Genomic DNA, 54,823 nt, shown 5'->3' with positions numbered 1-54,823 from the left:
TGCTCGACGATCCATGCGGCCGCGGAGGTGGCCCAGCCGTCGCCGACGTCCTCGTTCATGTCCCGGACCTGTGGTGTCTGCCGCGCACCCGCGCGGGGACGGTCAACAACCACAGATTGGATCGAATTTCAACATGAGATAGCATGCGCACGCTATGCGTCCCACCACCGCCAGAGAAAAAGCAAGGATCATCGCCGGCGCGGTGACGGCCGTCGTCATGACGGCCATGCTGTTGGTGGTCGCGCTCGGTTTCCTGCTGGCGCCATAGAGGCCCGGCAGACGGACACCGCGGCGCGGACTTACGCCGAGCGCACGGTCCGCAGGAATTTTCCGACCTCGTCCTTGAGCCGGGTGCTGTCGCTCGCCAGCATCTTGGCGGTCGAGAGCACCTGCGAGGAGGCCGAGCCGGTCTCGGCCGCGCCGCGCTGCACATCGGCGATGTTGGTCGAGACCTGCTGGGTGCCGTGGGCGGCCTGCTGCACGTTGCGCGAGATCTCCTGGGTTGCGGCGCCCTGCTCCTCGACGGCGGCGGCAATCGTCGACGACACCTCCGACAACCGCTCGATCGTCACGGAGATGTCGCGGATCGCGTTGACGGATTCCTGCGTCGCGGTCTGGATGCCGGTGATCTGCTGGCTGATCTCGCCGGTCGCTTTCGCGGTCTGCTCGGCCAGCGTCTTCACCTCGGAGGCAACGACGGCAAAGCCCCGGCCGGCCTCGCCGGCGCGCGCCGCCTCGATCGTGGCGTTCAGCGCCAGGAGGTTGGTCTGGCCGGCAATGGTGTTGATCAGCTCGACGACGTCGCCGATCCGCGTCGCCGCGACCGAGAGCTCGCTGACGCGTTCGGTCGTGGTGCGGGCCTGGGCGACGGCTTCACCCGCCATCCGCGCGGATTCCTGCACCTGCCGGCTGATCTCGTTGACCGACGAGGACAGCTCTTCGGTGGCGGTCGCGACCGACTGCACGTTGCCGGTGGCTTCGCCCGAGGCGACCGCAACGACCGAGGTCAGCTCCTGCGCACGCTGCGCGGTGGTGGCCAGCGTCGAGGACGATGCTTCGAGCTCGGTGGAGGCGGACCCGACTGTGTCGATGATCTCGCCGACCGCGCGCTCGAAGCCGTCGGCGAGGTTGACCATGTCGCGGCGGCGCTGCTCGGCGGCCTGCTTCTCCGTTTCGAGCTGCGCGGCCTTGAGACGTTCGACCTCGAGCCCATTGGTCTTGAACACTTCGACCGTTTTGGCCATCTCGCCAATCTCGTCGCGGCGGTCCTTGTCGGGCACCTCGGTCTTGAGATCGTTGCGGGCAAGCCCCTCCATGGCGAGCTTGAGCCGGGCAATCGGGTGCGACATCGCCTTGAGGCCGATGAACAGCGCGATCGCGATGCCCAGGATCAGGCCGCCGGCGCTGACGCCGACCACGGTCCAGGTCGCGGCGCGCGCGTCGCGGTTGATGGCCTCCTTGCGCTTGGCGACGGCCTGACCGGTTTCGGTGGTGAATTGGGCAATGCGTGCGAGGGCCGCATCGAGCAGCGGATCGCACTCCTTGTGCGCGCGGTCGGCGGCCTTGGCATTCTCTTCCGTGCTGCTGGCCTGCGATCCCGCCTTCAGCACCGGGTCGCAGCCCGCGAACGCGGCCTTGAGCTGGTCGCCAATGCTCTTGATCTGGCTGGCGCGCCCCGGATCATCCTGCTCCGCCGCGTCCAGGTATTGACGGATCTCGTCGCGGTTCTGGTTGGCCGTCTTCAGGCGAGCGACATTGCCGGCCTCGGTTGCCTCGGTGAAGACGGCATAGAGCGCGGCATGATAAGTCTCGGCTCGGCGCTGGGCGCGCGCGAGGTTGAGCGCGGAGGATTGCGCAGCGGCGAGTTCGCCGAAGCCGTCGACGGTTGCGGAGAGTTCGCGCGCGCCGAAGCCCGCGACGGCGATCATCGCGCAGCCCATCACCGCCACGATCAGCGCCACTTTCCAGACGATCTTCAGATTGTTCAAAAAGCTCATTTCCGCCGCTCACCAATGTCCTGCCGAGGCATAAACCCAGCACCGTGCATTGGAACTCGCGGTCGTTAAGATTTAATGCAAATTGAATGCGTTCTCTTACGGAAAAATAACCCTTCTGCGCCCCCGACGTAAGCTCCGCGTAAGCTTGGCCCGCTTCCGCGCGCGCGATCCGGATCCTCGCGTCTGCGGAACCGCAGCGAGCCTTCGGCCGTTGTCGGCCCATGCGGATCAGAGAAGAAAACCGAAACATGTTTCTGCTGGCGACGGTCACGCTGTGCTGTGGCGCCGCGGCCTGCACGTTGACACTGCTCGAGCCGGTCCTTGGACCGCGGCCCGAAAGACTGGTCGCCGAGAGAGCGATGACCGACGTCCCCCGGACGTCGGATCTAACGCCGGTTCGGATGGTGGGCGCCCCGTTCGAGCCCAACGTCAACCCGCGCCAGCGCTAGCGCGCTCACCTTGGCGATGCCTCCGTGCCCTCCTCGGGCCGGCTTTGCGCACGCGCCAATTCCTCCACAAACGCGATCACCTCCGCCCGCTTGTCGGGCGGTAGCGACAGGAACGCGCGGATGAGCCTCAGGCCCTCCGCTTCGTCCGAACGTTCTGTTCCGGAATCCATTTGGTCCACTTTCGGGCGACCGGGAAAAATATGCAATCCCTTGTCAACCGCCTTGATTCGACGCAGCCGCTTTGGTGGAATGGGGGTGGCTGAGGTGGATCATGAAATGGATCAGGGAACGCGACGCACTGATCGCGCAGACACTGGCCTTCGTCCAATCGGTAACCGGCAAAAAGGATGACGTCCTTCTGCCTGAGGGGACCCAGGTCGCGTCGACGGTGACGACGGAGGTTGTCACTGTCGAGACCGTCACCGTCGAGGTGGAGCTGGAGAAAGCTCCCCCGCCGCCGCCGCCCGCGCCTCTCCCGCCACCGCGGGCGATCGGTGACTTCCGCACCGAGATGCAGGCCCGCATCGCCAATTTCCGCAAGCATCAGGAGCGGTTCGAGCGCGAGCGGGAGGAGTATTGTGCCGAAACCCTGACCAAACTGCGCGCCGCCATCCGCGACGCCTCCGGCCCGTTGGTCAAGAAATAGGCCGACCGGCCCCTACAGCCAGGACCAGACCAGCAAAAGATTGGCCGCGCAGGCGCCGAATAGCGCCAGCGTCAGCGGCAGGAGCATGTGCCCGCAAGAGGTCTTCAGGTCACTGGTCATGGCGGAAAACATCCGCTGATTCCGGCAAATGAGTCCCGGGGATTCTTTTTTTCGCGATTCAGGACTCGTTAAGGACTCAGGGTCCGAGGCCCCGATCACGGACCCGTGATCACCCACAGCCTGGAACCTGTCGGCCTGCGAGCCCGTTAACGGGCTTTCCAGGAGCGGGAAGAATGCCCTACGCCCTGTTCTGCAACGACGCCCAGATCAGCAAGGCCTATCCGAGCGAATCCGATGTCTGGAAGCTCGCGCAGCGGAGTGGCCTGGTCGTGGATGTCAGCGCCGACGACGACCGTCCAGGGCCGCGCCGGGTGCTCGACAATGACTACGAGATCAGGCCCTGCCGGGCCGCCCAGGGCGAGGATCCCGCCAAGAACAAGGCGGAGGCCGAACGCCAGTCCAGGATGGAGCTCGAGCTGAATTCGTGAGGTTTTGCCGGCGAAAGCGGCAGAGGATCAGGGTGTCGCCGACGCGAGGGAGGCCTGCTCACCCGGCATGGGCACGCAGGCCTTGCGGCGATGCAGCCCGCGGATGGCGCCGGTGACCTTCAGCACCTTGCCCGACGGACAGGATGCGTCCTTGACGAAAGCCACCTCGTAGGGTGCCAGCATCAGAGGCTCGGATTTGAGGATTGTCTGTGCAGAGCACGGCAGGGAAAAGGAGCACGAGAGCACCACTGCCGACACCAAGATACGCATGTCCGTCGTCCCACCAGCCCGGTAATTCTCATATAACGCTTTCCGGAGCGCGAGTTCCGTAAGCAGCAAAAATTATTTTTGCTTTACCTGGATCCCATGACGCGCGTGAGAAGGCGCGCGCCGGAATGTTTGTCTGCAAATGACGCGCCAGATGGTTCACGCATTGCAAATGCGGGCGGGCTGGCGGGAGACGGCGGACAGACGAAAGGCCGGCGGGAAGCCGGCCTTTGTCAGAGTTTGACGCAGTGGAGGGTCAGTAGCGCGAGGCTGCCGGACCGCCCCAGCCGAAGCGGTAGTTCACACCGACCTTGACGGTATGCTCGTCCTCCCGGCCGCGGACGCCGACGATGTCGGCCGGACCGGAGGTGAAGGTGGTGCTGCCGAAATTATAGTACTGATATTCGGCCTTGGCCGACCAGTTCGGCGCGAACATGTATTCGAGGCCGGCGCCGACGGTGTAGCCGTCCTTGCTGTTGCCGGTGGTGGTGAAGGCCTGCGGTACGCCGGCGACGTTGACGCCGAGGCCGCCATTGCGCCAGGCGTAACCGCCCTTGGCGTAGAGCAGCGTCGGACCCCAGGTGTAACCGATGCGGCCGGTCACCGACCCGAGCTGGTCGGTGTTGGAGGTCACCTGCGTGCCCAGCGGGAACGTGACACCATTATTGTTGGTCGGCAGCCAGGAATACTGGGCCTCGATACCCACCACCCAATTGGGCGCGAACTGGTAGTCGAAGCCGCCCTGCACGCCGCCCAGGAAGCGGGCGTCGCTGGACTGGAAGCTGCTGTCGCCGGCGAACGCGCCGCCGACATGGCCGCCGATGTAGAAACCGGTCCAGTTATAGATCACCGCAGGCGGCGTATAGGCCGGAGCCTTGGCGTAGGTGCGCGGCTGCATGTCCGCGGCTGCGGCCGGCGCGACCAGCGCAAGCAGAGCGGCTGCACCCAGCAAAATCGATTTCATGATCATCCCCGTTCTTTCATTTACGACACTCAGGAAACAACGTGGCGTGAATTGGGTTGCTTCGCGGCGATGCCGGAACGTTGATCGTTCGTTACTGTGACGGGGTGGCAACATCGCGATTTTGTTCCGTCACGTCGCCCCGCGCCGGCTGTTTTTTTGCCTGCGCACGGCCCTCCGTAACGATTTGTCGCACGACGAAATCGCCCCGTTCAAAGCTCCCCGAAATGTGATCCGGCAGCTCCGGCGCCGATCGTTCTAGCAGGGAGCGATGAAGGCCGGCTTTGTGCTACCGCGTCATCTTTTCGAGTTCCGGAAAGGGTGCGTAAACCGCGCCGGCGCAGAGTTCATTGGTCCGATCGACGACACGATCCGCCCGTCCGTTGACGAAGATGACGGCGCGCTCGCGCATGGCCTTGTAGCTGCCGTCGCTCTCGCGCGGGGTGAAATGCAGGCAGCTGACGTAGAACTGCCGGCCGCCGACTTCGCGCTGGACCGGCTCGGCCATGCTGGCCTCGCGCACACCGACCGGGTTGTTGAGATAGGTGCGCATCAGCGCCAGCGTGTCGCTGCGGAAATTGTCCGGAAAGGGCTGCGGCCCGCCGGCCTGGGTCCCGCCCATGAAGGTCGGACGGTCGCTGTCGCTGCCGAAACAGGCCGCAAGCGCCAGCGGCAAGGCCAGGATCAATGCCAGGCGCACCGTATGTTTCGCCAATCGCCCCACAGGTCACGCGCTCCGCTCGATCAGACTCGGCAGACCTTCTAGCCGCTAGGTTGCTTAAAGGGAATTCGCCTCCGCAGGGGCTTTGCGACGCACGCACCGTCCCGCCGCCGGCCTCTTCCGCTTTCGCGGAAAGCGCCGAGGCGGCGGGCCGGGCCTGAGATTCCGACGCGGCGGCGGGGCAATGCTTGGGATGCCGCCGCGCAGGATCAGTCGTTAGCTGCGCTTCTCGGTGGTCGCCGGCTTGGTCAGGTCCGGCTGCGCCTTCAGCGACTTCTTGGCCGACAGGTGCTTGTGGTGATGGCGATGCTTGCGCACCGTCTTGTGCTCGTCCGGCGTCACGGCCGCATTGGCGTTCATCGCCTTCGACTTGCTGTCCACCTTGGCGTCCGCCTTGACGTCGGCGGCCTTCGTATCGGCCTTGACGCCGGCTTCGGGTTTCGCGGCGGTGGTCGAGGCCTTGGTCTGGCTCTGGTCCGCCTTGATCACCGGGGTGGTCGTGGTGGTCTTGCCGGCCTCGGCAGCAAAGGCCGGGGCTGCAATCACGGAAGCGGCGAGCAAAGCTGCGGAAATGGTCTTCAGCATGGTGGTCTCCTCTTGAAAGGATCTCGAGGCGGCGCCCTCTCGCTACCCCTTCGATCGTAGGTGGGAGCCTAGGGCGCGCGCTCTGAACCCGATCTGAAGCCGATTGCAGGCTTCCGTTCATCTCGATGACAAGTTTGTCATCTGCGCCGGGGGATCGTGCGATGCGGGAATGTTTTTGCCGGACGGGTGTTCCGGTCTTCGGGCAATCGTGTAGGATCGCCACGTTCCATACGGGAGAACTTAGATGCGCAAACTCTCAATGCTTGTCGTGCCGGGACTCGTCGCCATGTCGCTGGCGGCCACACCGGTGCTGTCCAGCGCCTATGCCGCCGGCAGTGACGAGCCCTCTTCGCCGCCAAAGTCGGACTCCTCGTCCAAGAAGGGCAAGAAGAAGAGCTCTTCCGTCAACGATCCGAAATTCCTCGCGGCCTATCGCACCGCCTACACCACGATCTACGACAACCACGACTACACCGGCGCGATCGGCCAGCTGAAGTCCCTCAAGCGCGACGACGTCGCCGACGTCGCCAACCTGATCGGCTACTCCTATCGCAAGCTCGGCGACTACCAGTCGTCGAAGGTCTATTACGAGCTGGCGCTGAAGGACGATCCGAACCACGTCCGCACCTGGCAGTATTACGGCCTGTGGCAGCTCGAGCAGGGCAACCGCGAACAGGCGCAGTACCACCTCGGCAAGATCGCCTCGCTCGCCGGCACCGACAGCTCCGAATATCGCTCGCTCGCCGCGGCGCTCGACAAACCGACCGGCGCGACGCTCGTCTACTGAAGGCATCGCATCTTCGAACGACGCGAACGGGGAACGACGCGAACGGGCACAACCTCTGGGGTTGTGCCCGTTCCGCTTTGTCGGCTAGCTTTCCGCACCAGATATTTCCCCCGCGAATTGGTGCGCAATGGACAAGTGGCTGCGATCCGCGATCGACTACATCGGCTCTTGGATCGAATTTCAACTAACGACAATCCAGCAGCCAGGCGTCATCGTCGCCTTCGCTCATCGCGGCGAAATCGTCGCCGAGCACGCATTCGGTCTTGCCAATCTCGACACCGGCGAAAAGCTCACACCGCGCCATCTCTGTCGCATCGCCTCGCACTCGAAGAGCTTTACCGCGGCCGGCATCATGAAGCTGCGCGAGCAGCGCAAGCTCCGCCTCGACGATGCAGTCGGCCGATATGTCGGCGGCCTCCATCCGCGCGTCGCCGAGACCACCATCGCTCAGGTGCTGTCGCACAGCGCCGGGCTGACGCGCGACGGCGCCGATTCCGGCCAGTTCATCGATCGCCGTCCCTATCTCGACGCGAAAGAGCTGCTCGCGGAGCTGAAGCTGCCGACCGCGATCGAGCCCGGCACCCGCTTCAAATATTCCAATCACGGCTTTGGCCTGCTCGGCCTCGTGATCAAGGCCATTACGAAGCAGACCTACTCTGCCTGGATCAAGCGCGAGATCGTCGAGGCTGCGGGACTTCGCGAGATCACGCCGGACGCGCCGCTTCCCAAGGGCGCGCGGTTCGCGCGCGGCCACACACGACGGCTGCCGCTCGGCGTTCGTTGCGTGATCCCCGGCGACAATCCCACGCAGGCGATGGCGTCCGCCACCGGCTTCGCCGCCACCGCCGGCGACACCGCCCGCTTCTTCGCCCAGCTCGCCCCCAACGCCAGAAGGAGCGTGCTGTCAGTGGCGAGCCGCCGCGAGATGACACGGCATCACTGGCGCATCCCACAGAGCTTCGAGGCCTATTACGGCCTCGGCATCAACGTCGGCAAGACCGACGGCTGGGACTGGTTCGGTCACGGCGGACACTTCCAGGGCTACATCTCCCGGACCTGCTCGATCCCGGCGTGCGAGCTCACGATCAGCATCATCAGCAACTCCATCGACGGCGGGGCGCCGTTCTGGATGGACGGCGCGATGCAGATCCTGCGCACCTTCAAGACACGCGGCGCACCCGACCGCCGCCTGCGCGACTGGACCGGCCGCTGGTGGACGATCTGGGGCGCGACCGATCTCGTCCCCGCAGGCAACCGCGTGCTGGTCGCCAACCCACAATTCATCAATCCGTTCATGGATGCCGCCGAGATCGAGGTCACCAGCCGCGACACCGGCAAGCTCGCCTGGGCCGCCGGCTATTCCAGCCATGGCGAACCCGTGCGCCGTATCCGCGACAAGCGCGGCAAGGTCAGCGACATCTGGATCGCGGGGGCCAACCTCAAGCCAGAAGGCGTCGTTGCGAAGGAGATCGCGCGCCGCTATCCGCCACGCAAGCGCCGCCCTACTCCCTGATCAGGGCCTCGACCTCGCTGCGAAACGCCTGGCGCGAGCCGCCTTGGGAATAGAACATGTGGCCGCCGGGATAGACCACGAACTTCACCCGCTGCGTCGCGAAGGCCGGCATCTGGTCGAGCACCCGCTTCGTTCCGAAATAGGGCGTCGCGAGGTCGAACAGGCCGTGCGCGACCAGCACGTTCAGCTTGGCATCGGTGGCGAGGATCTGGCGCAGCTCGGACACCGATTGCGGCGGGTTGATGCCGCGGCCGAAATCCCAGTGACCTTCCACGGCGCCGTTGAGCACTTCATAGGAGCCGTCCGGCCGCCAGTTGAGCTTGCGCGAGAGCACGTCGACCGCGGCGCTCGTCAGCGGCGCCTGGAGCGCATCGCCTGAGGGATCGCCGAACCGCGAGCTGCTGGAATCCGGATAGGGATCGAAGCCCCGCACCGAAGCATCGTAGCGTCCCGTCACCTTGCCGTTCTTGCGGTCGAGCTCGCGGCGGAATTCACCGACGTCGAAGCGGCCGGCGAGCCTGCGGCTCACCGCCTGGTCGATACCGGTGAGCGCGGCGACCTTGTCGGCCAGACGATTGGTGGCCTCCTTGTCCGCCTCGCCCTTGACGAGGTCGGCCAGAAACTCGCCGCGCGCGTAAGCCTCGACGTCGGCAAGATCGGCGCGCTTGACCGGTCCTTTGGCCGCGCGCGCGACGGCCACATAGCTCGGCAGCGTCGCGACATATTGCAGGAGGCTGGTGCCAGTGAATTCGCGGAAGTCCAATAGCGGCGACACCAGGATCAGGCCCTTGATGCCGACGCCATGCTGGATCTGCAACTGGCGCACGACCTTCGGCCCGCGAATGCCGCCATAGCTCTCGCCTGCGACGTATTTCGGCGAGATCAGGCGGTCGTGCTTCTCGAGCCAGCGGCGGATTACCAGCGCGATGGTGTTGGCATCACCGTCGACGGAATAGAACGATTTTCGCGCGTCCTCGCCGCTTGCGACGAAGCGGCTGTAGCCCGTGCTGACGGGATCGATGAAGACGAGATCGGTGAAGTCGAGCCAGGTCTCCGCGTTCGGCTTCACCTCGGGCGAGGCCGACGGCGACAACCCCTCGCCATCGAGCGGCAGCCGCCACGGGCCGGCCGCGCCGAACTGGAGCCACGCCGAGGACGCGCCGGGCCCGCCGTTGAACAGGAACGTGACCGGGCGCGTGGCGCGGTCGGCGCCGTCGAGCTGATAGGACGTATAGGCGATGTCGGCGAGCGGCTCACCCTTGCCATCGAACACGCGGATGGAGCCGGCGGTCGCGGCGAAGTTGAGGGTACGGCCGGGCAGATCCAGCGTCTGCTGCGTGGTCGTGTCAGGCGGAAGACGATGCAGCTCGGCCGCCGACGGCGAAGCCTGCGGCGCGCTTTGCGCGTTGCCGGCGCGCCCACCCTTCTGTCCCGCCGGCGAGGCCGCCTCGGCGCGCGGCTGCTGCGGATCGTCCGCGCGCGCGACGCTTGCGAGCGCGACCGTGGAGATGGCCAGCACGAGCCCGGTTCGTCGCAACGTCGGCAAGATCGTGAGCATGATTGGTCTCCCTGCCCGGCTGTCATAGCCGATGCACACCAAAGCTAGCGAGGAATTGCGACGGTTTGCGGGATCATTGGTCGATGGCGCGGCCTCGGCTGGCTCAAATCAACCCGTTTTGTTCTCCGGAACGACAATCGCCCGTTTGCCTTGAGAGGCGGTCATCCTCGACAATAGAGGCCCACCTCGTATAGACGAACCCGGCGGAACTTTCTCCAGCCAGCGGCCCTGCCCGACAAACCATGACCAAGCCCCAGCGATACGACCGCATCGCCTTCGTTGCCAGCCCGAGCAGCGAGGCGCAGGCCGCCTATGCCCAGCTCACCAGGGACTATGGCAATTGCGCCCTTGAGGAGGCCGACATCGTGGTCGCGCTCGGCGGCGACGGGCTGATGCTCCAGACGCTGCACCAGAACATGCGCACGGGAAAGCCGATCTACGGCATGCATCGCGGCACCGTCGGCTTCCTGATGAACGAATACTCGACGCACGATCTGCGCGCGCGGCTCGAGGCGGCGCATGAATCCGAGATCAATCCGCTCCTGATGCGCGCGACCGACGTCAACGACCGCGTCCATCTGCACCACGCCATCAACGAGGTCGCCCTGTTCCGGCAGACCTACCAGGCGGCGCGCCTGCGGATCATGATCGACGAGCGCGAGCGCATGCCGGAGCTGATCGCCGACGGGATCATGGTGGCAACCCCGGCCGGCTCGACCGCCTACAATTTGTCGGCGCAGGGACCGATCCTGCCGATCAACGCCGCTCTCCTGGCGCTGACCCCGATCAGCGCCTTCCGCCCGCGCCGCTGGCGCGGCGCGCTGCTGCCAAACACGGCCTATGTCGTGATCGAGGTGCTGGAGGGCGACAAGCGCCCCGTGGCGGCGGTCGCCGACCATGACGAGGTGCGCGACGTCCGCCGCGTCGAGGTCTTGTCAGACAAGACCATCTCGATGCGGATGATGTTCGACCCCGGGCATAGCCTGGAAGAGCGTATTCTGCGCGAGCAGTTCGGCTACTGAGCGCAAGGCTGAATCGAGTCCAGGCCGCCGGCCAAAGCGGGATCGGAGAGCATGTCGAAATCCCTGACGACGGGGACGAAGCTCTTCGTCTCCGAAGTCATCAGATAGATCGCGACGGGCAGCGAGGCCTGCGGCGCCGCGTTCGCCCGACAAAATTCCTTCGCCGCCACGCCGAGCCCCATCGACCCGCGCTTGCCTTGCTTCCCCTGCTCGACCATGGCGGCGCGCAGTGCCTCGAAGCGCGCCGCATCTCCCGGAGACAAGCGATAGGCGTAGGTTGCCGAGCCCTGCGGCGGCGCAGGCAGGCCGGCGCGATCTCGCGCCTCGCTCATCTCCACCATGGCAAAACTCGTCTTGGCCTCCGCCTCGCCCGCCAGCTTTGTGACGACGTCGAGCTTGACGCCGCCCGAACGCGGCCGCAGCACCTCAGGCAGTTGCACGGCGACGCGCAGCATCGACAGATCCGTGGTCTTGGCATCGATGCGGGCGAGCCGCGGGATCGATGTCAGCGGCACCGAGCTGCAACCGGCAAGCGCGAGCGCAGCTGCGCTCACAAGAACGCGCACGAGGCGGTTCATCGCAGACGTCTCCAGTCCAGAGTTGAAAGGGGCTTGAGCTGAACGGGTTTGGCTAGGCCGACTTGCGGCCGGCCGCGCGCGCGCCCTGCGCGTCGTCGGCACTGTCGGGGACGTATTCGAGGATATCGCCGGGCTGGCAGTCGAGCACGGCGCAGATCCGCTCCAGCGTGTCGAAGCGGATGCCCCGCACCTTGCCCGACTTCAGCAGGGAGACGTTGGCCTCCGTGAGCTCGATGCGCGCGGCGAGCTCGCGCGACCTGATCTTGCGCCGGGCGAGCATGACGTCGAGATTGACGATGATCGGCATGGTCAGATGATCTCGCTGTTCTCGTGCCAGAGGCGGACGGCATCGGCCATCACGGTGGCGAAGGCGACGAGCGCGAGGCCACTCAGCACCGACAGCACCTGCGACTGCTCGATGCCGAACATGACCACGATCTGGCCTGGTTCGTTCGCCCGCGTCAGATTGATCGTGGTGAGCATCTGCACCAGCGGCGACATCAACGCATTGACGATCAGCGCCAGACCCATGCGGCGGATACGCCAGGCATTTTCGGTCACGAAGACCTCGCCGCGCGCAAACCGGGAGAACAGCATCGAGAGCTGCCACAAGGCGTAGAGGACAGGTGCAAGGCCAATCAGGCTGATCAGCGCGCCAATGAGGCGCGTGCCGGCATGGAGCGTGAAGGGCCGCGCACCCAGCGGGGACTGTGTCGCGATCCAGTGCCGCAACACCTCGTCGCTCGACCAGAGCAGCGGGACCGCAAGCACCGCTCCCGCGACGCAGAGAATCGCGCCGATGGCCACGATCCGTCCGATGCGCCGCAACCGCGGCTCGACCGGTGTGGAGTAAGGAAACGCGATCACGCTCATCGGACTAGCTCCTGTGCAATGACATATTTTATTGTTTTACGATAAAAAATGGCAGAATTACGATATTCCGCCATTCCCCCCTGAGGGCGTCTCCAAATGCAGCAGCAACCCTTCGTTAACCCCCGCCACGATATGGTTAACGAAGGTTGACCGCTCTGGCCCAGGCGTCATGTTCCGTATCGACTTCAACAAGCTGCGCTTCCTCGTCTGCGACGACAATCCGCACATGCGCCGCATCCTGCGCACGCTGCTGCATTCGTTCGGCGCGCGCGAGGTCTATGAAGCCGAGGACGGCGCCACGGCGCTGGAAATGTACAGCCATTACGTGCCTGATATCGTCATCACCGACTGGGCGATGCCGATCTTCGACGGGCTCGAGCTCGCGCAGATGATCCGGCAGCCGGAATCCAAGGGCAATCCTTACGCGCCGATCATCATGCTGACAGGTCATTCCGAGAAGCGCCGCGTCACGGTGGCGCGCGATGCCGGCGTCACCGAATTCCTGGCCAAGCCGATCTCGGCCAAGGGACTCTATCAGCGCATCCTCAACGTCGTCGCCAATCCCCGGCCCTTCATCAAGACCAAGACCTATTTCGGTCCGGACCGGCGCCGCAACACCAACTCCGCCTATATGGGCCCCGAGCGCCGCGTCGGCGAAAAGCACGAGGTGCTGCAGCAGCCCTCGCTGCTCGACAAGGCCCGCTCCACCATCTAGCGCAGGCGTCTTCAGACGAGGCAGGCATCATGGCGAAGAACAGCGCAAAGGACATCGAGGTCAAGGCCTTCGCCACGCACCAGATCATCACGCAACCCAACCCGCTACGCAAGGTGCTGCGCCGCGTCGACGAGAAGGACTTGGACGATCCAGTCGGCCGCGCCGAGCAGGCTCTCGCGGGCCTCTCCGGCGAGTTCAAGGACTGGATGACGATCGAGGTCAACCGCCTGTCGGCCGCCTATGTCGCCATCCGCAATGACGGCTTCACCAGGGAACGGCGCAACGAGCTGTTTCACGCCGCCCACGACATCAAGGGCGACGCCGCGACATTCGGCTATCCGGCCGCGGCGGGAATCGCCGAGAGCCTGTGCCGCGTCATCGAGCACGCGCCTGATCTGGAAAAGGTCCCGGCCGAGCTGTTCACGCACCACATCAACGCCATCCTCGCCATCGTGCACGAGAACACCAAGCTCGACAGCATCAGCGTCTCCGCTGAGCTCAGCCGCCGCCTGCGCAAGGTCGCCGACGACTATCTGACCCAGGTCAACCGCGACCGCCCCGAGCATCTCGAGGTGATCCTGGCGCCGAGCATCGCGCCGGCGGAGTAAGCCCCGCTCTCTCCGCTCGTCATTGCGAAAAACTCGCGACGATGTTGAAAGGCCCGGCTCTATCTCCACGATCAGAATCGTAGCGTACCCACGTCTTCTTACCCCGTTATCACTGAGAAATCGTGGGCACGGCGCTTGGCGCCCTTGCCTGCCCCACGGCATCTCGCTACGCCGCGATCAGATCCTCGTACGCAGGATCGATCGTCTCGTCCGCGACCAGCTCGTCGCAGAACAGCCTTGCCTCTTCCCGCGCCGATTCCGTGGCGAAGCGGCGCAGCAGGACCATCAGCGGCTCGGTGGCGCCGCGGTCGGTCTCGCAATGGGTGAGCACGCGCTCGACCATGCGCCGGCGCAGCCGCACCGCGCCGTCGTCGCTGTCGACAAAGCCCTGCTCGTGGCAGGCATCGAGCGCGACCTGGAACGCGGCGAACGTCGCCTCGGGCAGCCCGGCCCGACGCAGCAGCGCGTGCAGGCTGTTGCCGCCGCGGTCGTGCAGCAGCGCGGTGACGCGCGCCAGCGGCAGATCGGCAAGTTCGGCCAGCGCCGCGTCGAACAGATCGAGATTGCTCGACAGCAGCGCGCGCAGGATCAGGCCGGCGGTCAGCTGGCCCGTGACGCGGAGGTGATGCACCAGGCCCTGCATGTCCTCGCCGCGCGAGCGCGCCGCGATGTTGATGGTGGAGCGGTCACGCGCCTCGACCGTGATGCGGTCGGCGCGATCGGCGCTCAGCCAGTTCCGCGCCACGACGAATTGCGCCAGCGTCTCGGAGAGCTTTGCCACCAGCGCGGCGCGGGTTGCGGACGGCAGATCATCCAGCACCAGCATCGCCTCGCGGATCGCGGCCAGGTGGCCGTGGCGCTCGACGATGCGATTCCAGGAGAACGGCGCCAGCTCGGCATGGGGATTTTCGATCAGCTCCAGCGCGGCCGCTGCACAGCCGACTTCGGCGATGGCGGCGCAGACCGACACCGGCAGCGCGATGCGGCGGGCAACCGCGCATTGCACGTCGTCATTGCCGGTGGCGACGATGTCGACGAGGTCGGCGTCGATCAGCAAGGGAGAATGTTCGAGCACGGGCAGTGCCACCGTCGGCTGGTCCGCCGACAGCGCCCGCACGATCGACGCCGGCGCCTCCGCGCTGCGCGCAAAGGCCTCGGCCATCGCCTGCCGCACCAGCGGCGAGGGATCGTCGAGCAGCATCAGCAGCGCACCCTCGGCGGCGATGCGGTCGTCATGGGAGAGATCCGAGATCAGCCAGGCCCGGGCCAACGCCCGGGTCGCCTCCGCCCGCTCGCCGGCGGGCGCGGTCCTGATCCAATTGATGAACTGCCGAACAATCATGCTGCTTCCGGCTTACACAACAAACGAAAATGGTGACGGCTCGTCACCTACAACACAAAATAAACCACGACGCTTAACAAAGCGTTCACCATAACTGGCTGGTTTTGTTGATGATTTGTTAAGGGAACAAAGTCGCCTCCGCTCGCGTGCCCCGGACGCAGCGCAGCACGAAGTGATGTGTTGCAGAGCCCATAATTTGAGAGTGGAAGCCGGCGACGCATGGGTCCCGGCTCAACGCAGCAGCGTTTCACGCTGCAGCGCGCCCGGGACACGAGAGGAAGAGATACTCTCGCACATACCCCGTCGTTGTGCGCCTACGATATCAGCTGCTGAACGTGCCGCTGCGGTCGCTGAAGAGATCGAGCGGCTGCGGCGGACGCACGTCGGGCGTGGCCGAGGCCACCGAGGTGAGCGAGGCGTTGTTGCCCCACAATTTTTGCACCGTGGTCGAGACCGGCTGCGTGGCATCGCCGGGCTGGTAGATCGAGCGGAAGGCCGGCGCGACCGGCGTATTGTCAGCGACCGTCGTCGATGACGTCGCGCCGACCGGCGTCACGGCGTTGGTGTTGGTGTTGGGAAAAGTCTGGAGATAAGCCGCGTTGTCGACAACAGGTGCGGTCGGCTGCACGCCATTCGCGCTCGCGACCTGCGTGGTCGACGGCGTGCCGCCATACATCGCCATCGCGCTGCGCGTCACTTTCGAATTCGCCGCGCTGGCATAGCGCGCGTCCAGTACGGAGTAGACCTCGGAGACGCTGCGGGCGCGGCCGTCCTTGGCGTAGAAGATCGAGCGGTTGGCAGAGGCGGCATTGGGAAACAGCCGCGCGCCGACCGCTTGCGGATTGTCCTCGGCATTGGCGATCAGCTTTGCGGCGCCGCCGACGCCCATGAAATGCGCCATGTAGAGCTCGCTGTCGCTCGGCCTGCGCCCGAGCAGACCGGTGAGCTTGAAGCTGTTCGACTGCGTCAGCGCGGCGGCCATGCTGGATGCAGCTTCCGGATCGTCGCGCAGCTTCATGATCGAGCGCTTCATCGCGGGATCGTCGACGGCGTAGGTGCCTGACGACGTCCGGGTGATGGCATCGGAATAGTTGCCGTAGCCGAGCTGGGTCCCGGCCTCCTTCACCGTGCCGAGCCAGGTCTGGTCGATGAACTGGTAGAGCCCGTGCGCCGACGAGGTGGAGGCTCCCGCCGTCGGATCGAAATCCGATTCCATCTTGGCGGTGGTCAGCATGTACTGGAAGCTGACGCCGGTGACGTTCGAGGCCTGCTTGATCGCACCGGCAACGCGTGCCCGCGTCGGATCGAGAGCGGCCGTCTGCGTGGCACTGGAATTGTCGACCGACATGATGACGTGCCCGCCTCGCGCGGCGTTGAGTGGCGCCGGCAATTCGGACGCCCTGTCGTCTCACCGTGGGACAGGTATAGTTAATGCGGGGTTAATTCGGCCCGATCGGTCATTCCGGGGCGCACCGCAGGTGCGAACCCGGAATCCATTCCACTACGCGTTATGCCGCACGATGGATTCCGGGCTCGCGCTTCGCGCGCCCCGGAATGACACCGAGCTACCTCTTGTAGACCGTGTCCGGATCGAACAGTCGCTCGGCATCGGTGAAGACCAGCTTGGCCCCGCCGCCCTCACCCTCGACCTTGCGATAGAAGCACGAGCGCCGCCCGGTGTGGCAGGCGGCTCCGATCTGCTCGACACGAATCCAGACCGCGTCCTGATCGCAATCGGTGCGCATCTCGACCACGCGCTGGGTTTGACCTGAAGTCTCACCTTTTTGCCACAAGGCCTTGCGCGAGCGGCTGAAGTACCAGGCCTCGCCGGTCGCGATCGTCTTGCGCAGCGCCTCGTCATTCATGTGCGCGACCATGAGCACGTCGCCGCTGGCGACGTCGGTCGCGACGACAGTCACGAGCCCGTTCGCATCGAAGCGCGGCAGGAAGGACAAGCCTTCCTCGATCTCGTGGGAGTGAGCAGACATGGGCGACCTCGCCGATCTATTCGCGAGGTCAGCGCGTGCCTCGCACCAGGGACAGGAAACGGGCCTGCTCCGCCGGATTGTCGCGGAACATGCCGGTGAAGCGGCTGGTGAAGGTGGAGGCGCCATGCTTGGCGACGCCGCGCACCGACATGCAGGTATGCTCGGCCTCGATCAGCACGGCCACACCGCGGGGCTTGAGGACCTCGTCGATGGCCGCCGCGATCTGCGCCGTCAGATGCTCCTGGGTCTGGAGCCGGCGGGCGAAGATGTCGGTCAGGCGGGCGAGCTTGGACAGGCCGACGACGCGTTCCACCGGCGTATAGGCGATGTGCGCCTTGCCGTAGAACGGCATCATGTGGTGCTCGCACTGGGAGGTGAACTCGATGTCGCGCACCAGCACGAAATCGTCGTAGCCGGCGGTCTCGCCGAACGTGCGGTCGAGCACCTCGGCCGGGCACTGGTGATAACCCTGATAGAGCTCGTCGAAGGCCTCGACCACGCGGCGCGGCGTGTCGAGCAGGCCTTCACGCTCGGTATTCTCGCCGATATAGGCGAGCAGCGTCTTGACCGCCGCTTCCGCCTCGGCGCGCGCCGGGCGCGGCTGGTCGGCGCGGACGGCGGCCGCGAGGAATTCGGCGGGGTCCAGCTCGGCCGGACGGCTCTCGAGCTGCTTGTTGGGGCGGATCGGCTTGATTGTTGCGTCCATATCGACTCCGTTCGACGGCCTTACGGCCGGAGTGTCACCGGCAGACGGGGCGGCCAAGCCGCCGGACGCCTGAACAGAACAGTTTTGGCGAAAGGTCCTGCGATCATAACGTTGACGGCGCGAACCTGGATCACCGCCGCACCGCCGGACTGTTTTTCCGCCCGTTCCGACCCTATATAGGTCCCTGGACGGCGCCCGCCAAGGCCGATCAAGGGCGGAAGTGGGCATGGAAGTGCTGGACTCCATCACATGCTGAACGACATTTATAACAAGCGGATCATCGAGCTGGCGGGCAATATTCCACGTCTCGGACGGCTGTCGGACCCCGATGCCACCGCCACGGCCCACTCCAAGCTGTGCGGCTCGACCGTCAAGGTCGATCTCAAGATGACCGGCGACACCGTCACCGACTTCGCCCATGACGTGAAGGCTTGTGCGCTCGGCCAGGCCTCTTCATCCATCATGGCAAGTCGGGTTGTCGGTTCGACTGCGAGCGAACTCCGCGAGTTACGCGAAACTGTTCGCAAGATGCTGAAGGAGAACGGTGCGCCTCCTGAAGGCAAGTGGGAGGACATCAAATTCCTCGAGCCGGTCCGCGACTACAAGGCCCGCCACGCCTCCACCCTTCTCACCTTCGATGCCGTGGTCGATGCCATCGGCCAGATCGAAGCCAAGACGAAGTCCGGCACCAAACAGCCGGCCGCGGCGCAGGGCTGACCTCTCTTGATCGTTCCGGGACGTCGCAAGCGACGACCCCGGAATCCAGAGATTGCAGCGCGAGATTTCCAGGATTTGAGAGCTTACTTCTGCGTCGCAGCCGCCGGCGCGGCCACGCCGCCGGTCGGCACCAGGGCTTCCGCCGTCTTGGTCGACTTGGCCGGCTGCTCCGGTTCCGCGCCGAACCTCGCCTGCGTCTTCGGCGCGAGCTCCGCCATCGCCGGCGCGGAGATGTCCACATGCGGCAGCACGTCGGCGACGAGATCGGTCGTCACGAGATTGGTGAGCTTGAGCTCGCCGGCGTCCAGCTCGTGGAGATCTTCCCAGGGCGGAACGCTGAGAGCGAGCGACAGCAGGTCACCGGCGCCGCCCATATCGAAAGTGTATTTGGCGAGACGGCCGATGTCGCGCTCCACGATCATGAGGTCCTGCGCGCTGTAGCTCGCCGCCTTGGCATCGTCGGCGCGGTCGCCCATCCAGATCTGGTGGACGCGGACATGGGCCGCTTCCGGCACGTAGCGCTTCTTCCCGGCGAGCAGCAGGAACACGCACATGGATTCGCAATAGGCCTCGGACGCGACGGCGGGACGGGCCGACTGACCGCCGCGCAGGCTGACGCCGACCGTGGTCAGGAGGCCGAGATTGCGGAAGCGACGGCCGAGCGTGATCGCGTCATTGACGGAACCGCCGCTGGAATCGAGCACCACGGTGGCGCCGCCGAGCTGGCGGCCGCGAGAAAATTCTTCGAAATCCTTCGGCGTGTCGGCAGTAATGATGCCGACCGCGCTGACCCAGCCGCGGCAATTCGGCTCGCAGGCAATCCAGCTGAACTTCATCGGCAGCTTGCGCTCTTCCAGCGCGCCGCCGGCCCGGGCAGATGAGCCGAATGTCGCGACGGCGCCAGCCAGCACGACTCCACAGACGGCGGTTCCCACAAGCAACCAGCCGCGAAGATTGAGCGACTTCAGAACTTTCAAACTGGTCCCTTCCCCAAGCCCCAGAGGCGATTCAGGCAAGCCCCGTTTTACGTCTGTCGAGTCTACACATGGACGTCACAAAAATGGTATCCGGGGGAATACAGATCGTCCATAGGTACTTGCTGCACTGCTCCCAAAAAGCATGCAAAATATGGCGCGCAAACAACAGCTTACAGTTCCCTGGCAGTTCCTTGCGGCGGAACCGGGCACCTCATCGCTTAACCTGACGGCACAGCGCACATGAAGCATTCAGCCTGCGGGCACTGTTCCAGTTCGCTCGAAGGGGCGCTTCGGCTCCCGCGCCGACTCGGCCGTGCGCTGATCTGGCTTTACCGGCACACGCTGTCGCCGCTGGTTGGCTACAATTGCCGGCATCTGCCAACTTGCTCCGTATATGGTGACGAGGCGATCGAACGCTTCGGCCTCTGGGCCGGCGGCTGGATGACGCTCGCACGGCTGCTGCGTTGCAATCCTTTCGGCACGTCGGGTATCGACAATGTGCCGCTCGCCGCGCCGCAAGGCGCGCGCTGGTATCTGCCTTGGCGCTACGGCCGCTGGCGCGGCGTCAACGCATCCTGAGATTGAGCTGTCCTGCGTCTCGGCGAGCTCTGCGGAACCTTAGAGGTTCCTCCCGCGTTGTTTGGTGCTCCCCTCGGGAGGAAACAAACAATGCGCTGGAAAATCAGCCCTCATCTGCACCTCAAGCCTGGGCCCATCCCCGGCCCCAGGCGGCACCACGACCCCCGCACCATGGACCTGATCGCGATCGTCGCCTTGCTGACGCTCGTGCTGGGTTCTGGCTGGTATCTGGCTTCGAGCCTTGCGATGCCGCCGAGCACGACGGCGTTCGTCGAACCAAGCCAGAGCGTGCACTGGTAGTACCGAATCCTACAGGTCCAGCACCAGCCGTTCTGTGTCCGATCCGGCGACGCACACCATGAGATAGCGTTCGCGCTCATACGGCGACAGGATCCGGTCGCGATGCACCGGCTGGCCCTCGAGCCATCCGACCTTGCAGGCGCCGCAGATGCCGCCGCAACAGGAGGTCGCGATGTCGATGCCTCCTTCCTGCAACGCGGCCAGCATGGTCTGGCCGGCCCGGACCTGGATCTCGGTGCCCGAGCGCGCCAGCGACAGCGTGAACGGCTTGGCGTCGGGATCGATGACCGGCGGCGGCGCGACGAAGCGCTCGATATGAACATTGGCCGCGGGCCACGCGGCGGTCACCCGCTCGAAATCGTCGGTCATGCCTTCAGGGCCGCAGCAGCCAACCAGCGTCTCCGATCCGCCCTCCCCGACAAGCGTCGCGAGATCAGGACGCCCGGTCCGGGACGTCCGGTGCACCACGACACGGCCCCGTTCGATCAGCGCGCCGAGATGCGCGGCAAGCGGCACCTCCTCGCGTACGATCAGATGCAGCGTGAATTCGGCCTGCTCCGCTCGTTCGAGATGCCGCGCCATGGACAGGAACGGCGTCACGCCGATGCCGCCAGCGACGAACACGTAGCGCCCGATGCGCGCATCGGGCTCGAGCCCGCCGCGCGGCAGCGAGACGCCAATGACGTCGCCGATTCCAACCTCGTCATGAAGCGCACGCGAACCACCGCGCCCCTCCGCCTCGCGCTTGACCGCAATGACATAGCGCGTGTTGTCGGCGGGCTCGTTGCACAGCGAATAGGTACGCACGAGCCCGTTCGGCAGATGCAGGTCGATATGCGCGCCCGGCTTGAACGGCGGCAGCTCCCAGCGGTCGGGATCGGCCAGCGTCAACAGCTTGATGCCTGTTCCCGCCGCCTCGATGCCGGTGACGACCGTTTTGACCGTCGTGATCGGGCGCGCCTTCATGCCGCATTCCGCACGATATCGCCCACCTTCACGACGCCACCTTGCAGGATCTTGCAGTTGAGGCCGGAGCGATTGATCAGGGGATCAAAGATCGCCTTGCCGGTGATCTCCTCGATATGCCGGCACGGCACCGACAGCCGCGTCGCTTCCAGCAGGGTCTCGCCAAGCCAGAAGCGGCGGCCGACCAGATGATTCAGCGGCACGCCTTCGACCGTGACGTTGCGCCGATGCTCCTCGGGGCCGAGTACGATGCCCGCGTCGCGCTTGAGCGCGACCAGCGTCTCGAGCTCGAACAGGGTGACCTGCCGGCCCTCTTCGGGCTTGTGCGAGTAAAATCCCTCCTCGTTGCCGATCATGTAGCGGTCGCCTTCGATTCCCCGGCCGGCAACGAGGTTGATCTTATCCGCGGCACGCATCGGCAGGAACGCGCGCGGGGTCAAGTGAAGGAAGCGCACCACGCCGGTCCAACCGAGCTGCGCTGCGCCCTGCGCCGGGCCGGTGTTGATCGTATCGAGCATGACAATTTCCCCTTGAGGAACGATGGCGCACCGCCAGAGGCGGCGCGCCGCGGGATCAGGTCAGTTCCTTGTTCGCCATCTCCGGCGCGAAATTGGTCGCGGTCGCGGTGATGGCGGCGCAGGCGATCAGTAGCAGCGAGACCGGCCAGGTGGCACCGCCGCTCCACGCCATCAGAGACGCCGCGATCAGCGGCGTCAACCCGCCGCTGATGGCCGCGCCGACCTGAAATCCGAGCGAGGCGCCGCTGTAGCGCAGCCGTGCGGAGAACAGCTCGGAGTACCATGGCGCGCCGATGCCGAACATCACCATCTGGCCGAAGGTGATCGCCACCACGATGGTGCAGATGACGACGGTGGGATCGCGAGTGTCGAGCAGCCAGAACAGCGGGAAGGCAAACAGCGCCGAGAACGCGCAGCTCGCATAGAACATCGTCTTGCGGCCGAGGATATCCGACAGCCAGCCGAACAAGGGAATGGCGAGCAGCGCTACCAGCGATGCAGCGAAGGCTCCGTTCAGAACCACGGTGCGCGACAGGCCGAGATTGGCCGTGGCATAGGACATCACGAACACGCCGCCGATGCTGGCATAGGCGATCTCGGAGATCTTGAGCCCGACAGCGGTGAAGAACGGCCGGCGATGGTGCCTGAAGATCTCGACCAGAGGCATCTTCGCGACGTCCTTCTTGGCCTGGACCTGACGGAAGGCCGCGGTCTCCTCCATGTTGAGGCGGATATAGAGGCCGACGCCGACCAGCAGGATCGAGACCAGGAAGGGGATGCGCCAGCCATAGGTCATGAAATCGCTCTCCGGCAGGCTCGCCACCAGCGCGAACATGCCGATCGCGGCGAGATTGCCGATGGGATTGCCGACCTGCACCATGCTGCCGAGCAGGCCGCGGCGGTGTGTCGGACAGTTCTCGACCACCATCAGCACCGCCCCGCCCCATTCGCCGCCGAGTCCGATGCCCTGGAGGAAGCGGAGGCCGATCAGCAGCAGCGGCGCGGCAATGCCGATCTGCTGGTAGGTCGGCAGCAGGCCGATCAGGAAGGTGCCGATGCCCATCACCATGATGGTGATCGCGAGCATCGCCTTGCGGCCGACCCGGTCGCCGTAATGACCGAAGATCGCAGCGCCGAGGGGACGCGCCAGAAATCCGACGGCATAGGTGCCGAAGGCCGCGATGGTGGCGAGCGTGGGATTGCCGGCGGCGAAAAAGACCTTGTTGAACACCAGCGCGGTCGCCGTGCCGTAGATGAGGAAGTCGTACCACTCGACCGCGGTGCCGATCACGCTCGACCACACGATCCTCCGCAAGCTCGCCGCCTCGTCCGGCGCTACGTTCAGGGCTACGTCGTCTGCTACGGTCATCGATCTCTCCAAAAGGTACCGGCGCCTGGGAAAAGCAGTTGGTTCGGTCCGCGGAGCCCATCGGCAGCCGCGACGGTAAAAATCGATCATGTTTACTAATAGAAATCAACGCCACGGAACGGGGCAAATGCCGCCAATCGCGGCAGGGCGCGTCTTTTGCATCAAAATTCAGCTGAATCCCGCGATATACCAGCCCATCTGCTCACAATATCTGCGGCTTTGCTCGAAATTTCTGCGCACTTGTTTTCCTTTGGAATACACGCGCCGACACGCCGAGAGAGCAGCGCGCCCTGCCGGGCTGGCAGTTCAGCCGCATCTGTTGCAAAAGAGGCCTCAGCAGTTCGGGAGACTCACGCGTGCTTGACGTCAGCAAAGCGACAGCGGTCGGGGCCAATATCCGCCAGGCGCGGATCGCCAAGGGCCTGACGCTGGACCAGCTTGCGAAGCAGAGCGATCTCACGCGCGGCTACATCTCGCTGGTCGAGCGAAACCTGAAGATCCCCTCGCTCGCCGCGCTGCTGCGGATGGCGGCCGCGCTCGAGGTCAATGTCGCGAACTTCTTCGACCCGAACGCCGAGCCCGCGCCGCGCTATACGCTGTTCCGCCGCGAGGACGGCAACGTGCCGCTGTTCCAGGACACGTTTGGCGTCGTGCCGCTGGCAACGGGCCGCACCCGCAAGATGATGGAGCCGTTCCTGCTCAGCCCGCCGCACAAGGCGGCGACCCGCGCCTCGCATGCGGGCGAGGAGCTGCTGTTCGTCATCAACGGCAGGATCTCGATCAAGCTCGACGGCGAGGAGCTGACACTCGGCAAGGGCGACTGCCTGTATTTCTCAGGCGAGACGCCGCACGAAGTCAGGAGCCTCGGCCGGCAGAAAGCCGAAGTGCTGGTCGTCGTGGCCCAGAATTCCTGACGCCCGATTTCGCCTACAGCGTTTTCGAGCGAAGCGGACACCGGTTCGCGTGAAGAAAACGCGTCAAAACAACAATCTAGAGCTTCGGTTCTGATTCAATCAGAACCGAATACGCTCTAGCGGTACCAGAAGAAGCGCCCCTGCGGCGGGACCGACTCGGGCGGACGCGGCCGCTTCGGGCGCGGCGGCTTCGGCGCCGGCTCCGCCGACGATGTGGCCTCCGCAGCCGGCGCGGCCTCGCTTCCCGGCACCCTCACCGCCAGCAGCAAGTTCGATTCATGCATCCGCCAGCGGTAGCCGACGCCGAAATCGATCGGCTGGGCGCGCGTGAACAGTTCGGCGTAGCGTTCCTGGTAACGGCCGGGGAATTCACCGATCGGTCCGAGATAACGGCCGAACGGGAAGAACCGCCATTGCCGCGCGTTGTAATTGGCAAGCGGAATGCCGGAATCGTCCTGGATGATGGTGGCGCTGTTGGCCAGCAGCCAGTCGCGGACGACCGCGAAGTCGCTCTTGTGCAGGAGATAGGATGCGCTCTTGAGCAGGCTGTTGCCGGGCCCCAGCGTCTCGCAGAATTTCAGGAATCCCGTGTTGCGCGCCCCGGCATTGGAAAGGTCGGTCGAGAAATAATACAGCGTGCGCGCTTCCCCGTCGGGGCCAGCAAAGGTGATGCGGACGCCGCGCGTCGCATTGCGTCCCGGGTTGTCGTCGCCGACATGCATTCCGCCCTTGTCGTCGAGCGCGACCATCTCGACGTTGCGGATCGTCTTGCCCGAGCGGGCGAGGAAGACATAGAGGATCGGCAAGGTGCCGTTGACCTGATTGGCGTGCAGATCCACCTTCATCTGCTTGGTGATGAAGAACGAGAAGCTCAGGATCGAGCCGAGCGAACGCTCGACGTTGTAGAGCGCGGCACCGACCGAGCCGCGCGGCAGCCGCGTCAAATCGGGCACGGCGCCGACCGGCTCCAGTGCGCCGAGCACGTAGGTGCTGGCCTTGGAGTAGAACGCGTTGGCGTAGAGGAAATCGGGGCCGCTGAACATGTAGAACATGGTTGGCCGGGGCGCGGCCAGATTGACGTCGGACCAGGTGCGGATCTTCGAGAGCTGCCGCTGCTCGAGCTGGGCAAAAGCGCCGTCGAAGAATTTCGCGTGATGCTGCCAGCTGGGGTCCCGGGTCAACGGCACCAGCGGCGAGTCCGCCGAAGGCTGCATGCCCGCGAGGAAGCGCGCGGTATCATCGAAGGTGACCTCGGCGGCGCGTGCGGACGAGACGGCCGCAGCCAGCAGGGCAAGAGCGACGGCCGCAATTCTGAAGGCTCGGACCATGTCTATTCGCGAATGTGTGACGTATCAGCGGCGACCGGCCGCCTGCGGAAAACAGCATAAATCAACAGGCCGGAGAGCATGACCAGCATCCCCGAGAGCGACTGCACCGGCCGCTCGGTCAACAGGTAGTACATCATGAACCCTGTCACGAGCAGGAAAACCAGCGGCGTGAACGGGTATCCCCAGGCGCGATAGGGCCTGGGCAGATCGGGATCGGTGATGCGCAGCTTGATGACGCCGGCGACCGTGAAGAACGAGCAGAACAGAAGCGCGAACTGGATGAAGTCGAGCACCGCCTCGAAGCTGCGCGTGAACAGCAGCAGGGTCGCGACCGCGAGCTGAAACAGGATGGCATAGGCGGGCGCGCCGCTCGTCGACTTGCGCGAGAACACGCGCAGAGCCGGAATGTCCTCCCCCATCGTCATCATCACGCGCGGGCCGATCCACATCATCGCAGAGATCGAGGAGATCAGCCCGACACAGATCATGGCGCCGACGATCCGGCCGCCGAGCTTGCCGAAGATGGCGGCACCGGCGACGCTGGCGACGTCGAGCTGACCGGCCAGCGCACCGACAGGCGTCGAATGGAGAAACACCGCGTTCAGCGCGACGTACAGCACGAGCACGATCAGCGTGCCCGCGAGCAGCGCGCGCGGCAGGTCGCGCTGCGGCATGTTCATCTCGCCGATGATGTAGGTCGCGGCATTCCAGCCCGAGAACGAGTACATCACGAAGACGAGCCCGATCGCGAAGGGCGCGCTGACGATGTGAGCGAGATCGCCCGGCTGCGGCGTGAAGGCGATCGGTTGCGGAGCGGCGATGACGAAGCCGGCAACCAGGAAGGCGACGATCAGCAGGACCTTGATGATGGTCGAGATCAGCTGGAAGGTCGAGGAGTGCCTGACGCCGGTCAGCTGCACGAGCGAGACCAGCCACACCACGGCGATGGCGAGCGGGATCGGCGGCAGATCGGGCACGACCGATTTGGCGTATTCGCCGAACGCCATCGCAGCGAGCGCGACCGGCGCGGCGAAGCCCACCGTCGCCGACACCCAGCCGGCGAGGAAACCGAAAGCCGGGTGATAGGCCCGTCCCAGGAAATTGTACTCGCCGCTCGAGCGCGGAAACATCGCCCCGAGCTCGCTATAGGCGAACACCCCGCAGAGCGCGACGATGCCGCCCACGGTCCACAGCAGCAGGATCGAGAAGCCGGACGGGATGTCCTTGACCTGGAAGCCGAGGCTGGTGAAGACGCCAACCCCGATCATGTCGGCCACGACGATCGCGGTTGCGACCAGAACCGAGACCCCGGTCCCGCCTCCGGTCAGCCGGCCAGTCCAGGGTGCGGGTCCCGCATCTGATGCCGTCATTGGGGTCCTTAACCTCGAGGCGTCTTGCCTCGCGGGCCCATCGTGCAGTTTGGCCCAGTCAATTCAAGCAGGGTTAACAAGGGTTAAATGAGGCAGCACCGACGGGTATTTCAGCACCGCTTATTCCCGCTATCAGGCGAAAAGCCTGCCGATACCCCGGGAAGCCCCGTTCCTCTTCCCCACAATCAGGACACGATTGCATGGTCCTTTTGAGCGTTCCGGATGTGGGGAAGTTTGTCCGGAAGCTTAACGTCGCCTAAACGCCAGTCGGCTCAATTGTCTGGATTGCCGATGGACGTGACTTTGGGGTCATGGGTGGATGGTCGGGGCCGTTCCGAAACTGAGAGCTGATCGTCGTGCCGATCGGACACTGTCCGGTCGGCGCGGTCGTGCGCTCCGGGTCGGCCTGATCTCAGCCTTTGTGCCGTTGTCGCTGATCCTGGTTCAATGCGGCAAGGCGCCGAACCCGGCGGCCCTCGCGGCAAACTCGCAGGCCAACGTCCAAGGGGGCAGTCAGGTCGTTGCGAAGACAAATCGGCAAGTCGCAGGCGGCGACACGTTCGAGGATCGCTTTCCCGCTCCGCAATTCAGGGAGCGTTTCCCCTCGGCAAGCGAGAGTTTCCTGCAACGGCAGATGTCGGACTTCTCGCCCAAGCGCGCCGTGCAGCAACAGCCACCGGAGCAGGCGCCCTATAAGGTCGCATCGCTCGAGCCGCAGGTCCCCTACAAGCGTCCTCCCCGCGAGGACCTGACGACCCTCGTCAGCATGAAGTCGTCGGCCTTTCCCTATTTCGGCAACAACCCCGCCTCCGACGCGCCCTTCCTCAACATCAGCAAGGGCGACCGTCGCGGACATCGCAGCTATTCGGGGCGCGTGTTCTGGCAGGACGAGACCTACAATGACAACCGCGTGCTGATGCACGTGCCCGAGCATTTCGACGTCCGCAAGCCGGGCGTGATCGTGGTGTTCTTCCACGGCAATGGCGCAACGCTCGAACGCGACGTGCGCGATCGCCAGCTGGTGCCGAAACAAATCACCGATTCCGGCGCCAATGCCGTGCTGCTCGCCCCGCAGATGGCAGTCGATGCCGCCGATTCCAGCGCCGGCAAGTTCTGGCAGCCGGGCGGCTTCAAGCGCTTCATGGCGGAATCGGCCGAGCACCTTGCCCGCGCCACCGGCGATCCCAACAGCGCGCGCGCCTTCGCCAGCATGCCGATCGTGATCGTCGGCTACAGCGGCGGCTTCCTGCCGACGGCCTGGAGCCTGGAGGTCGGCGGCATCAGCGACCGCGTCCGCGGCGTCGTGCTGCTCGACGCCGTCTACGGCGAGATGGACAAGTTCGCGTCCTGGATCGAAAGCCACCGCTCCGGCTTCTTCGTCAGCGCCTACACCCGCGGCACGGCGCGGCGCGACCGCGAGCTGATGAGCATGCTGCGGCAGAAGGGCATCGGCGTCGCCGAGGACATGGACGGCCCTTTGCGTCCCGGCAGCGTGGTGTTCGTCGAGACCGCCGAGGGCATCACCCATCGCGACTATGTCACGCGTGCCTGGACGCGGGATCCGCTCAAGGACGTGCTGGTGAAGATGGCGGCGACGCCCTCGCTGGCGCTGACGCGCGTCGCCTCCACCAACCCTTCTGCGTCGAGCCGCTGACGGATATTGCGCGAGCCGGCATTTGGCTGCACTGCCTGCAATTCCCTCAGGCTTTGATCAAAATGTAATGTTGATGGGCCGAAATCCCGGAGGTCGCCGGATTGCTTCCGCTGGCAAGGCTCATACTTTGCGGCCGGCTGGAATTCTGCGGGGACAGGCAGTTGCGTCAGGGATTGTACAAGGTCGACTACCACACCGTTCACGGAACGGGCTGCGGCGTCGTCTACGTGACGGATGGCAAGATGCGCGGGGGCAATTCCGCTTTCGCCTTCATCGGCACGTATACGGGCGAAGGCGACGGCATCAAGGTCAAGATCTCGACCCAGCGCTACAATGACGACCCGTCCTTCAAGGCGCTGTTCGGCCTCGATCGCATCACGCTGGCGCTCGCCGGCCGGGAGGACGGCGACACCGCGGAATTCGAAGGCAACGCGCTGCAGGCGCCGGGCGTTGCCTTCCGGGCCGTGCTCTGCCGGATCAGCGACTGAGCTTGGCGGGAATTAGCTCCGAGAATCAGGTCTTGGGCAGCTTCGGAATGCTCTCGGCAAAGCCGTTGAAGCAGGCCAGCCGCTCGTCTTCTTCCTTGAAGAATTTGCAATCGGCGTAGCCCTTGGCCTTCGCCGGCTTCGGCTTTGGCGCTGGCGGAATGATGGCGTCGTAGCAATTGAGCCGGTCCTTGGTACCGTCATCAAGCTCGAGGCAGGCCTGAAGCCGGGCCGCGATCGATTGCGGCTTGCCCTTCGGTGCTGCCGCCGGCTTGGCCGCGGCCTCCTTGGCCCCCGCCTTGGTCCCCTTGGGCTTGACCTGCACCAAGGGCTTGTCCCCCACCATCGGTGGCTTGTCGGCTTGCGCGAACGCGGAGGCTGAATAGAGCACCGCGGCAACCGCCAGAATCATCCTCATTTCAGTCAACTCTCTTTGGTCCCCATGACCGGCCTTCTAGCGCTCCCGCGCGCGGTTTGCCAAGCGCCTTGCGCACACGAAAACGCGCCTCGTCAGGCCGTGGCGGCAGCCCGGCGGGGACGGGTCAGGACCACCAGGATCAGCGCCAGCATGACGAAGCCGACGGCGACGAAGCCGAGCGTATGCAGGAGCTCGCGGGCGAACAACACTCCGCCGATGGCGGAGCCGACGGCCTGGCCGATGTAGAGGACCGACGTATTGAGCGCGACGGTCGCCGATGCAAGTGGCGGCGCGGCCGCAACCAGCCGCACCTGCTGCATCGAATTGGTCGAGGCGAATCCGAGGCCCCAGATCGCGACCCCGGCCGTCATGAAGCCAAGCGTGCCCGCACCGAGCGCCCAGCCGGCGATCCCGGTCAGCAACAGGCAGGTGAACAGCAGCGAGGTGCGATAAGGGCCCCAGCTATCGACGATACGGGTAGCGATGACGACGCCGAGGAAGCCGCAGACGCCGTAGAGCGCGAACGCCGTGCCGATCGCATCGGGGCCCGCGCCGGTGAGCTTGTTGAGCAGCGGGCCCATGAAGGTGAACACCACGAACTGCCCCGACATCTGCAGCATGGTGACCGCAAGCAGCAGCAGGATCGTCGTGTTGCGGCCGACCTCGCGCCAGGTCTTCAAATCAACCGGCGCGCCCTTCAGGCCCGCCGGCAGCCGCAGCAGCAGCAACAGGAAGCTGACGCAACCCAACAGGCCGATTTCACCATAGGCCGCGCGCCAGCCATAGCGGCTGGCGATGAAGGTGATCAACGGCAGGCCGACGGCGGCAGCCAGCGACCAGCCGAGAAAGATATAGGCGATGGTGCTGCCCCGCCGCTCGACCGGCACGATCAACGCGGCCGTGCCGGCGGCCTGCGGCGTATAGAGCGCGCCGACAGCGAGCATCACGAGACGGATGGCGAGCAGGCTGGTGTAATCGGGCGCAAAGGCCGAGGCGAGATTGCCCAAGGCAAGCACCGCCAAGGTCGTCGTGAGCAGCGTCCGCCGCTCGATGCGGCCGGTCAGCCAGGCCGTCAGCGGCGAACCGATGCACAGCGTGATCGCGCCGAAGGTGATGAGCAGCCCGGCCGCATGAATGCTGACATCGAGGCCGCTCGCCAGCTCCGGCAGCATGCCCGCCGGGGCCAGCACCGAACAGCCGGTGACGAGATTGCCAAGCATCAGGGCGGTTGGCGCGAAACGGCCGGCGCGTGCATTTTCCATGCAAATGCATGTAGAGCGGTTGTCCGGCCAGTTAAAGGGCCGGTCCGAAATTGTTCGTCCGCGCGCCGCTTTATGCGCCGATTTTCTTGGAAATGCCGGATTGCACAGGCCGAATCGCCTGATATATCGCTCGTTCCCGCTTACCTGCGCTCGTTCGCAGGAGTGAGCCTCAGGAGAAAAGCAATGACCGACCAGCCCAAATCCGAGTCCGGCTTCCAGTACAGCCTCTCCAATCTGAAGCCCGTGACCCCCGCAGCCAAAGTCACCCTCACCTTCCCGGACGGCGCCCGGCGCGAATACGACAAGGGCATCACCGGCCTCGACATCGCCAAGGGCATCTCGCCCTCGCTGGCAAAGCGCACGGTTGCGATGGCGCTCGACGGCGTGCTCGCCGATCTCAACGACCCCATCGAGGACGACGCCAAGATCAAGCTGGTCACCCGCGACGAGCCGGAAGCGCTCGAGCTGATCCGCCACGATTGCGCGCACGTGCTCGCCGAAGCCGTCCAGTCGCTGTGGCCGGGCACGCAGGTCACCATCGGCCCCGTGATCGAGAACGGCTTCTACTACGACTTCTTCCGCAACGAGCCGTTCACGCCCGACGACTTTGCGGCCATCGAGAAAAAAATGCGCGAGCTGATCGCGCGCGACAAGCCTTTCACCAAGGAAGTCTGGGATCGCGAGAAAACCAAGCAGGTGTTCCGCGACAAGGGCGAGGCCTTCAAGGTCGAGCTGGTCGACGCCATTCCCGGCACCGAGCCGATCAAGATCTACTACCAGGGCGACTGGTTCGATCTCTGCCGCGGCCCGCACATGACCTCGACCGGCAAGGTGGGCAACGCCTTCAAGCTGATGAAGGTGGCTGGCGCCTATTGGCGCGGCGACAGCAACAACCCGATGCTGACGCGCATCTACGGCACCGCCTTCGCCAAGCAGGAGGACCTCGACGCTTATCTCAAGCAGATCGAGGAAGCGGAAAAGCGCGACCATCGCAAGCTCGGGCGCGAACTCGACCTCTTCCATTTCCAGGAGGAAGGCCCGGGCGTCGTGTTCTGGCACCCCAAGGGCTGGACCATCTTCCAGCAGCTGATCGCCTATATGCGCCGACGCCTGACCGGCGATTACAGCGAGGTCAACGCGCCGCAGATCCTCGACAAGGTCTTGTGGGAGACCTCGGGCCATTGGGGCTGGTACCGCGAGAACATGTTTGCGGCGCAGTCGGCCGGCGACGAGGCCGAGGACAAGCGCTGGTTTGCGCTCAAGCCGATGAACTGCCCGGGGCACGTGCAGATCTTCAAGCACGGCCTGAAGAGCTACCGCGACCTGCCCTTGCGCCTCGCCGAATTCGGCGTGGTGCATCGCTATGAACCGTCGGGCGCCATGCACGGGTTGATGCGCGTGCGCGGCTTCACTCAGGACGACGCGCACATCTTCTGCACCGAGGACCAGCTCGCCGAGGAATGCCTGAAGATCAACGATCTGATCCTGTCGACCTACGCCGATTTCGGCTTCACCGGCGATCTCACCGTGAAGCTGTCGACGCGGCCGGAAAAACGCGTCGGCACCGACGAGATGTGGGATCACGCCGAGCGCGTGATGGCCACAGTGCTGCGCGAGATCCAGTCGCAGAGCAATCACATCAAGACCGAGATCAATCCGGGCGAAGGCGCCTTCTACGGGCCGAAGTTCGAATATGTGCTGCGCGACGCCATCGGCCGCGACTGGCAGTGCGGCACCACGCAGGTCGACTTCAACCTGCCGGAGCGGTTCGGCGCGTTCTACATCGACCATGACGGCGGCAAGAAACCGCCTGTGATGGTGCACCGCGCGATCTGCGGCTCGATGGAACGCTATATCGGCATCCTGATCGAGCACTATGCCGGCAACTTCCCGCTCTGGCTCTCGCCGGTGCAGGCGGTAGTCACCACCATCACCTCGGAAGGCGACGAATACGCCAAGGTGGTGCTGGAGCAGGCGCGGCGCGCGGGGCTTCGGGTCGAGATCGATTTGCGCAACGAGAAGATCAACTACAAGGTCCGCGAGCACTCGCTGGCCAAGATCCCCGCCCTGCTCGTGGTCGGCAAAAAGGAGGCCGAAACGCATTCGGTCTCGGTGCGCCGGCTCGGCAGCGACGGCCAGAAGGTGATGACGACCGAGGAGGCGATCGCCGCACTGGTCGACGAGGCGACGCCGCCCGACGTCAAGCGGATGCGCGGGTCGCTCTGATCCCTGAAATCGATCTAAATTCGCTTCCGGTTGCGGGCGTGCATGCTTATCTCGGCATGGCACGCCCGCAGACCATTTGAAGAGGATATCGCAGTGCCCGATGCCATCGAACTCCTGAAGACCCGCCGCTCGGTCAAGCCGCGCGAGATGACCGGGCCCGGCCCCTCTCCGGCCGAGCTCGAGACGATCCTGACCATCGGCGCCCGCGTGCCCGACCACGGCAAGCTCGCACCCTGGCGCTTCATCATTTTCGAGGGCGATGCCCGTGCACGTGCCGGCGAGGTGATCGCCAAGGTGTTTGCGCGGAAGAATCCCGGCGCGCCGGCGGCCGACGTCGAGACCGAGCGCAAGCGCCTGATGGATGCGCCGCTGGTGATCGGCATCGTCAGCTTCACCAGACCGCATCCGAAGGTGCCGGCGTTCGAGCAGGAATTGTCGGCGGGCGCCAGCGCCATGAACATCGTCACGGCCGCAACCGCGCTCGGCTACGGCGCCTGCTGGCTGACCGGCTGGTTCTCGTTCGATCGCGACGTGCTCGACGGCCTCGGCCTGAAGCCGGACGAGAAACTCGCCGGCTTCATTCACGTGGGCACGCCGACCAAGCCGAGCGAGGACCGTCCGCGACCGTTCCTTTCGGAAATCGTGACGCGTTTTTGATCGATGGCGTGTTGACGCCCACGACGCCTTGCGGCTTTGATCCCGCCGAGGGAGGAAGCCCGGATGAAGCGTCGTGATTTTCTGGTCGGAGCAACGCTGCTCGCCGGCACGATGGTGCGAAGCCGGGCCGCCGACATCCCCGCCCCCTCGCCCGACGGGCTCGACCGCATCACTGCATTCTTCGACAACGAGGTGAGCAGCGGTCGGCTGCCGGGCGCGGTGATCCTGGTGCAGCAGCACGGCAAGCCGGTCTATCTCAAGACGTTCGGCGTGCGCGACACCAGGACGGGCCTCGCGATGACGCCCGACACGATCTTCGCGATCCACTCGATGACCAAGCCGATCACGTGCCTCGGCGCGATGATGCTGATCGACGAGGGCAAGCTCGCCCTCACCGACCCCGTGTCGAAATACGTGCCGCTGTTTTCCCGCACCAAGGTCGGCCTCGAGGTCACCGAGCCGGACGGCAAGCTGGAACTCGACCTCGTGCCGCCAGTCCGTCCCGTCAACATCGAAGATCTGCTGCGGCACACTTCGGGCATCAGCTACGACTATATCGGCGGCAAATGGGTCGAGCAGGCCTACCAGGCCGCCAACATCTTCGAAGGGCAATTCAACAACAGGGAATTCGCCGACCGCATCGCCAAGCTGCCGCTGGCGCGGCAGCCGGGGACGCTGTGGCGCTACGGCCATTCCACCGACGTGCTCGGCAGCGTCATCGAGATCGTCTCGGGCCAGACGCTGTACCAGTTCCTCAAAGCTCGCATCTTGGATCCGCTCGGCATGAACAGCACCAAGTTCGCGCTGGCGACCGAGGACGAGCTGGCGCGGATGGCGCGGCCGCTGCCGAACGACTTCATCCTGCTCGCTGGAGAGCGCGAACGTCTGGACCATCCGGAATGGCAATCCGGCGGCGGCGGCCTGCTCTCGACCATCACCGACTATCAGCGCTTCTCGCAGATGCTGCTCAACGGCGGCTCGTTCGCGGGCCGGCGCTATCTGAGCCCCGCTGCGTTCAAGGCGATGACGACGGATCACATCGGGCCCGGCTCCGGGGTTGGACGCGACTATTTCTATTTCCCCGGCGACGGCTTCGGCTATGGCTACGGCCTTGCGGTACGGACCGATCCCGGCAACGCGAAACCGCCGCCGCCGGGCTCGCTCGGCGAACTGAAATGGGACAGTGGCAGCGGCACCTATTTCGGCGTCGATCCCAAGCTCGACATGGTCTACCTCATGATGCAGCAGACCCAGACCGAGCGCGGCCGCATCACGCCCGCCTTCAAGGCGCTGGTCTACGATTGCTTCCCCGAGGGACTACGCCGCCCGTGAAGCACGCTGGCCGAAATCGGCGAGCAGCTTTGCGATTTCGGCCGCGGGCCGCGCCGCGCTGAACAGAAAACCCTGCACCTCGTTGCAGCCCTCGGCACGCAGCCAGTCGAGCTGGTCCTCGGTCTCGACGCCCTCGGCGGTCGTCGTGATGTTGAGGCTGCGGCCGAGGCCGGAGATCGCGCGCACGATCGCGCCGCAATCGGGACGCTCCGCCAGATCCTTCACGAACGAACGGTCGATCTTGATCTTGTCGAACGGGAAGCTGCGCAAATAGCTCAGGCTGGAATAGCCGGTGCCGAAATCATCCATGGAGATGCCGACGCCGAGCTCGCGCAGCTGGTGCAGGATCGCGAGATTGGCGTCGGTCTCGGCCAGGAAGATCGACTCGGTGATCTCGAGCTCGAGCCGCCGCGGCGACAGGCCGGACTGCGCCAGCGCCGAGATCACGATCTGGACCAGATTGCGGCTGCGGAATTGCGCCGGCGACAGATTGACCGCGACCTTGATGTCGGCAGGCCATTTCGCCGCCTCGGCGCAGGCCTCGCGCAGCACCCACTCGCCCAACTGGGTGATGAGGCCGATGTCCTCCGCGACGGGAATGAACTCCGCCGGCGAGATCATGCCCTTGTCCGGATGACGCCAGCGCAGCAGCGACTCGAAGCCGGAGATGCGGTCGGAGGCGATCGACACCAGCGGCTGGTAGTGCAGCTCGAACTCGCCGTTGGCGAAGGCACGGCGCAGATCGAGCTCCATGTCGCGGCGCTTCTGCGCCTGCAGGTCCATCTCACGCTCGAAGAAATGGTGAACGCCGCCGCCGTCGGACTTCGCCCGGTACAGCGCCATGTCGGCGTTTCGCATCAGCTCTTCCGGCGTCGTGCCGTCGCCGGGCGACAGCGCGATGCCGATGCTGGCGCCGATCACCATCTCCTGGCCGTCGAGGTCATAGGGCGCCTTCAGCATGTCGATCAGCAGGCCAGCACAGGCGCTGGCCTCGTTCGGCGAAACGTCGGCCGCGAGGATCACCGCGAATTCGTCGCCGCCGAGCCGGGCCGCCAGATTGACGCCACGGACGGCGGTGGTCAGGCGCTCGGCAACCTGCTTGAGCAGGCGGTCACCCACGGGATGACCGAAGGAATCGTTGATGTTCTTGAACAGGTCGAGGTCGATATAGAGCACGCCGACGCGCTTGTCGCCGGCCTGCTCCAGGGCCTGCTTCAGGCGCTCCTGGAAATATTCGCGATTCGGCAGGTCGGTGAGCCCGTCATGGTGGGCCATGTGCGCGATGCGCGCCTCGGCCTTGCGCCGCTCGGTGATGTCGACCACGGCGACCAGATAGCCGTCGCGATCGTCGAAGGCGACGCGGCGGCCGAAGGTCAGCACCTCGATCTCGCTGCCGTCGGCGCGCAAATGCCGCCAGTTGCGCGAGGAATGATAGGCGTCGCCGACGCGCTCCAGCGCCTCGGTGTGGCTGTCCCATTCATCCTTGGGCCAGATCTCGTGCAGCTTCATGCGCAGGAAGGTGGCGCGGCTGTAGCCGTAATGCTGGATCGCGGCGTCGTTGACGCTGAGGAACTCCTTGCTCTCGGCGTCGAACACCCACATCGGCATCGGGTTGTTGTCGAACAGCAGGCGAAACGAGGCATCGCGCCGCTTCAAGGCGGTGACATCGGAGATCGTCAGCGAGACAACGTCGGCGAAGGCGGTGGCACTGAAGCGGAGGTGGCGATCCCCGTGCTCGATCTCGAGCTGCTCGCCGCGACTGCCCGCGACGGCCTTGAGCAGGAAGTCCATGATCTCGGGCAAGGCCAGCAGCGTGGGCCCCTCGCCGATCCGCCGCCACAACAGGCTGCCGTTCGCGACATTCAGCAGCGTGCCTGCGCTGTTGTTGTGATGCACGACCTGCAGATCGAACGGCTTGCCGCCGGCATCGCGCATTGTCGCCAGCGAGATCACCGCGTCGTCGGTCGCGGCGAAGATCGCGTCCAGGAGATTGTACTGCGCGCCGCGCTCGTTGATATAGGCGCCGACCAGCGTGGCGCCCCAGCGCGAGGCCGTCGGCAGCGCCAGCACATCGTAGGTCCTGACCATGCCGTCGCGCACGCAATGCGCGCTCGCCTGGTGCGGCTGCCCCGTGGCGAGCGCGATGCCTGCTGCTTCCGACAGCGCCGTGGCGCAATCGGGCGACAGCTCCGCGACCGCAATGTCCCAGCGCTCCTCGCCGAGCCATTTCTGCACGTAGCGTCCGCTGCGCGACAGTTCGAGCCTGCCGTCGTTTCTCAGAAGCGCGATGTGATCGGCGAGCCGTCCGAGACTGCCGAGCATGACGTCTTCGTAGCGCGGCAGCCGGTCGCCCGGCTTCAACGCGGCGCGCCATTTGCGCCGAAGCACCGGGATGTCGTCGAACATTTCGGCGGCCGGTTTTCCCGGCATCTTCCTTGCGGCAGTCATGGCAGTCCCCAACGCACTTTCACGGCGCATCCAATGCAGGCGCACTTAACGACATGTAAACAACGCGCAGGCACGGGTTCCGTACGGCGATTATGACAGTTTTAAGTCGGGTGTTGGTTAGTGCGCGTTAGAGACTATGACGGTGGTGCGAAGGCGATGCATCGGTGCACATATTTCCGCACACCGTTTCGGCGCCGTCATTGCGAGCGCAGCGACTTGTCCGCGGAAGCCTCGGCGAAGGCGGAAGCATCCAAAAATCTTTCCGCGGCGACAATGTCGATTCCGTCATCCTGAGGTGCGAGGCGTGCGATGCGACCGCATCGCACGCGGAGCCTCGAAGGATGTGCGGCCGAGGTGCAACCGGGCTGTCGCCCTTCGAGGCCTCCGCTTCGCTCCGGCGCCTCAGGGTGACGGTCATAGATGACAGCTCGCAGCACCCTCATCCCAGACACGCCTTCGCGTCCTCGCGGCTTGTTCGCCCGAGCTTTGCCTGATCGCTTCGCCCTCTTGAATGGAGAGGGCGCAGGGAAGACCGGGCGCCGGCTGGCACCCGCGATCCACTGTGCGAATCCTGCGTGACAAGAAGCTGCACAGCGGCATACAGGTGTAGCCAGGACATCCCGGCCTTCCCTGCGCAGTGGGTTGACGGCTTATGTCGTGCTCTCCCCGGGGAGCGTTGCACTATTGCCCCCGTCGCCTTGCGGATGGCTGACGCGCTTGCCCGGTTGAGCAATGCACATCACCACAAGACTTGGCGCACAGACCCCGGGCGCCAGGACCACACGATTTTGCCGTACGCCGATCGCACCGGTCGTGTGCGCGAGGCGCCTTGCTCACAGTTGCCTGCCCTGCAAAGCCCTTCGCGCCGATGCCATCAGCGTCCACCGCCGCCCGGCCCGCGTTCGTGACGATCGCGATACGCCCCTCTTCCTTGGGCCGGGTTGTCGCGACACATACGCGCTTTCCGAAATTCGGTAAAGTGGAATATTTTCGGCGGCGCGGATTGACCGGCATTTTGGGTGTTTTGCCCGACGGGCAACACGATATCTGGTAGCCCGGATGGAGCGTAAGCATAATCCGGGACCTTCGCGCCATCAGGCAAGAACCCCGGATTGCGCTGCGCTCCATCCGGGCTACAAGGCTATGGCTCGCGGCCTACGCCTCGCGCAGCTCCGAGGGCGTCGCGCCAAAGCGCTTGCGGAAGGCGCGGTTGAAATAGGACAAGTCGGAAAAGCCCGAGGAATGCGCGATGTCGCTGATCTTGCGCGCCCTGGCGCGGGGATCGCCGAGCAGTTTTCGCGCTTGCAGCAGGCGCTGCTCGAGCACGAATTCGGTGAAGGTGGTGCCCGCCTGCTCGAACAGGCGCTGCGCCTGGCGCGGGCTCAGCCCAGAGCGCGTCGCGATCTCGGACAGGCAGAGATCGTTGCGGCCAAGCGCTGCCATCACGTCGGCGCGCATCAGGTCGAGACGCGCCGCCGCGTGGCCGCGGCCGCGGGCAAGGCTGGCATGCTCGGCATCGGTGCCGAGCAGCAGGCCGACGAGATCGACCATGTGCTGCGCGGTCAGGCGTTGGCCGACCGCGTCCAGATGCGGCGCGTGGTTGGCGGCGAGCGCATGGTAGCGGAAGATGGTCTCGGCGACCGCGCCGTCGCTGAGCACTTGCGACAGCTTGTCCTCGGCGCGCGGATTGATCTCGAGCAGCGCCCGGCGCGGCATGCGGATGGTGGTGAAGCGGTCGTCAATGGTGTGGCCGACCGAGCCGGTGATGCCCATGTCGACGAGCACCATCTGCGCGGGCGCAAGCTCCACGGTATGACCGTTCTGCCCGACCCGGACGAGGCCGGCATGGGCCGCGATCAGCACGAGATCGTCGCTGCCGTCGGCAAGCTGGCTCTGGCTGCGCGTGTATTGCGCGGAGGCGCCTTCGGGAATGGCGAGCGCGATGTTGTCGACCACGCTGATCTGGAGCCGGCAATCGATGCTGTCGCCGCGGCTCGGCCCGATCTCGAGGCCGCAGGGCCCCAGGGCCCGCTCGCGCCAATGCTCGAACGCGGGCCCTTGCGGCAGGCCGGTGTACTGGTGAACGAAGATGCCCGGCGTTTTCGCTGCATCCATCTGATGTCTAGCCCCTCTTTCGGCTCCGCGATCGGCGGCGCCGACTGCAATTTCCGCAAATTTGACGCTGCCAATTGCGGCGAGGTTCAAATCGAGGGCGGATTCAGGGAACTTGTCGGGATGCGACGGTGGCACGGACCGTGGCGACAGGCTACGGGAGCTATTTTTGGGCCGGCGCCTGCGGCTGGGCCGGCGGCACGGTCTCGATCAGCTTGCCGGTGAAGACCGGCGCGGAGTGCGGATTGCCGTCGGGCGAGCCGCCCGCCTGCTCGACGGTGACGGCGTAGGTCGCGCCGTTGACGACGTCGGGATCGTAGCCGGCGAGCAGCGGACGCGCGGTGAAATCGCTCGTGCCGATCACGCCGAGCGAACGGGGACGCGGCAGCTTGTCCGAGATCAGCCAGAGCTCGAAACTCTTGCCGGGCTCCGGCGTCGCGCCGACCTTGCGCACGGTGAAGTTCTTGGTCGCACCGTCGACGGTGAGAATGAAGGCGGGCCCGCCGGCCTGGCCCTGCAGCAACGCGACATATTGCGCCGACGTCGCGAGCGGCGCGGCCGGAATCTTCACTTCCACGGTCTGGATGCGCGGTGCGGGACGCAAGGCGCCCGGCAACGCGTCGGGCAGGAAGATCTGGAGCGACAGCGTGATCAGCAGCGCGGCCGCGAGCGCACCGGCGGCGGATGCGATTCCGCGCCAGCGCTTCACCCGGCTCTCGAGACGGATCACATTGCCATCGTCGACGATCGCCGCCTGCGGCGCGCGCGCGACGGCGAGATCCGGCGCGTGAACTTGCGGGATGAATTGCGGCGCGACGTCGGCAAGCGCGTCGGGCTCGGGACGCGGCATCTGCGGCGGGGCGGCTTCGGCATGCGGCACGACGGGAGACTGCGGCGCATCGCCCGCGGACTCCGCGGCCTCCGAAGCGGGTAGCTCCGATGCAGGCGGAGGCGGCGGCGGCGATGCCTCGGCAGCTACGGGCGGCTGCTGCGCCAGCGCCGTGCGCGCGATCTCGGACCTGATGTTCTCCCACACGATCGGGCGCGGCTCGACCGCGCCGACCATCTGGTTGAGGGCACCGAGCCGATAGGCCCAGGCCTGCACGATCGCGGCGAACGCCTCGTCCACCGCCATCATGGTCTCGACCTGCGCGCGCTCGTCGGCATCGAGCGTACCGAGCGCATATTCCGCGGCGAGCGCGATATGGTCGTCCGAATAGGCCATCAATTGCGGTCCAGAACCATCCTCATGCATTCATAGTCCGAGGCACTCCCGAATCTCCAACATGCTGCGCCGGAGCCACGTCTTCACCGTGTTGACGGGCGCTGAAAACTTCTCCGCCAATTGCTCGCGGCTCCAGCCGTTGTAATAGGCGAGAAGCACGAGCCGCTGACGGTCCGGCTCGAGCCGGCCGACGCATTCGAGCAGCCGCTTCAGCTCTTCGGTCATCTCCCGGCGCGCCAGCGGGTCGGGGCTGTCGGCCGCCACCTCCATCGCCTGAGGCTCCTCCTCGATGGAGACCTCCGACTTCTTGCGTACGATGTCGATGGCGCGGTTGCGCGCGATCGAGGCCATCCACGTGATCGGCGAGGACAGCGCCGGATTGAACCCGCCGGCGCCGTTCCAGATCTTGACGTAGGTCTCCTGAATGACCTCCTCTGCGAGATCCTGTCGGCGCAAGATACGGAGCACGACGCCATAGAGTTTCGCGCGCGTGGCGGCGTAGAGGCGCTCGAAAGCGGCCTGATCGCCCTTCGCCACCGCCTCAATCAATCCGACCAGCTCTGCTGGCGTCAGCATTCAGCCCCCTCATCTTCCTCCCTCTCCCCGCCTGCGGGGTCGGGACGAGCTAGGCTCGCCCTGAGAGGGTCGGGGTGAGGGGGAGTCTCCGCAAAGGAAGTTGCAGACGGACTCGCGGAGAGTCCCCCTCACCCGGATCGCGCCGGACGATGCTCCGCATCGCCGGGCCGATCCGACCTCTCCCCGCAAGCGGGGAGAGGTGAACCCCCACCACCATAGCGCGCGGCAAAGCCGTCCACCAAGGGCTGCGGCGCCACACTGTGGACAGCACATACGAAAACCCGGACCTTGCGGGTCCGGGTTTTCAGGATTTCTCGGTGGGTCGGGCTTGCCGGCGCGCTCAGGCGACGGCGCCGATGCGGGCGCGCATCAGGCCGATGCTGTCGAGGTCGGCCTGCTCGCGGGCGTTCTCCTCGGCGCGTTCGCGGGCCTGGTCGCGCTCGTCGAGCAGCTCGACCTTCTTCAGCTCCTCGAAGGCCTCGGCCAGCGCGGCCTTGGCTTCGTCGAGCTGGCCCTTGAGCTCGTCGGCCGAGCGGGTCAGGTTCTCGCGGCGCTGGATCGCCGCCTTGGCGTAGGTCGGATAGGCGAAGTGCGAGGGATCGTTGATCCCGGCGCGCTCCTGTTCGGTCTGGATCTCGCGTTCGAGATCGACCGACATCCGCTGGAAATCGGCGATCATGGTCTCGATCTGGGTGACCCGGCGGCGCTTCTCGTCGACCTGAAACTTCTTCAGGCGAATGAGGGTATCTCGTGACTTCATCGACTCGTACTCCCCAGAAGTCCCCCCGCTGCACGTGGGACGATACCGGTCACCCCACGGGCCCGATGGGGGCCCAGACCGGCTCTGCTACTCTGTGGGATCGGATGATGACGGGACAAAGTTAGCGTTCCGTTTCCAAATTGCCGAGGATTTGCGCCAACTGGCGGTAGCCGTCCGCCAGCGATGCATTTTCGTCCTTGCGCTGGCGCAGGAAGGCCTCCAGCGGCTCGTGCAGGCGGATCGCCTCGTCGACCTCCGGGCTGGAGCCGGCCCGGTAGGCGCCGAGACGGATCAACTCCTCCATGTCGGCATAGGTCGCCATCACCGCCCGCGCCTTCTGGATCACGGGCCAGAACTCCGGATCCGCCGATTTCGGCATGGTGCGGGAGACGGATTTGAGGATGTTGATGGCGGGGTAGCGGCCGCGCTCGGCGATCGAGCGCTGCATCACGATGTGGCCGTCCAGGATGCCGCGGACGGCGTCGGCGATCGGCTCGTTGTGGTCGTCGCCGTCGACCAGCACCGTGAAGATCGCGGTGATGGCGCCCTCGCCGAGGCCCGGGCCGGCGCGCTCCAAGAGCTTCGGCAGCTCGGTGAAGACGGTCGGCGTGTAGCCCTTGGCGGTCGGCGGCTCGCCGGCGGACAGGCCGATCTCGCGCTGGGCCATGGCAAAGCGCGTCACCGAATCCATCAGGCAGAGCACGTCCTGGCCTTCGTCGCGAAAATATTCGGCGACCGCGAGCGTCAGATACGCCGCCTGGCGGCGCATCAGCGCCGGCTCGTCGGAGGTCGCGACCACGACGACCGAGCGCGCCAGACCCTCCTCGCCGAGGTCGTCCTGCAGGAATTCCTGAACCTCGCGGCCGCGTTCGCCGATCAGCCCGATGACGCTGACCGCGGCATCGACGTTGCGCGCCAGCATCGACAGCAGCACCGATTTGCCGACGCCGGAGCCTGCGAAGATGCCCATGCGCTGGCCGCGGCAGCAGGTGAGGAACGTGTTCATCGCGCGCACGCCGAGATCGAGCGGCGCGCCGACGCGCTTGCGCGAATGCGCCGGCGGCGGCGTATTGCGGAACGGCATCGGCGAGGCGCCCTGCGGCAGCGGTCCCTTGCCGTCGATCGGCTCGCCCAGCGCGTTGACGACGCGGCCGAGCCAGGCGGACGAGGGCCGCACCAGATTGGCGGCATTGGCGATGACGGCCTTGCAGCCGCGGCGCACGCCGTCGAGGCCGGCGAACGGCATCACGACGGCGTTGTTGCCGGAGAAGCCGATCACCTCGCAGGGAATCGAACGGTTGGCGCCGGTCTCGATCACGAGCCGCGCGCCGACCGACATCGCGTGAATGGGTCCTGCCACCTCGACCATCAGGCCGCGCACGCCGACCACGCGGCCATAAATGTTGATGCCGTCGATGTCGCCGATCTGTTCGGCAAGCGCCTTCATCGGGGAGCCTTCATCAGCAGCGCCTTCATATGAGGGCCTTCATATAAGCTGGTGGTCGCTCCAGCGATCCCCGGGACTTCACGGTGAAAACCTTAAGTTTCGCCATATTTCTGAACGGAGCTTAACTTCGTGTTTACCCGCATCATTAATCATTGCGTCACTGTCTTTGTGACTGAGCGTGACTCCCCTTCAGAAGAAGGCTGAGTCGCGGGAGTCGGTTAGGTCCGTCTCTTAAAGTGGAACTTGAACGGAGCTGGGTGACGAAAGCTGCTTCACGCGCAAGACCTTAGGGCGATTCGACGAAAATTGCACCCGGGGGGACTTGCGTTCCAGAATCAGGATTTGTTAACCATCTGTTGTCAGGATCCGAATCAGTTGTTCAAAGGCGTTTTGTTGAGTGCCGCGAATGCGGCCGACCTGACGCCCAGGAGCGGCGACTATGGGGAACTGGCATGCGCGTTTTGCTGATTGAAGATGACAGCGCCGTCGCGCAGTCGATCGAGCTGATGTTGAAGTCTGAGAGCTTCAACGTCTACACGACCGATTTGGGGGAAGAAGGCGTCGATCTCGGTAAATTATACGATTACGACATTATCCTTCTCGACCTCAACCTGCCCGACATGTCCGGCTACGACGTGCTCAAGCAGCTCCGGGTCTCCAAGATCAAGACACCGATCCTGATCCTCTCCGGCCTCGCCGGCATCGAGGACAAGGTCAAGGGTCTCGGCGTCGGCGCCGACGACTACATGACCAAGCCCTTCCACAAGGACGAGCTGGTGGCCCGCATCCACGCGATCGTGCGCCGCTCCAAGGGTCACGCCCAGTCGGTCATCCAGACCGGCGACCTCGTCGTCAACCTCGACACCAAGACGGTGGAAGTCGGCGGCCAGCGCGTGCATCTGACCGGCAAGGAGTACCAGATGCTGGAGCTGCTCTCGCTCCGCAAGGGTACGACCCTGACCAAGGAAATGTTCCTCAACCACCTCTATGGCGGCATGGACGAGCCCGAGCTGAAGATCATCGACGTCTTCATCTGCAAGCTCCGCAAGAAGCTGGCCAACGCTTCCGAGGGCCGCAACTTCATCGAGACCGTGTGGGGTCGCGGCTACGTGCTGCGCGAGCCGCACGAGCACGAAGAGCGCATTCCCGCCTGATCTCAGGGTTTACGTCGCGAGCCCCCTTGGCTCGCTCCTCCCAGCCTGGACCCCGCCGCAAATGGCGGGGTTTTGTTTTTTGGGGGATGCTTCATCTCCCCCTTAAGCTTTGAACCGCTACCCTTCCCCCGCCGACGAATGGTCGCTGCACGATGGGGGAATGATGATCCTGCAATCACTGGCCGGCCTGCCCGCCTTCCTGGTCTATTTCTGCACCGGGCTGATCGCGATCGTGGCGTATCTGTTCGTCTACACCCGCATCACCGCGCATAACGAGTTCCAGCTGATCCGCGACAACGAGCCGGCCGCGGCGATCGCGCTCGGCCTCAGCCTGCTCGGCTTCGTGGCGCCGCTGGTCAGCGCCATCGCGCATTCGGCCAATGTGCTGGACTGCCTGATCTGGGCGACGATCGCGCTGGTCGTGCAGGTCATCGTGTTCTTCCTGGTGAAGGTCCCGGTGCCGAACCTGTCGGCGCGGATCTCCGCCGGCGAGCTTGCCCCGGCGATCTGGCTCGGCCTGTCCTCGCTCGCCGCGGGCCTGTTGAACGCCGCCTGCATGATCTACTGACCATGGCCGAGAAACCCACCAGCAAGGAGTTCGGCAGGCGCCGGCCGCGCCTGCCGGCGGACCTGCCGCTGCCGCCGCGGGAGCCGGTGAAGCGCTCGGGCCACGTCGCGCTGCTGGTGATGGGCACGCTCGCGGTCGGCACCACCGCTTACACGCTGATGCCGCGGCAGACCTGCGAGCCCACGCCCGGCGCCGTGCCGGGGCAGGCGACCACGACCTGCACGAGCAGCAGCGGCAGCAGCTCGTCGGGCGGCAGCAGCTCGCGCTGGTCGTCGCGATCGAGCTTCTTCAGCAGCGATTCATCGAGCCATTCTTCGGCGGGAACGTCGTCGTCCGACTCCGGCCACAGCAGCGTGAGCCGCGGCGGCTTCGGCTCGTTCGGCCACGGCTTCTCGGGCGGCGGCTAAAGCCGCTGCGAGATTGAGACGCGTCAAATCCGGGCCAGCTGCGGCTCTGTATTGTGAACCTCGATGATCGTGCGCCCGCGTGGCCACCAAGATCGAGGTGCAATGATGCGTGTGATGTTGACGTCGGCACTGGCCTTCCTCGCGCTGGCATCGCTGTCGGCCAGCGTGCAAGCCGCACCGTGCCCGACCGGCATGGTCCAGGTCTGCGATCCGCAACCGCGGGACCGTCCGCCGATGGGTCCGCCCCGCTGCCACTGCGAGAATACGCCCGGCAGTCCGACCTGGGGCGGCAAGGCCGAGATCCACAAGAAGAACGTGCCGACCGTGAAGCCGAACAAGTCGCCCGGTCCCAACGACTGAGCTGGCTCGAATCTCAAACAACCGAGGTGCAACGATGCGCGTGACGATATCAGGACTGGCGCTGCTCGCGCTGACTTCGCTGCCCGTTGCCGTCCAGGCCGCGCCCTGTCCGCCCGGAACGGTGGAGGTATGCCGGCCTCATACGATGCGTCCGCCGCTGTGCCATTGCGAGAATGCACCGGGCAGCGGGAATTTGGGTGGCGGCGGCAAGGCCGAGATCCACAAGAAGAGCGTGCCGACCGTGAAGCCGAACAAGTCGCCCGGTCCCAACGACTGAGCCCGGATCAGCTCCATCCTTCAACAATCGAGGTGCAACGATGCGTATCGTCATGACGTCGGCTCTCGCCCTCCTCGCGCTGGCTACCCTATCCGCCGCCGTGGAAGCCGGGCCCTGCCCGCCTGGGATGGTTCGGGTCTGCCTGTCGCCACCGCAGAACGACCGTCCGCCGAACACCACCCCAATGCCGTGCAAATGTGAAAATCAGTCGGGCAGCGGAAGCTATGGTGGCGGCGGCAAGGCGGAGGTTCACAAGAAGAATGTGCCGACGGTGAAGAAGAACAAATCCCCCGGCCCCAACGACTGACGCGGGCGCACGAATTTGGACGCGCGATGGCGCACATGCCATCGCGCGTCTTTATTGCATGGATGCCGGCACGCCGCGAACGACGTTTGCGGATCGTCCCTACTGCAGTTTCTTCGTCGTGTCCGGTCGCAGCGGCTCCGGCTGCGGGTTCAGCCAGTTGTTGCCCTGCACCGGCTTCTTGCCCGCCATCGGCGGCTCGGGTTGCGGATTGAGCCAATTGGTCTTGGGGTGCTCGACCTTCAAGCTCTTCGTCTTGGTCCTGGTCTTCTTCACGGACTGCGTCTGAGGTGTCGCCGTTTGCGCCAACCTCACCGGCTGCTGCGTCCCAGTTTGCTCCGAGGCGCCGCCGGGTCCAGCCGAGATGCCGGCGCTGGCTGCATTCAACGTGGCAACGCAGGCAAGGCTTGCGATCGCGAGTGCTGTCGATGTGAGCTTCCGATACTTCATGATGTCTCCCCTATTGTTCGATCTGTCGGCGAATGCGGGGCGGGGCGGGCGTCGGACGAACGACCGGACGCGGCGTGAACTGCTTCGGCGGCACGACACGCTTCGGCGGCCGCGGAACGACCACGGTTGGCGGACGCGGCGGTGGCGGTGGCACGACAACCTTGCCGCGCTTGCCGCGTGGCGCGACGACCGGCGCCGGCAGATGCGGCGTGGCCGGCACGAAGGTCGTCCCTCCCGCAGGCACGCATTTGCGCTTGTCGGCATCGGGCTTCTGTCCGACCGGACAGCACTGGCCGCCTGACGTCGCCTGCGAGCCAAGGCAGCAGGAGCCATTCGGCAACTTCACATAGCCGGCGAAGCAGCCGCCTGCAGCCGGCGGTGCGTCCGACGTGCATTTGCCATTGATCAGCATCTGTCCGGTCGGACAGCTGCAGGCCGCCTTGGTGCCGGCGACCGCCGTCGCCGGCGGACAGCATTGACCGGTCACCGGATCGACACTGGTGTCCGGCGGACAGACGACCGGGGGCTTGCAGCTGTTGTCGGGCTGCGGCTTCGTCCCAGTCGGACAGCACGTGCCGTTGGGCGTGAGCTGCTCGGGGGCGCATCCCTGCTTGAGCGGCGGCTGGCAGCTGCCATCGGGCTGCGGCTTCGAGCCGGGCGGGCAGCAGTCACCGCTTACCGTCAATTGCTCGGCCGGGCATTGCAGCTTCGACGGCGAGCACGTGCCATCGGGCTGAGGTTTCGTCGTCGACGAGCAGCAGATGCCCTTCGACGTCAACTGGCCGGGCGGACACGAAGGGTGCTGCGGCTTGCTGCATTTGCCGTCGGGGCCGGGCAGCGTGCCGTCGGGACAGCACTGGTTGGCCGTATACGCCCACGAACCAGACGGGCAAAGCTGCAAGCAGCTGCCATCGAGGCCGGGCTGCTTGAAATTCGGTAGAATCTGCAAACACGCCTGTTCCTGAGCCGTCGGCTTGCAACCGAAGAAATCGCTCGATGGATCCGGCTCGAAGCCTGCGGGGCAGACCGGCGACTTGAACGTGGGACAATGATAGCCGTTGGCATCGTGAACGGCCTTCGAACCATCGAGACAGCCGAGCTTCGACCAATCATTGGGATCGAAAGAGTTCGGATCGAAGCCGTTCAAGCAGGCTTCGATTTTGCCGGGATCTGTCGATCCATCCGGACACGGCGATGCGCACTGCCCATTGGGTCCCGGGAACATGCCGATGGGGCAGCACTGGAAGCCGGGCTGTTGGGTGGTGCCGGGCGGGCAGGCGCATTGGTTGCCCGAGCCTGGCGGGCAATCGAGCAGCGGCGGCTTCTTGCCGTGCAGGCGATACCAGAAGAAGCCCGGAAACAGCGCGACGCGCGGCCGGTACCAGCCCGGCAGATTGAACCCAGCCTGGCCGCAGATGCGCAGAACCGCGATGTCGCCGAGATGGCCGCGCGCAGACGGATCCTGGAACTGGTCGTCATAGTCGATGAAGTAACTTTGCCACGGCGGCACGTTGGCGGGCCGCACGGCCATGATGTCATTGCCTTGCACGCCATTGACTTCGGCCGGACCGCCGGCTGCGAGCTGCGCGGCGATCGCGGGATCGTTCGAATTGCGCAACTGCTCGCCGGTCGACCACAGGAACTGTCCGCAGGCGGCACGATCAATCCGACCCTGATCGTCGTAACCGAAGCCGACCGCCACGCCGCCATTGCCGTTGCGCATCTGACGCGCAAAGCCGATCGCGTATTCGTCGGGCTGCAATTGCCACTGCGGCCCGCTGGTGCCGGGCGGCGCCGGCAGATAGCGCAGCACGCGACCCGTCGCCTCCTTCGTCAGCACATCGAAGTCATAGGCGCCGCTCGGCGCGGCGCGCTCGGCGAGCAACATGCGCCCCTGATCGTCGAACGCGATCTTGGCGATTTCGCTCGGACCAGGTCCCGGCGCAACGCTGAGCTCGAGGCGCGGATCGGCGCCAAGGCTCGGCGCAATCGCCACCGACCAGATCTGCAGGTCCTTGGCGACGGCGTAATACAGGCGCCCGTTGCGCACAGCGAGACCGAAGATCAGACGCTGCGAATTGGCATAGCCCCAGGTCACGGGATCGCCAGTGCGGAACTTTGGACTCGATATATCGAGACGCCCGGCGGGATCATACGGCACCGGCGGCAGGCCGGCGGCGCTGCGCCCTTGCACGCCATGATCGTAACGGGCGCGCTCCGTTCCGGTGGAGTCAAAAGCGTGGATCATGCCGGTGGCGCGGTCGGCCACGAACAGCGTGTTGGATGAGGCATCGAAGGCAAGCCCGCCGAGCGCCGGACCGGGATTGGGTGCCCCCTCGAATGTCACGTTGGCGAACAGCCGGACGTCACCGGTGGCGCCATCGATCCGCCAGATCGAGCCGGGACCGCCGCCGGATTGCGGCGGCCCGAACAGGCCCGGCATGAAGGCGGCTTTGGGCGCGCCCTGCTTGATGCGCGTGAACTGGCCGGCTCCGGCCGGAATGACGATGGGCAAGCCGTAAGCCGACGTCGCAGCGACAAACACGTTCGGCGGCGTCGCATTGTCGAGCGCGACACCGAACAGCTGGCCGGTTTGACCGGCGGTGACAGTGAAAGGCTTTGGCGCTGTCAGGATTTGCGCCTGAGGGGGCGCACCCGGCGACTGCAGATCGAGCACGCGCGCCGACGGCCCGTTGAGGTCGATGGCCGTCTTGTCGGCGGGATCGACACCGGGCGGAATTTCGGCGGGCGGCATCGCCCCCGAGAATCCCGTGACGACCGCGTTGCCATTGGCAACGATGCCGACCGGTTGCGCCGCGGCTTCAGCGCAAGCAAACAGGCCGAACCACGCTGCGGCAAACAACACGGCGCGCAGCCGGCCGCCCCGATATGCACGATGATTTTGCTCAGGTGGAATCGAGCGGGGCATACGGGTTTGCATTGGCGATGATCCTGATGAAACACCAATATGTAGTTGACGCCCGATCTCCACCGTCGGACTTGAGCGGGATCAACAAACGTTCGATTCTCGAAATGAAGCGAGAACCGCAGAGGGCCTTACAATGAAACCTTCAGCGGTATCGCGACGATGCCGAGCCCGCGAATCGAACTCCACGCCTCTCGCCGTTGACGCACATCAACGTGCGGCCCGACCGCACAGGCATCCTGGCTCGCGTCCACGAGGGCCAGGCCATGAGGCGCGAGAAAACATCAGCGTTCGCCGCCGCGATCCATGCAGCACTCGTATACGCTGCGGTGGCGATACCCACTGCGGCTCAGGCCAAAGGACACTGTCCGGGCGGCCAGCATTGGCAGTGCACCACCTATGCCACGTCTCGGGAGAACGGCGCCTGGTATGACGCAAAGACGGGCCAATGGTACAATAAGTCATGCAGTTGCCAGGGCGGCGGAGGATCGTCCGGCGGAGATGTCGGCTCATACGGTCATGCCGAGATCCACAAGAAGAACGTACCGACGGTCAAACCTTCCGGCGTCGGCCCGGGGAATCTCGCCGGCTCCTCGCTTCGACTCGCACCGCGTGCGCCGGTGCGCGTAGCCCCGTCCGCGACCTTCCGGCCGGCGCCGACATTCTGACTGTCGGCGTATCGCTCCCGGGCTTGTCGAGAGACACTGATCTGGTGGAAACTGTTGGTTCAAGGCCAGAGCGTCGGAGACTGAATTGCCATGAAACGTCGAGACCGGTCCTGCCCATCATGAGGGGTGGTCAAATCATTGGTGGTCGAATCATCCATGGGCACAGCGGCGGCTAGCGGATGCAGCGCATCACCTGCCTGGAGCGCGACGACTGGCGGGAGACCGCGGCGCAATGCGGCTTCGTCTTCCACACCATCGACGGCGAACGCTATTGGGACGAGCGCGCCTATTACGGCTTCACGCTCGACGAGATCGAGCGCGGCATCGAGACGCCGACCGGCGAGATCGAGGCGATGTGCCTGGAGCTCGCCGGCCGCGTCATCGGCGACGAGCGGCACCTGCGGCGCCTGCAGATCCCGGAAGCGTTCTGGAGCCTGATCGCCGAAAGCTGGCAGCGCGACGACCGCAGCCTCTACGGCCGGCTCGATCTGAAGTACGACGGCAAGTCGCCGGCCAAGCTGCTCGAATACAACGCGGACACGCCGACCTCGATCTTCGAGGCCGCGGTGTTTCAATGGACCTGGCTCGAGCAGACGCTCGAGCGCCGCATCGTTCCCGTTCGCGCCGATCAGTTCAACTCCATCCACGAGCGGCTGATCGCGGCGTGGAAGGAGATTGCAGCTGGCCGCCACGTCCACCTCACCGGCACCCTGGATAACGCCGAGGATGCCGGCACGCTCGCCTATCTCGAGGACACCGCGCGCCAGGCCGGTCTCTCGACCAGGCTGCTCGACATCGAGCAGGTCGGCTGGCGCGACCAGGGCGGCGGCTTCGTCGATCTCGACGATGCCGACATCGCGCTCGCCTTCAAGCTCTATCCCTGGGAATGGATGTTCCAGGACGCCTTCGGCGCAAAGTTGAAGGCCGCCGCGACGCGCTGGATCGAGCCGCCGTGGAAGGCGGTGCTCTCCAACAAGGGCATTCTGCCGCTGCTCTGGGAGATGTCTCCGAACCACCCCAATCTGCTGCCGGCCTTCTTCGAGGACGATCCGCGCGCCGCCGAGCTCGGCACGTCCTATGTGCGCAAGCCGCTGCTGTCGCGGGAAGGCGCCAACGTCACGATCGTGTCCGGCGGCATGGCGCTCGACGCGCACGCAGGTCCCTACGGCGCCGAAGGCTTCGTGCGACAGGCCTTGTCACCGCTGCCGAATTTCTCGGGCTTCTATCCGGTGATTGGAAGCTGGCTGGTGAACCACGAACCCTGCGGCCTGTCGATCCGCGAGGACGAGAGCCCGATCACGGGCAACCACTCGCGCTTCCTGCCGCACGCGATTTTGTGAGGTGTCATTCCGGGGCGCTCGCGAAGCGAGCGAGCCCGGAATCCATAACCACAGGCAGATCGAACGGCCCCACGTCTAACCGCCTGCCCATTTCGATGGCCTGTGGTTATGGATTCCGGGCTCCGCGCTTACGCGCGGCCCCGGAATGACAAAGAAATCACTTCGCCGCGGCGAGCTTCAGCGGCTGCGGCATCAGCCCGCCCATGGGACGGCCGGAGCGCGCGGGGTTGAGCTGGTAGAGACCGCGACGCTCGGTGATGGGACGGAACGCGTCGGTGATGCCGACGACCGATTCGGCGGCGCCAAGCAGCAAGGTGCCGTCGGCTTCCATCGCCTTGGCCATGCGCTCGAAGATCACCGCCTTGGTGTCCTGGTCGAAATAGATCAGCACGTTGCGGCAGAAGATCACGTCGAACGTGCCGAGATGGGAGAAGTCCTGCAGCAGATTGAGCTGACGGAACTGCACCATGGCGCGGATGTCGGCGTTGAGCTGCCAGAGCTCGCCGACTTGCGTGAAATACTTCATCAGGTGCTGGATCGGCAGGCCGCGCTGCACCTCGAACTGGCTGTAGAGGCCGGCCTTCGACTTTTCCAGCACCTCCTGCGACAGATCGGTGGCGACGATCTCGATGCGCCAGCCGGCGAGGGCCGCGCCCATCTCCTTCACGCACATCGCGATCGAATAAGGCTCCTGTCCCGTCGACGACGCCGCCGACCAGATGCGCAAGCTCTTGCGTGCCGCGCGCGCCTGGATCAGGCCCGGCAGGATGGTGTCGCGCAGATGATCGAACGGGATCTTGTCACGGTAGAAGAAGGTCTCGTTGGTGGTCATCGCTTCGACCACGTCGGTCGCAAGCCGGCCGTCGCCGTTCCTGATCTTCAGCACGAGATCGGGAATACCGGGAAGGCTTGCCTTGCGCGCCAGCGGCAGCAGTCTGCTCTCGACGAGATACTGCTTGTCGGGCGACAGATCGAGGCCGGAGCGCTCTTTCAGGAACTTGCGCAGATAGTCGTAATCGGTGGGCGTCACGAGCGGTCTCCCGCGAACAGGCGGTTGACCTTGGCGCCGATCTGGTTGAGCGGCAGGATCGCCGCGCAGATGCCGGCATTGGCCGCCGCGCCTGGCATGCCCCAGACCACGCTGGAGGCTTCGTCCTGCGCGATCACGCTGCCGCCGGCGGCGACGATGTCCTTGCCGCCGCGCATGCCGTCCGAGCCCATGCCCGTCAGGATCACGGAGAGGATGTTGCCGTGCCAGATGTCGATGGCGGAGGTGAAGAGCGGATCGACCGCGGGCTTGCAGAAATTGACGGCGGGGCCGTCGTCGAGCGCGATCACGGTGTCCGCGCCGTTGCGTGCGACGCGCATGTGCTTGCCGCCGGGCGCCAGATAGATCCGTCCCGGCTTCACCGGCTCGCCGTCGACCGCCTCGGCTGCCGGCTTACGGCTCGAGCGCGCCAGATGCTCGGCAAGGATGGTCGTGAAGGTCGGCGGCATGTGCTGGGTGATCAGCACCGGGAAGCGATCGATCACAGGGCCGAGCTCGGTGACGAGCGCCATCAGCGCCTGCGGCCCGCCGGTCGAGGAGCCGATCAGCAGCACCTTGGGGGCCTGGCTGGAGAACGGACGCGTGACCAGCGATCCCGACGACGGGGCCTGCAAGGCCGGCGCGGGAGTGGCGGGCCGCGCCACGGGACCGCGCGGGGCCGGAGCCGGAGTGGCGGGCGCCAGCGGCGGGCTCGCAACCGCGGGCTTGCGCCGCAGCCGCGCGCCGAGATGACGGATCTTCTGGATCAGGTCGTGGTGAAAGATGTCCGCGGCCGACGCCTCGCGCGTCGATTCCGGCTTCGGAATGTAATCGGCGGCACCGAGCGACAGCGCCTTGAAGCTGATCTCCGCGTTGCGGCGGGTCAGCGTCGAAGCCATGATGATGACGAGATCACGCTTCTTTGCCAGCAGCTGCGGCAGCGCCGAGATGCCGTCGAGCTCGGGCATCTCGATGTCGAGCACGGCGACGTCAGGGTTGATGCGTTCGAGCTGGTTGACCGCCTCGAGCCCGGTCCGCAGCGAAGCTGCGACCTCCATGTCGTGTTCGGCGCCGACCCAGCGCGAGATCAGACCGCGGATGACGACGGAATCGTCGACGATCATCACACGCAGCGGCCCGGCTTCGCGCGACGAGCCTGTGGTCGAATTCCCTGCGAACGCAACACTCATTACTCACCAACTCAGACTGAAAGGGTACAGTTGAAAACGGGCGCCGAAGGATCCGAGGGGCCTCCTCCGGCCGGTCGCTCAGATAAGGCCGACTTCCTGGAACTTCGCCGTCACGATGTCCTTGTCGAACGGCTTCATGATGTATTCGTTGGCGCCGGCATGCAGCGCGCGTGCGATATGCGCAACGTCGTTCTCGGTGGTGCAGAACACCACCTTGGGCTGGTCGCCGCCGGGCATGCGGCGGAGATGGCCGAGGAATTCATAGCCGTCCATCACCGGCATGTTCCAGTCGAGCAGCACCGCGTCGGGCAAGCCGCGCTTGCAGGCTTCCAGCGCCTTCTCACCGTCCTCGGCTTCGAGGATCTGGAAGTCGAGCCCCTCCAGAATCCGGCGCGCAACCTTGCGGATGACGCTGGAATCATCAACGACGAGACAAGTGCGCATGTGAACCTCTGCTTCCTCCCCCTTGCGGGGGCACTTCCAATTGCAGGTACGTCGGCGGCGGGGCCGCCGTATCAGGCTGCCATCATCTCGGGCGCGAGCTCGAGGACGCGATCGACGTCGAGGACGACCATGAGCTGACCGTCGAGGCGGTGGACGCCGCCGGCGAGCTTGGCCATGCGGGGGTCGAGGTTGACGGGATTTTCC

Annotated in this window: 57 protein-coding genes (1 of these 57 only partly in view); 24 read left to right on the top strand and 33 right to left on the bottom strand. The window is 65.3% G+C overall.

The window, feature by feature from the left end; translation table 11 throughout:
- Both TSA1_RS16190 and TSA1_RS16185 read right to left on the bottom strand, forming a co-directional pair.
- Positions 1–59: the start of a class I SAM-dependent methyltransferase gene (locus TSA1_RS16190; RefSeq protein WP_100177238.1), read on the bottom strand. 661 nt of this gene lie to the left of the window's left edge; the window shows 59 of its 720 coding nt (coding positions 1–59); its start codon is at positions 57–59; the stop codon falls past the left edge of the window.
- A gap of 240 nt (positions 60–299) precedes the next feature.
- Positions 300–1,997: a methyl-accepting chemotaxis protein gene (locus tag TSA1_RS16185; RefSeq protein ID WP_100177237.1), complete on the bottom strand. Its 1,698-nt coding sequence runs from the start codon at positions 1,995–1,997 to the stop codon at positions 300–302.
- Between the two features lie 248 nt (positions 1,998–2,245).
- Between TSA1_RS16185 and TSA1_RS16180 the strand changes: the two genes are divergently transcribed.
- From TSA1_RS16180 to TSA1_RS16170, 3 genes are all read left to right on the top strand, one after another.
- Positions 2,246–2,446: a hypothetical protein gene (locus TSA1_RS16180; protein WP_100177236.1), complete on the top strand. Its 201-nt coding sequence runs from the start codon at positions 2,246–2,248 to the stop codon at positions 2,444–2,446.
- A 271-nt stretch (positions 2,447–2,717) separates the two neighbouring features.
- On the top strand, positions 2,718–3,092 hold the full coding sequence (locus TSA1_RS16175) for a hypothetical protein (protein ID WP_100177235.1): 375 nt from the start codon (positions 2,718–2,720) through the stop codon (positions 3,090–3,092).
- A 293-nt stretch (positions 3,093–3,385) separates the two neighbouring features.
- Positions 3,386–3,640 (top strand): hypothetical protein, encoded by a 255-nt coding sequence (locus TSA1_RS16170; protein ID WP_100177234.1) that lies wholly within the window; start codon positions 3,386–3,388, stop codon positions 3,638–3,640.
- Positions 3,641–3,667: 27 nt separating this feature from the next.
- Here TSA1_RS16170 and TSA1_RS16165 read toward each other — a convergent pair whose 3' ends face one another.
- From TSA1_RS16165 to TSA1_RS16150, 4 genes are all read right to left on the bottom strand, one after another.
- Entirely contained in the window at positions 3,668–3,910 is a 243-nt protein-coding gene (locus tag TSA1_RS16165) for a DUF6719 family protein (protein WP_100177233.1), read from the bottom strand.
- Between the two features lie 253 nt (positions 3,911–4,163).
- The gene (locus TSA1_RS16160) at positions 4,164–4,871 is read right to left on the bottom strand and encodes an outer membrane protein (RefSeq protein ID WP_174718921.1); all 708 of its coding nucleotides are present in this window, start codon (positions 4,869–4,871) and stop codon (positions 4,164–4,166) included.
- Positions 4,872–5,157: 286 nt separating this feature from the next.
- On the bottom strand, positions 5,158–5,592 hold the full coding sequence (locus TSA1_RS16155) for a hypothetical protein (protein WP_174718920.1): 435 nt from the start codon (positions 5,590–5,592) through the stop codon (positions 5,158–5,160).
- 213 nt (positions 5,593–5,805) lie between these two features.
- Positions 5,806–6,174, bottom strand: coding sequence for a His-rich protein BRANT (locus TSA1_RS16150; RefSeq protein ID WP_100177232.1), 369 nt, complete (start codon positions 6,172–6,174; stop codon positions 5,806–5,808).
- Between the two features lie 244 nt (positions 6,175–6,418).
- Here TSA1_RS16150 and TSA1_RS16145 point away from each other — a divergent pair, with 244 nt between their 5' ends.
- Together TSA1_RS16145 and TSA1_RS16140 are read left to right on the top strand one after the other, a co-directional pair.
- Positions 6,419–6,961 carry a tetratricopeptide repeat protein gene (locus TSA1_RS16145; RefSeq protein WP_100177231.1) on the top strand — a complete coding sequence of 181 codons (543 nt, stop codon included), beginning with the start codon at positions 6,419–6,421 and terminating at the stop codon, positions 6,959–6,961.
- A 127-nt stretch (positions 6,962–7,088) separates the two neighbouring features.
- Entirely contained in the window at positions 7,089–8,474 is a 1,386-nt protein-coding gene (locus tag TSA1_RS16140; protein ID WP_100177230.1) for a serine hydrolase domain-containing protein, read from the top strand.
- On the opposite strand, the gene TSA1_RS16135 is transcribed toward TSA1_RS16140, so the two are convergent.
- A complete protein-coding gene (locus tag TSA1_RS16135) occupies positions 8,464–10,032 on the bottom strand; it encodes a S10 family peptidase (RefSeq protein ID WP_100177229.1) in 1,569 nt (522 codons plus the stop codon). The genes TSA1_RS16140 and TSA1_RS16135 overlap by 11 nt on opposite strands.
- A 242-nt stretch (positions 10,033–10,274) precedes the next feature.
- Between TSA1_RS16135 and TSA1_RS16130 the strand changes: the two genes are divergently transcribed.
- Complete coding sequence (locus TSA1_RS16130) at positions 10,275–11,054, top strand: NAD kinase (RefSeq protein WP_100177228.1); 780 nt, start codon at positions 10,275–10,277, stop codon at positions 11,052–11,054.
- On the opposite strand, the gene TSA1_RS16125 is transcribed toward TSA1_RS16130, so the two are convergent.
- Genes TSA1_RS16125 through TSA1_RS16115 form a run of 3 tightly spaced genes read right to left on the bottom strand, consistent with a single transcriptional unit; the run spans position 11,048 to position 12,505 of the window.
- Entirely contained in the window at positions 11,048–11,632 is a 585-nt protein-coding gene (locus TSA1_RS16125; RefSeq protein ID WP_100177227.1) for a hypothetical protein, read from the bottom strand. The two genes, TSA1_RS16130 and TSA1_RS16125, sit on opposite strands and share 7 nt — an antisense overlap.
- Positions 11,633–11,684: 52 nt before the next feature.
- Positions 11,685–11,939 carry a helix-turn-helix domain-containing protein gene (locus TSA1_RS16120; RefSeq protein ID WP_100177226.1) on the bottom strand — a complete coding sequence of 85 codons (255 nt, stop codon included), beginning with the start codon at positions 11,937–11,939 and terminating at the stop codon, positions 11,685–11,687.
- Between the two features lie 2 nt (positions 11,940–11,941).
- A complete protein-coding gene (locus tag TSA1_RS16115; RefSeq protein ID WP_100177225.1) occupies positions 11,942–12,505 on the bottom strand; it encodes a DUF2975 domain-containing protein in 564 nt (187 codons plus the stop codon).
- Between the two features lie 169 nt (positions 12,506–12,674).
- On the opposite strand from TSA1_RS16115, the gene TSA1_RS16110 reads away from it, so the two are divergent.
- Both TSA1_RS16110 and TSA1_RS16105 read left to right on the top strand, forming a co-directional pair.
- Positions 12,675–13,220 (top strand): response regulator, encoded by a 546-nt coding sequence (locus TSA1_RS16110; RefSeq protein WP_011088265.1) that lies wholly within the window; start codon positions 12,675–12,677, stop codon positions 13,218–13,220.
- 29 nt (positions 13,221–13,249) lie between these two features.
- Complete coding sequence (locus TSA1_RS16105) at positions 13,250–13,828, top strand: Hpt domain-containing protein (RefSeq protein ID WP_100177224.1); 579 nt, start codon at positions 13,250–13,252, stop codon at positions 13,826–13,828.
- 166 nt (positions 13,829–13,994) lie between these two features.
- Here the strand turns inward: TSA1_RS16105 and TSA1_RS16100 are convergent, their stop codons facing one another.
- The 4 genes from TSA1_RS16100 to folE form a co-directional block, all read right to left on the bottom strand.
- Positions 13,995–15,170, bottom strand: a complete 1,176-nt coding sequence (locus TSA1_RS16100) for a DUF2336 domain-containing protein (RefSeq protein WP_100177223.1) — start codon at positions 15,168–15,170, stop codon at positions 13,995–13,997.
- A gap of 322 nt (positions 15,171–15,492) precedes the next feature.
- Positions 15,493–16,560 carry a transglycosylase gene (locus tag TSA1_RS16095; protein WP_100177222.1) on the bottom strand — a complete coding sequence of 356 codons (1,068 nt, stop codon included), beginning with the start codon at positions 16,558–16,560 and terminating at the stop codon, positions 15,493–15,495.
- A gap of 175 nt (positions 16,561–16,735) precedes the next feature.
- Positions 16,736–17,158: a phosphoribosyl-AMP cyclohydrolase gene (gene hisI, locus TSA1_RS16090; protein ID WP_100177221.1), complete on the bottom strand. Its 423-nt coding sequence runs from the start codon at positions 17,156–17,158 to the stop codon at positions 16,736–16,738.
- Positions 17,159–17,186: 28 nt separating this feature from the next.
- Positions 17,187–17,864: a GTP cyclohydrolase I FolE gene (gene folE / locus TSA1_RS16085; RefSeq protein WP_100177220.1), complete on the bottom strand. Its 678-nt coding sequence runs from the start codon at positions 17,862–17,864 to the stop codon at positions 17,187–17,189.
- 249 nt (positions 17,865–18,113) lie between these two features.
- Between folE and TSA1_RS16080 the strand changes: the two genes are divergently transcribed.
- Complete coding sequence (locus TSA1_RS16080) at positions 18,114–18,581, top strand: iron-sulfur cluster assembly scaffold protein (protein ID WP_100177219.1); 468 nt, start codon at positions 18,114–18,116, stop codon at positions 18,579–18,581.
- Between the two features lie 83 nt (positions 18,582–18,664).
- Here the strand turns inward: TSA1_RS16080 and TSA1_RS16075 are convergent, their stop codons facing one another.
- On the bottom strand, positions 18,665–19,558 hold the full coding sequence (locus tag TSA1_RS16075; protein WP_100177218.1) for a COG3904 family protein: 894 nt from the start codon (positions 19,556–19,558) through the stop codon (positions 18,665–18,667).
- Positions 19,559–19,798: 240 nt separating this feature from the next.
- On the opposite strand from TSA1_RS16075, the gene yidD reads away from it, so the two are divergent.
- Positions 19,799–20,137: a membrane protein insertion efficiency factor YidD gene (gene yidD, locus TSA1_RS16070; protein WP_100177217.1), complete on the top strand. Its 339-nt coding sequence runs from the start codon at positions 19,799–19,801 to the stop codon at positions 20,135–20,137.
- A 90-nt stretch (positions 20,138–20,227) separates the two neighbouring features.
- On the top strand, positions 20,228–20,437 hold the full coding sequence (locus TSA1_RS16065; protein WP_100177216.1) for a hypothetical protein: 210 nt from the start codon (positions 20,228–20,230) through the stop codon (positions 20,435–20,437).
- Positions 20,438–20,446: 9 nt separating this feature from the next.
- On the opposite strand, the gene TSA1_RS16060 is transcribed toward TSA1_RS16065, so the two are convergent.
- Genes TSA1_RS16060 through TSA1_RS16050 form a run of 3 tightly spaced genes read right to left on the bottom strand, consistent with a single transcriptional unit; the run spans position 20,447 to position 23,290 of the window.
- Positions 20,447–21,403 carry a PDR/VanB family oxidoreductase gene (locus TSA1_RS16060; protein WP_100177215.1) on the bottom strand — a complete coding sequence of 319 codons (957 nt, stop codon included), beginning with the start codon at positions 21,401–21,403 and terminating at the stop codon, positions 20,447–20,449.
- Positions 21,400–21,921 (bottom strand): MOSC domain-containing protein, encoded by a 522-nt coding sequence (locus TSA1_RS16055; RefSeq protein ID WP_100177214.1) that lies wholly within the window; start codon positions 21,919–21,921, stop codon positions 21,400–21,402. The genes TSA1_RS16060 and TSA1_RS16055 overlap by 4 nt, the downstream gene beginning before the upstream one ends.
- A gap of 55 nt (positions 21,922–21,976) precedes the next feature.
- Positions 21,977–23,290: an MFS transporter gene (locus TSA1_RS16050; protein WP_100177213.1), complete on the bottom strand. Its 1,314-nt coding sequence runs from the start codon at positions 23,288–23,290 to the stop codon at positions 21,977–21,979.
- Between the two features lie 356 nt (positions 23,291–23,646).
- Here TSA1_RS16050 and TSA1_RS16045 point away from each other — a divergent pair, with 356 nt between their 5' ends.
- Positions 23,647–24,204 (top strand): helix-turn-helix domain-containing protein, encoded by a 558-nt coding sequence (locus TSA1_RS16045; protein ID WP_100177212.1) that lies wholly within the window; start codon positions 23,647–23,649, stop codon positions 24,202–24,204.
- Between the two features lie 116 nt (positions 24,205–24,320).
- Here TSA1_RS16045 and TSA1_RS16040 read toward each other — a convergent pair whose 3' ends face one another.
- On the bottom strand, positions 24,321–25,532 hold the full coding sequence (locus TSA1_RS16040) for a hypothetical protein (RefSeq protein ID WP_100177211.1): 1,212 nt from the start codon (positions 25,530–25,532) through the stop codon (positions 24,321–24,323).
- A 2-nt stretch (positions 25,533–25,534) separates the two neighbouring features.
- Positions 25,535–26,902: an APC family permease gene (locus tag TSA1_RS16035; protein WP_100177210.1), complete on the bottom strand. Its 1,368-nt coding sequence runs from the start codon at positions 26,900–26,902 to the stop codon at positions 25,535–25,537.
- A 319-nt stretch (positions 26,903–27,221) separates the two neighbouring features.
- Here TSA1_RS16035 and TSA1_RS16030 point away from each other — a divergent pair, with 319 nt between their 5' ends.
- Both TSA1_RS16030 and TSA1_RS16025 read left to right on the top strand, forming a co-directional pair.
- Complete coding sequence (locus TSA1_RS16030) at positions 27,222–28,556, top strand: alpha/beta hydrolase (protein ID WP_100177209.1); 1,335 nt, start codon at positions 27,222–27,224, stop codon at positions 28,554–28,556.
- 161 nt (positions 28,557–28,717) lie between these two features.
- Positions 28,718–29,044: a GrlR family regulatory protein gene (locus tag TSA1_RS16025; protein WP_174718919.1), complete on the top strand. Its 327-nt coding sequence runs from the start codon at positions 28,718–28,720 to the stop codon at positions 29,042–29,044.
- Positions 29,045–29,069: 25 nt separating this feature from the next.
- Here the strand turns inward: TSA1_RS16025 and TSA1_RS16020 are convergent, their stop codons facing one another.
- Complete coding sequence (locus tag TSA1_RS16020) at positions 29,070–29,459, bottom strand: hypothetical protein (RefSeq protein WP_100177208.1); 390 nt, start codon at positions 29,457–29,459, stop codon at positions 29,070–29,072.
- Positions 29,460–29,551: 92 nt separating this feature from the next.
- A complete protein-coding gene (locus tag TSA1_RS16015) occupies positions 29,552–30,721 on the bottom strand; it encodes an MFS transporter (RefSeq protein ID WP_100177207.1) in 1,170 nt (389 codons plus the stop codon).
- Positions 30,722–30,904: 183 nt separating this feature from the next.
- On the opposite strand from TSA1_RS16015, the gene thrS reads away from it, so the two are divergent.
- The 3 genes from thrS (at position 30,905) to TSA1_RS16000 (ending at position 34,936) form a co-directional block, all read left to right on the top strand.
- Positions 30,905–32,947, top strand: a complete 2,043-nt coding sequence (gene thrS / locus TSA1_RS16010) for a threonine--tRNA ligase (RefSeq protein ID WP_174718918.1) — start codon at positions 30,905–30,907, stop codon at positions 32,945–32,947.
- A gap of 93 nt (positions 32,948–33,040) precedes the next feature.
- On the top strand, positions 33,041–33,604 hold the full coding sequence (locus TSA1_RS16005; RefSeq protein ID WP_174718917.1) for a nitroreductase family protein: 564 nt from the start codon (positions 33,041–33,043) through the stop codon (positions 33,602–33,604).
- Between the two features lie 63 nt (positions 33,605–33,667).
- Entirely contained in the window at positions 33,668–34,936 is a 1,269-nt protein-coding gene (locus tag TSA1_RS16000; RefSeq protein ID WP_100177204.1) for a serine hydrolase domain-containing protein, read from the top strand.
- Here TSA1_RS16000 and TSA1_RS15995 read toward each other — a convergent pair.
- From TSA1_RS15995 to fliI, 6 genes are all read right to left on the bottom strand, one after another.
- Positions 34,922–37,384 carry a putative bifunctional diguanylate cyclase/phosphodiesterase gene (locus TSA1_RS15995; RefSeq protein ID WP_174718916.1) on the bottom strand — a complete coding sequence of 821 codons (2,463 nt, stop codon included), beginning with the start codon at positions 37,382–37,384 and terminating at the stop codon, positions 34,922–34,924. The genes TSA1_RS16000 and TSA1_RS15995 overlap by 15 nt on opposite strands.
- A 1,155-nt stretch (positions 37,385–38,539) precedes the next feature.
- Entirely contained in the window at positions 38,540–39,499 is a 960-nt protein-coding gene (locus TSA1_RS15985; protein WP_100177202.1) for a helix-turn-helix transcriptional regulator, read from the bottom strand.
- Positions 39,500–39,659: 160 nt separating this feature from the next.
- Entirely contained in the window at positions 39,660–40,721 is a 1,062-nt protein-coding gene (locus tag TSA1_RS15980) for an anti-sigma factor (protein ID WP_100177201.1), read from the bottom strand.
- Positions 40,722–40,751: 30 nt separating this feature from the next.
- Complete coding sequence (locus TSA1_RS15975; protein WP_097665711.1) at positions 40,752–41,297, bottom strand: sigma-70 family RNA polymerase sigma factor; 546 nt, start codon at positions 41,295–41,297, stop codon at positions 40,752–40,754.
- A gap of 340 nt (positions 41,298–41,637) precedes the next feature.
- Entirely contained in the window at positions 41,638–42,057 is a 420-nt protein-coding gene (gene fliJ / locus TSA1_RS15970) for a flagellar export protein FliJ (protein WP_011084990.1), read from the bottom strand.
- A gap of 121 nt (positions 42,058–42,178) precedes the next feature.
- Entirely contained in the window at positions 42,179–43,504 is a 1,326-nt protein-coding gene (fliI, locus tag TSA1_RS15965; RefSeq protein ID WP_100177200.1) for a flagellar protein export ATPase FliI, read from the bottom strand.
- Between the two features lie 452 nt (positions 43,505–43,956).
- Between fliI and ctrA the strand changes: the two genes are divergently transcribed.
- From ctrA to TSA1_RS38865, 6 genes are all read left to right on the top strand, one after another.
- Positions 43,957–44,658 (top strand): response regulator transcription factor CtrA, encoded by a 702-nt coding sequence (gene ctrA, locus TSA1_RS15960; protein ID WP_008138878.1) that lies wholly within the window; start codon positions 43,957–43,959, stop codon positions 44,656–44,658.
- A gap of 163 nt (positions 44,659–44,821) precedes the next feature.
- The gene (locus TSA1_RS15955; RefSeq protein ID WP_100181150.1) at positions 44,822–45,226 is read left to right on the top strand and encodes a DUF350 domain-containing protein; all 405 of its coding nucleotides are present in this window, start codon (positions 44,822–44,824) and stop codon (positions 45,224–45,226) included.
- A gap of 2 nt (positions 45,227–45,228) precedes the next feature.
- Positions 45,229–45,633, top strand: a complete 405-nt coding sequence (locus TSA1_RS15950; protein WP_100177199.1) for a hypothetical protein — start codon at positions 45,229–45,231, stop codon at positions 45,631–45,633.
- A 102-nt stretch (positions 45,634–45,735) separates the two neighbouring features.
- A complete protein-coding gene (locus tag TSA1_RS15945; protein WP_100177198.1) occupies positions 45,736–45,993 on the top strand; it encodes a hypothetical protein in 258 nt (85 codons plus the stop codon).
- A 34-nt stretch (positions 45,994–46,027) separates the two neighbouring features.
- Complete coding sequence (locus TSA1_RS15940) at positions 46,028–46,270, top strand: hypothetical protein (RefSeq protein ID WP_100177197.1); 243 nt, start codon at positions 46,028–46,030, stop codon at positions 46,268–46,270.
- A gap of 40 nt (positions 46,271–46,310) precedes the next feature.
- Positions 46,311–46,577 carry a hypothetical protein gene (locus tag TSA1_RS38865; protein ID WP_145984317.1) on the top strand — a complete coding sequence of 89 codons (267 nt, stop codon included), beginning with the start codon at positions 46,311–46,313 and terminating at the stop codon, positions 46,575–46,577.
- 99 nt (positions 46,578–46,676) lie between these two features.
- On the opposite strand, the gene TSA1_RS15935 is transcribed toward TSA1_RS38865, so the two are convergent.
- Complete coding sequence (locus TSA1_RS15935; protein WP_100177196.1) at positions 46,677–47,024, bottom strand: hypothetical protein; 348 nt, start codon at positions 47,022–47,024, stop codon at positions 46,677–46,679.
- Between the two features lie 10 nt (positions 47,025–47,034).
- Positions 47,035–49,890, bottom strand: coding sequence for a hypothetical protein (locus tag TSA1_RS15930; RefSeq protein ID WP_145984316.1), 2,856 nt, complete (start codon positions 49,888–49,890; stop codon positions 47,035–47,037).
- Positions 49,891–50,797: 907 nt separating this feature from the next.
- Between TSA1_RS15930 and TSA1_RS15925 the strand changes: the two genes are divergently transcribed.
- Entirely contained in the window at positions 50,798–51,958 is a 1,161-nt protein-coding gene (locus TSA1_RS15925) for a glutathionylspermidine synthase family protein (protein WP_100177194.1), read from the top strand.
- A 157-nt stretch (positions 51,959–52,115) separates the two neighbouring features.
- On the opposite strand, the gene TSA1_RS15920 is transcribed toward TSA1_RS15925, so the two are convergent.
- The 3 genes from TSA1_RS15920 to TSA1_RS15910 form a co-directional block, all read right to left on the bottom strand.
- Positions 52,116–52,988 (bottom strand): CheR family methyltransferase, encoded by an 873-nt coding sequence (locus TSA1_RS15920; protein WP_100177193.1) that lies wholly within the window; start codon positions 52,986–52,988, stop codon positions 52,116–52,118.
- Positions 52,985–54,175 (bottom strand): protein-glutamate methylesterase/protein-glutamine glutaminase, encoded by a 1,191-nt coding sequence (locus TSA1_RS15915; protein WP_100177192.1) that lies wholly within the window; start codon positions 54,173–54,175, stop codon positions 52,985–52,987. The genes TSA1_RS15920 and TSA1_RS15915 overlap by 4 nt, the downstream gene beginning before the upstream one ends.
- Positions 54,176–54,253: 78 nt before the next feature.
- Positions 54,254–54,619: a response regulator gene (locus TSA1_RS15910; RefSeq protein ID WP_007600538.1), complete on the bottom strand. Its 366-nt coding sequence runs from the start codon at positions 54,617–54,619 to the stop codon at positions 54,254–54,256.
- Positions 54,620–54,823 lie beyond the last annotated feature (204 nt).

The organism is Bradyrhizobium nitroreducens (genome assembly GCF_002776695.1).
In the GTDB taxonomy this organism is placed as follows: domain Bacteria; phylum Pseudomonadota; class Alphaproteobacteria; order Rhizobiales; family Xanthobacteraceae; genus Bradyrhizobium; species Bradyrhizobium nitroreducens.
This window is presented reverse-complemented; position numbering and strand designations above follow the sequence as displayed.

Excerpts from the sequence above, each read along its gene's own strand:
- TSA1_RS16055 (WP_100177214.1), bottom strand. The coding sequence starts at position 21,921 with ATGCTCGATACGATCAACACCGGCCCGGCGCAGGGCGCAGCGCAGCTC.
- TSA1_RS16060 (WP_100177215.1), bottom strand. The coding sequence starts at position 21,403 with ATGAAGGCGCGCCCGATCACGACGGTCAAAACGGTCGTCACCGGCATC.
- TSA1_RS16065 (WP_100177216.1), top strand. The coding sequence starts at position 20,228 with ATGCGCTGGAAAATCAGCCCTCATCTGCACCTCAAGCCTGGGCCCATC.
- TSA1_RS16175 (WP_100177235.1), top strand. The coding sequence starts at position 2,718 with ATGAAATGGATCAGGGAACGCGACGCACTGATCGCGCAGACACTGGCC.
- TSA1_RS16110 (WP_011088265.1), top strand. The coding sequence starts at position 12,675 with ATGTTCCGTATCGACTTCAACAAGCTGCGCTTCCTCGTCTGCGACGAC.
- thrS (WP_174718918.1), top strand. The coding sequence starts at position 30,905 with ATGACCGACCAGCCCAAATCCGAGTCCGGCTTCCAGTACAGCCTCTCC.
- TSA1_RS16050 (WP_100177213.1), bottom strand. The coding sequence starts at position 23,290 with ATGACCGTAGCAGACGACGTAGCCCTGAACGTAGCGCCGGACGAGGCG.
- TSA1_RS16105 (WP_100177224.1), top strand. The coding sequence starts at position 13,250 with ATGGCGAAGAACAGCGCAAAGGACATCGAGGTCAAGGCCTTCGCCACG.
- TSA1_RS16040 (WP_100177211.1), bottom strand. The coding sequence starts at position 25,532 with ATGGTCCGAGCCTTCAGAATTGCGGCCGTCGCTCTTGCCCTGCTGGCT.
- TSA1_RS15995 (WP_174718916.1), bottom strand. The coding sequence starts at position 37,384 with ATGACTGCCGCAAGGAAGATGCCGGGAAAACCGGCCGCCGAAATGTTC.
- TSA1_RS16035 (WP_100177210.1), bottom strand. The coding sequence starts at position 26,902 with ATGACGGCATCAGATGCGGGACCCGCACCCTGGACTGGCCGGCTGACC.
- TSA1_RS16000 (WP_100177204.1), top strand. The coding sequence starts at position 33,668 with ATGAAGCGTCGTGATTTTCTGGTCGGAGCAACGCTGCTCGCCGGCACG.
- TSA1_RS16135 (WP_100177229.1), bottom strand. The coding sequence starts at position 10,032 with ATGCTCACGATCTTGCCGACGTTGCGACGAACCGGGCTCGTGCTGGCC.
- TSA1_RS16030 (WP_100177209.1), top strand. The coding sequence starts at position 27,222 with ATGGTCGGGGCCGTTCCGAAACTGAGAGCTGATCGTCGTGCCGATCGG.
- TSA1_RS16160 (WP_174718921.1), bottom strand. The coding sequence starts at position 4,871 with ATGAAATCGATTTTGCTGGGTGCAGCCGCTCTGCTTGCGCTGGTCGCG.
- TSA1_RS38865 (WP_145984317.1), top strand. The coding sequence starts at position 46,311 with ATGCGTATCGTCATGACGTCGGCTCTCGCCCTCCTCGCGCTGGCTACC.
- TSA1_RS16140 (WP_100177230.1), top strand. The coding sequence starts at position 7,089 with ATGGACAAGTGGCTGCGATCCGCGATCGACTACATCGGCTCTTGGATC.
- TSA1_RS16020 (WP_100177208.1), bottom strand. The coding sequence starts at position 29,459 with ATGAGGATGATTCTGGCGGTTGCCGCGGTGCTCTATTCAGCCTCCGCG.
- TSA1_RS16080 (WP_100177219.1), top strand. The coding sequence starts at position 18,114 with ATGCTGAACGACATTTATAACAAGCGGATCATCGAGCTGGCGGGCAAT.
- TSA1_RS15945 (WP_100177198.1), top strand. The coding sequence starts at position 45,736 with ATGATGCGTGTGATGTTGACGTCGGCACTGGCCTTCCTCGCGCTGGCA.
- TSA1_RS16115 (WP_100177225.1), bottom strand. The coding sequence starts at position 12,505 with ATGAGCGTGATCGCGTTTCCTTACTCCACACCGGTCGAGCCGCGGTTG.
- hisI (WP_100177221.1), bottom strand. The coding sequence starts at position 17,158 with ATGTCTGCTCACTCCCACGAGATCGAGGAAGGCTTGTCCTTCCTGCCG.
- TSA1_RS15980 (WP_100177201.1), bottom strand. The coding sequence starts at position 40,721 with ATGGCCTATTCGGACGACCATATCGCGCTCGCCGCGGAATATGCGCTC.
- TSA1_RS15910 (WP_007600538.1), bottom strand. The coding sequence starts at position 54,619 with ATGCGCACTTGTCTCGTCGTTGATGATTCCAGCGTCATCCGCAAGGTT.
- TSA1_RS15915 (WP_100177192.1), bottom strand. The coding sequence starts at position 54,175 with ATGAGTGTTGCGTTCGCAGGGAATTCGACCACAGGCTCGTCGCGCGAA.
- TSA1_RS15935 (WP_100177196.1), bottom strand. The coding sequence starts at position 47,024 with ATGAAGTATCGGAAGCTCACATCGACAGCACTCGCGATCGCAAGCCTT.
- TSA1_RS16145 (WP_100177231.1), top strand. The coding sequence starts at position 6,419 with ATGCGCAAACTCTCAATGCTTGTCGTGCCGGGACTCGTCGCCATGTCG.
- TSA1_RS16120 (WP_100177226.1), bottom strand. The coding sequence starts at position 11,939 with ATGCCGATCATCGTCAATCTCGACGTCATGCTCGCCCGGCGCAAGATC.
- ctrA (WP_008138878.1), top strand. The coding sequence starts at position 43,957 with ATGCGCGTTTTGCTGATTGAAGATGACAGCGCCGTCGCGCAGTCGATC.
- fliJ (WP_011084990.1), bottom strand. The coding sequence starts at position 42,057 with ATGAAGTCACGAGATACCCTCATTCGCCTGAAGAAGTTTCAGGTCGAC.
- TSA1_RS16180 (WP_100177236.1), top strand. The coding sequence starts at position 2,246 with ATGTTTCTGCTGGCGACGGTCACGCTGTGCTGTGGCGCCGCGGCCTGC.
- TSA1_RS15950 (WP_100177199.1), top strand. The coding sequence starts at position 45,229 with ATGGCCGAGAAACCCACCAGCAAGGAGTTCGGCAGGCGCCGGCCGCGC.
- TSA1_RS15985 (WP_100177202.1), bottom strand. The coding sequence starts at position 39,499 with ATGGATGCAGCGAAAACGCCGGGCATCTTCGTTCACCAGTACACCGGC.
- TSA1_RS16100 (WP_100177223.1), bottom strand. The coding sequence starts at position 15,170 with ATGATTGTTCGGCAGTTCATCAATTGGATCAGGACCGCGCCCGCCGGC.
- TSA1_RS15940 (WP_100177197.1), top strand. The coding sequence starts at position 46,028 with ATGCGCGTGACGATATCAGGACTGGCGCTGCTCGCGCTGACTTCGCTG.
- TSA1_RS16185 (WP_100177237.1), bottom strand. The coding sequence starts at position 1,997 with ATGAGCTTTTTGAACAATCTGAAGATCGTCTGGAAAGTGGCGCTGATC.
- fliI (WP_100177200.1), bottom strand. The coding sequence starts at position 43,504 with ATGAAGGCGCTTGCCGAACAGATCGGCGACATCGACGGCATCAACATT.
- TSA1_RS15975 (WP_097665711.1), bottom strand. The coding sequence starts at position 41,297 with ATGCTGACGCCAGCAGAGCTGGTCGGATTGATTGAGGCGGTGGCGAAG.
- folE (WP_100177220.1), bottom strand. The coding sequence starts at position 17,864 with ATGGACGCAACAATCAAGCCGATCCGCCCCAACAAGCAGCTCGAGAGC.
- TSA1_RS15955 (WP_100181150.1), top strand. The coding sequence starts at position 44,822 with ATGATCCTGCAATCACTGGCCGGCCTGCCCGCCTTCCTGGTCTATTTC.
- TSA1_RS16130 (WP_100177228.1), top strand. The coding sequence starts at position 10,275 with ATGACCAAGCCCCAGCGATACGACCGCATCGCCTTCGTTGCCAGCCCG.
- TSA1_RS16170 (WP_100177234.1), top strand. The coding sequence starts at position 3,386 with ATGCCCTACGCCCTGTTCTGCAACGACGCCCAGATCAGCAAGGCCTAT.
- TSA1_RS16125 (WP_100177227.1), bottom strand. The coding sequence starts at position 11,632 with ATGAACCGCCTCGTGCGCGTTCTTGTGAGCGCAGCTGCGCTCGCGCTT.
- TSA1_RS16015 (WP_100177207.1), bottom strand. The coding sequence starts at position 30,721 with ATGGAAAATGCACGCGCCGGCCGTTTCGCGCCAACCGCCCTGATGCTT.
- TSA1_RS16150 (WP_100177232.1), bottom strand. The coding sequence starts at position 6,174 with ATGCTGAAGACCATTTCCGCAGCTTTGCTCGCCGCTTCCGTGATTGCA.
- yidD (WP_100177217.1), top strand. The coding sequence starts at position 19,799 with ATGAAGCATTCAGCCTGCGGGCACTGTTCCAGTTCGCTCGAAGGGGCG.
- TSA1_RS15925 (WP_100177194.1), top strand. The coding sequence starts at position 50,798 with ATGCAGCGCATCACCTGCCTGGAGCGCGACGACTGGCGGGAGACCGCG.
- TSA1_RS16165 (WP_100177233.1), bottom strand. The coding sequence starts at position 3,910 with ATGCGTATCTTGGTGTCGGCAGTGGTGCTCTCGTGCTCCTTTTCCCTG.